This is a genomic window from Paraburkholderia steynii (assembly GCF_900100565.1).
GTDB classification, from domain to species: Bacteria; Pseudomonadota; Gammaproteobacteria; order Burkholderiales; family Burkholderiaceae; genus Paraburkholderia; species Paraburkholderia terrae.
This window is the reverse complement of sequence record NZ_FNDI01000012.1, coordinates 1-56,767: the sequence shown is the minus strand read 5'-3', so window position 1 is coordinate 56,767 and position 56,767 is coordinate 1. Positions and strand designations below refer to the sequence as shown.

Here is a 56,767-nt window from a genome sequence, read left to right as displayed (position 1 = left end):
CGAACTGGGCATGAAGGCAACCCACTTCGGCACGACGTCGATCACGCTGCGCGCGGAAGTGCGCAACAAGATCACGCGCAAGAGCATTCTGACCGTCGAAAAGATGGTGTTCGTCAATCTGGACGCGAACGGCAATCCGGCGCCGCACGGCCGCACGAAGATCCGTTATTCGGATGAAGCGTTCGAGCGATACAGCGAGAGCCTGCGTGCGATGCAGCAGCAGCCGGCCGTGCTGGCTTCGGAAAGCACGGAAGACGTCGATCAGGAAGCGGACGCTGCGCATTGACGCACGTGGAACGGCGGCGCAGGCGGCCGTGAGAAGCGCCCCGTTAAGCAAAAGCCCCGGCTGGTCGGATGACCAGCCGGGGCTTTGTCTTTGGTGCGCCGGTATCGACGTTTTACTGCGAAGCGGGAGCGGGCGCTCCGGTAGCAGGCGCACCCGACGGCGCGGCGCCTTCACCCGGATCCTCGTACTTCGGCACGCTGTCGTCGTTGGTCTTCGGGGCCTTCGCACCGCCCGCGCCCGACGCGCCATCCGCTGGCGCGGCCTGGCCCGGTTCGGCGTTCGGCACAGCAAGCGGCGCCGCGCCCGGCACGGTGGTCGGCGCCGTGCCCGATGCACCCGAAGGCGCCTGCGCGCCCGAATCGTCGTCGTCGCCGTAGTCCGGCAGCGCCGAAGCCGGTGCGTTCGCGCCGCGCAGCAACGATTTGCGTTGCTGCGTATAGGCGTCGCGAACGAACGAGTATTTGTCGAGGGCCGCCTGTTCCAGCAACGTCGTCGCGCCGAGCAGATCCGAACGCACGCTGACGAACTGTACGAAGAACAGCGGATACTTGTACTCCCAGCCCATGTAAGTGATCGGATTGGCGCGGAAATCGACCAGATAGCCGAGACCGTCGCGGAACGAACTCGGGCCGAACAGCGGCAGCACCAGATACGGACCCGACGGAACGCCCCAGCGACCGAGCGTCAGACCGAAGTCCTCCTTGTGCTTCGGCAGGCCAGCGGGCGTCGCGAAGTCGATCAGGCCGCCAATACCGAACGTCGAATTCATCGCGAAACGCATCAGGCTTTCGGTGGCGTCCTTGATGTGCAGTTGAAGCAGGCTGTTGGCGAAGTTGTCGAGATCGCCGAGGTTCGAGAAGAAGTTGCTGATTGCCTGACGCAACGGCTGCGGCGTGACCTTCTGATAGCCCTTCGCAATCGGCACGGCGACCGTGCGGTCGATTGCGTCGTTGAAGTTGAAAATCGCGCGGTTCATCGGCTCGAGCGGATCCCCGGGTTTCCGGTCGGGCCCCGTTGCACACCCCGTTGCAAGACTCGCGGCGGCCAATGCCAGCGCGGCTGTACGCATCTTCATGCGGCTATCCTTATTGTTTCTTCGATGCGCGTCGAACGCGCGGTTTGCCCATCAATACCGGTTGAAATACCACAGCGCCAATCAGCGTGCAGACGAGGGACAGCGCCAGCAGGCGCCCCATGCTCGACGTGCCCGGATGGTGCGACAGCCACAGGCTGCCGAACGCCGTAGCGGTGGTCGCCGCGCTGAACAGCACGGCGTGCGTGAGGCTGGATTGCAGCAGTCCCGTTTGCCCTCTGCGCCACGCCATCACGAAATAGATCTTGAACGCGACGCCCACGCCGAGCATCAGCGGCAAGGCGATGATATTCGCGAAATTAAGCGGCATGTTGAAGACGACGCACAACTCCAGCGTGACGACGGCCGACACCAGCAGCGGCACGAGCGTGCGTAGCACGTCGCCGAAACGGCGCAGCGTGAGCCAGAGCAGGGCGCTGATCGACAGGATGGCCCACGCGCCCGCCTGCACGAACGACTTGATGATCACGTTCGCCGAATGGAGGATCGAGATCGGGCCGCCGATCGCGCCCGGTTCCGCCGCCTTCACGGCACGCGCGAAATTGCGCAGCATCACGTCGTCGCCGGGATCGGTGCCGGGCGGCACTTTCGGTGAAATCTCGACGAGCGCCTGACCTGTCTTCGATACCCAACTGTCGGCGATGTCCTTCGGCACGTTTTCGCGGGTGATTTCCGACGGTTGCAGCAGGGTTGCCAGCTGCTTCAAGGAAATCTTCAGCGGTACCGACATCGCGCGCTCGGCGCGGTCGCGCGTCGAGACGTCCGCGCTCGCGAGCTTGGCCAGCGTGTCGGACAAATGCTTGGCTTCGGCGGCGCCGGGGCCGGGGTGGTCGTCGGCGGCGAGCGACAGCTGGGCCGACGTGCGCTTCAGCGCGGCGACGCGCACGGCGTCGGTGGCGGGCGGCGCGGGCGTCTGCGTGAGCGCGGGCAGCAGTTGCTGCGCCGCGGCGGCAATCAGCGCGAGCTTCTGCGGCTGGTCGGCGGGTATGAAGGTGGAGAGGGTCGTCGTGCGGCCCACTTCTGGCAGCTTCGACAGACGCGCCGCGATTCGGTCCGCGTCCGCCAGCGACGGCGCCAGCGCCCGCACGTTGTTGACGGCCGCTTCGGGTGCGTCGTTCAGCGAGATCAGCGTCGCCATCGACTCCGTGTTCGGGTCCTTCAGATGTAGCGGATTGAAGTCGAACCGCAGATGCAACAACAACGGCGACGCGCCGATGATCAGCACCGCCGTCGCGATCAGCACAGGCGTGCGATTGCGGTCGAGGAAGTCGTCGACGGGGGCGAGGAACGTGAAGCCTGGCGATTCGGGTTCGCCCGCCGGATTGAAGATCTTGATGAGCGCGGGCAGCAGCGTCATGTTGGTCAGATACGCGACGAACATGCCGACGCCCGCGATCTTGCCCAGCTCCGAGACGCCGCGATACGCGGTCGGCAGGAACGAGAAGAAGCTCTCGGCGACCGCCACGGCGGCGAGCGTCAACGGCACGCCGATGCTGTATGCCGTGTGGATCAGCGCGGCGGCGAGCCGGTCGTCGCGATTGCGCTCTTCGCGGTACTTCACGCCGAACTGCACGCCGAAGTCGACGCCGAGCCCGACGAACAGCACCATGAACGCGACGGAAATCATGTTCAGCGCATCGACCATCATCAGGCCGAGCGCCGCCGTGATGACGAGACCGACGAACAGCGTGATGAACACCGCGACGATCAGGCGCCCGGAGCGCAGCGCGAGCCACAGGATGCCGAGCACGACGAAGAACGTGATGATGCCGTTGATCTCCGCGCCATCTTGCACCGACGCGAATTCATCGTCGGCGAGCGGCTGTTCGCCCGTCAGACGGATGCGCGCGCCGTATTGCGAATCGAGATCGAGCGATGCCGCCGTCTTGCGGACCTCTTCCGACGCCCGTGCGCCCGCCTGCAGCGCCGCATAGTCCAGCTTCGGCTGCACGACGACGAACGCGCGCGCCGGCACCTTCGCGGCATCCTTGTCGACGAGCGCGCGCCACGAGAAGACGGCGGGCTCGTTGGCCAGAACGTGATCGATCACGGTCGCGCTGCGCGACAGGAGGTTGCTCATGTCGCCGAGCTTTACCTGGCCGATCTGCAGCGGCAGCAGCAGCGTCGTGTTCAGCGTGCCGGCGAGGCCCGTCAGACTCGGATCATGCGCAAGCGAGTTGATGAGCGGGCGCGCCTTGACCAGTTGCGAGGTGGTGGATTGCACGTCGGCGAGCGACGGGAACAGCAAGCCTTCCTTCTCGAAGAACGGCCCGCTGCCCGGCTGCATGACGGAACTGAATTCCTTGGTGTTCTTTTGCAGTTCGGTGGCCAGCGTGTTCGCGGCGGCATCCGCGTATTCGGGCGCGCCGGCCTCGACGACGACCAGCAGGGTCTGCCCGCGATCAGGGAAGGCCTTGTCGATTTGCTGTTCGAGCGCCGTCCATTTCGCATCGTTCTCGACGAGACGACTGATGTCGGTATTGATCTTGAAGTGATGAACGACGTAAACGACGCTCAGCACGGCGAGCACGAGCGACAGCCCGACGACCTGCAGCGGACGGCGCACCGACCAGACAACGAGACGAACGATAGATGACTTCAGCATGTACGCGAGCGGGGCCTTGTCACGATTGGCGTTATTGGTAAAGGGCACAAGTATACCGACGCTGCCGCTGCACGGTCGCCTTAGTGAACCCTGTGCAGCCTGTCAAAGTCTTAAGTCTGTATACTGGCCCGTAATCGCGCCGGATGCGGCCGGTCCCGCGCGAGTTCATTCCTAACTGTCCCGATGAGCGTATGAAACGTTATCTCTCTGCTTTTCTGGCAGCCGCCGTGGTGTCCACCGCGGCTTTCGCACAAAGCGCGCCTGATGCGATCGTGAAGAGCGCAGTCGAAGGCACCGTCAATGCGATGAAGGCCGACCCGCAGGCGCGCGGCGGCGACATGAAGAAGATCACGCAGGTGGTCGAGTCGCACTTCGTGCCCGCCACGAACTTCCAGCGCACGACGCGCATCGCCGTCGGCAAGGCTTGGGCCACGGCCACGCCGGAGCAGCAAAAACAACTGTATGAGCAATTCACGAAGCTGCTCGTCGGCACCTATGCGGCATCGCTGTCGCAACTGCGCGATCAGGACGTGAAATTCAAATTCGCCCCGTCCACGGCATCCGCCGACGCGAAAGACACCGTCGTCCAGTCGCACGTGCTGAGCAACGGCGGCGACGACTCAATCGACTATCGCCTGGAAAAAACGGCGAACGGCTGGAAGATTTACGACATCAACATGATGGGCGCGTGGCTGATTCAGGTGTATCAGACGCAGTTCCAGGATCAGCTGAACAAGGGCGGCGTGGACGGTTTGATCAAGTTCCTCACCGAGCACAACGCGCGCAGCGCGGGCTGATCACCAGCACTGGTAACGCCGCTTCGTTCGATCGACCAGCGGCGGCACAAAACAAAAGAGCGCAACGGCAAAACCGTTGCGCTCTTTTTCATGCTGCGTCGATACGTCTTAATTCAACGCGGCTGCCGACGTCTGCACCTTCTTGCCCGTGCCTGCGCGCTTGATGTCTTCGAGCTTGATCTCGACGTGACGCGAGAACACGTATTCGGCGGGACGCGCCTTGTCGAGCGGGATGTCCTTGACGAACGCGCCCGTCGTGCGCGCACCCTTCAGGCTGACCTTCAGCGCCTTCAGCGGATGCGCGACCGTGTCCATCACGGCCGTCGCTTCGAAGCCGCAGTGGACCATGCAGTCCGCGCATTTCTCATACTTGCCGGTGCCGTACTTGTCCCATTCGGTGGTCTCCATCAGTTCCTTGAAGGTCTTCACGTAACCTTCGCCGACCAGATAGCACGGCTTCTGCCAGCCGAACACCGTGCGCGCCGGGTTGCCCCACGGCGTGCATTCGTAGCTCTGATTACCGGCCAGGAAGTCGAGAAACAGGCTCGACTGGCTGAACGACCACTTCTTGCCGTTGTCGCCGCGCTTGAAGATTTCGCGGAACAGGTTCTTGGTCTTGTCGCGGTTCAGGAAGTGCTGCTGGTCCGGGGCACGCTCATACGCATAGCCGGGCGACACCGTGATGCCGTCCACACCAATCTCGCCGACCGTGTCGAAGAACTTCGCCACGCGCTCGGGCACGGCATCGTTGAACAGCGTGCAGTTGATGTTCACGCGGAAGCCGCGGCGCTTGGCTTCCTTGATGGCCGCGACGGCCTTGTCGTACACGCCTTCCTGCGAGACCGAGTGATCGTGCGCTTCGCGGTCGCCGTCGAGGTGTACCGACCAGACGAAGTACGGGTTCGGCTCGTAATCGTCCATCTTCTTTTCCATCAGCAGCGCGTTCGTACACAGGTACACGAACTTCTTGCGTGCCATGATGCCCTTGACGATCTGCGGCATTTCCTTGTGCAGCAGCGGCTCGCCGCCTGCGATCGACACCACGGGCGCGCCGCACTCGTCGACGGCTTCGAGGCACTCCGCCAGCGACAGACGCTGGTTCAGGATGGGATCGGGATAATCGATCTTGCCGCAGCCGTTACAGGCCAGATTGCAGCGGAACAGCGGCTCGAGCATCAGCGCGAGCGGGTAGCGTTTGTTGCCCTTGAGGTGGTTGCGCATGATGTAGGCGCCAACCCGGACTTTTTGTAGCATCGGAATAGACAAATTGTCCTCCTTAAACTTCGCGTGCAGCGAGTTGTTGCGTCAGCTTCGACGGCAACTTGAATTCAACTTTTTCTTCACGTCCCGCCATCGTCGTAACGTCGACGGGGCCCAGTGCGCGTAGCGCATCGATTACGTTCTCGACCATTTCTTCCGGTGCCGAAGCGCCTGCCGTGATGCCAACCGTTTTCACGTTGGCGAACCACTCCGGCTTCACTTCGGAACCGTCGGCGACCAGAAAGCTCGGTACGCCCGTTTCGCTGCCGATCTCGCGCAGGCGATTCGAGTTCGAGCTGTTCGTGGCGCCCACTACCAGCAGCACGTCGACCTGCGTGCTGAGCTCGCGCACGGCCGCCTGGCGGTTTTGCGTCGCGTAGCAGATGTCGCGCGTGTCCGGACCGACGATGTCGGGGAAACGGCGCTTCAGCGCGTCGATGATGCCGCGCGTGTCGTCCACCGACAGCGTGGTCTGCGTGACATAGGCGAGCGGCGTGTCGACAGGCAGTTCCAGCTTTGCGACTTCCGCTTCGCTTTGCACGAGCAGCACCTTGCCCGGAATCTGGCCGATCGTGCCTTCGACTTCCGGATGGCCCGCGTGCCCGATCAGGATCAGCGTGCGGCCCCCGCCCACGTACTGACGGCCTTGCACATGAACCTTCGTCACCAGCGGGCAGGTGGCATCGAGCACGTCGAGGCCGCGCTGCTCCGCGTCGCGTTCGACGCTTTGCGCTACACCGTGGGCACTGAAAATGGCAACTGCGCCCTGCGGCACTTCATCGAGTTCCTCGACGAAGCGCGCGCCTTTCCGGCGAAGGTTATCGACCACGTGCCTGTTGTGGACGATTTCATGACGCACGTAAACAGGTGCGCCATGTTGCTGCAAAGCGCGATCGACAATTTCGATCGCCCTCACGACTCCCGCGCAAAAGCCGCGGGGTTGGGCAAGGATGACTCGCATAAGCTGGCGAACTCCGACTGACGCGGGATTCCGGGCAGATCGGTAAAAACGACCTGTTCGCCGCGTCTGTATATTAGTTGATGTCTTAAATCCGACGGAAGTCGATACTCGAGACCAAACGCGCATTCTAACGCTATCGCTGTCTGTTTGCTTTTCAGGCGTCCCGCACTGTGGCGTTTGCGCGGCGCCCGGCGTGGCAAAAATGACTCGCTGCGCCTGTTGACGGGAACCCTTAAACTATCGGGCTTTGTTGCGCCGACGCATCGCCTGCGGTCTCCGGCATGCATCAATGGAATTTTCTGCGGCGTCTTTCGTCGGCGGCGCATTCTTGAACGTATCGAAAACGCGGTCTATCACATATTCGGTGGACGGCTAGTACACGATTTCCACGATTGGCGCAGCGTCGCAGGTGTTGCTGGCGCGCCGCGTCCGTCGCCGCGCCTTGGAGACGCAAAGCGCGCGGCTTTCATAGAGGGCAATGCATGATTGCGGCGGTTCTGTTTCTGTTGGCGTGTCTGTCGCTGTTGATCTGGTGTGTGCTGCTGTTCGCGCGCGGCGGCTTCTGGCGCGCGCAGCCCGCTGCGCCGCTCGCGCCGGAGACGCGCGACGCATGGCCGGGCGTCGCCGCCGTGGTCCCGGCGCGCAATGAGGCGGACGTGATCGCGCGGGCCGTCACGTCGCTGCTCGAGCAGGACTATCCGGGCGAATTTCACGTGATCGTCGTCGACGACCACAGCACCGACGGCACCGCCGACGCTGCCCGTGCCGCCGCGCTCGCGCTGCGGTGCCCGGACCGGCTCACGGTAATCAGCGCGAAGCCGCTGCCGGTGGGCTGGTCGGGCAAGGTCTGGGCGCAGTCGCAGGGCATCGACGCGGCGCGCTCGGTCGGTTACACACCGGAATACCTGCTGCTCACCGACGCCGACATCGGCCATCCGTCAGACGCGTTGACGCAGCTCGTGATGCGCGCCGACGTCGAAAAGCGCGACCTCGTTTCTCTGATGGTCCGCCTGCGTTGCGACTCGTTCTGGGAAAAAGCGTTGATTCCCGCCTTCGTGTTCTTCTTCGCGAAGCTGTACCCGTTCGCGTGGGTCAACAACCCGCGCAACCGCACGGCGGGCGCGGCGGGCGGCTGCATGCTGGTGCGCCGCACGGCGCTGGAAGAAGCGGGCGGCATCGAATCGATCCGCGCCGAGCTGATCGACGATTGCAGCCTCGCCGCACGCATCAAGCATCGCGGCGAAGGGCGTCACCCGATTCGCCTCGACGTGGCGGCGCGCAGCGTCTCGCTGCGCCCGTACGACAGCTGGCGAGAGATCTGGAACATGATCGCGCGCACCGCGTTCACGCAGTTGCGCTATTCGGCGTGGCTGCTGGCGGGCACGCTGCTCGGCATGACGATCATCTACCTCGCGCCGCCCGTCGTCGCCATCGTGCTCGGGGCGAAGGGCTGGCCCGCGTGGCTCGCGTGGGCCGCGATGTGCTGTGCCTACGCGCCGATGCTGCGCTACTACCAGCGCTCGCCTCTGTGGGCGCCGTTCCTGCCGCTGATCGCGCTGTTCTATGTCAGCGCGACGTTCGGCTCGGCCGTGCGCTACTGGCGCGGCAAGGGCGGCCAATGGAAGGCGCGCGTGCAGGCGCCAGCCGGGACGAATCAATGAAGCGGCTTGTCTGCCTGATCGTCGTCGCGCTTGGCTTGATGCAGGGCGCTTTGGCCGACGATCAGACCCGCCAGGACCGCACGTCAGATTATCTGCGCCAGAAGTTCGGCCTCGCGAAGGAGAAGGCCGAGCAAATCTCGAACGCGGTGCGCACCGCCTCCGAGAAGTACGCGCTGCCGCCCGCGCTGATTCTCGCGATCATCTCGATCGAATCGCGCTTCAAGGAAAAGGCCAAGGGCGGCAACGGCGCGACCGGGCTGATGCAGGTTGTGCCCGGCGCGCACAAGCGCATGCTGAAAGACGTGAAGGACCTGACCGATCCGGAGACCAATATCGAGGTCGGCTCCGCGATTCTGTACGGCTACATGAAATCGGCGGGCGGCGATCTGAATGCCGCGCTGAAGAGCTACGGTGGCTCGCAGGCGTATGCGGAGAAGGTCAACGGCCGCGTGAAGACGTTCGCGGAAGTCGTGGAGGCGGATGCCAGCGCGGGATCAGGCGCGGACCAGCCGCTGCCGTCGCGCGACGGCGGGTGCGATGCGCGCTACACGTCGCTGTGCATCGGGCCCGTGGTCTACGTAAGTCCCATCGAAGAAGCTGCGAGCAGCCCGAGCGTCACGCAGCGCGCGACCAGTCTGCTCAATTCGTTGCTGCCGCTGTCGCACTGAACGGCGGCAATGCCGGGTGCCGACGGCTCGCGCCGTCGCGCATCACTTCTGCGTCAACATCATGTACATCTGGATGACCGTCTCCGGCGAGAACTGGAACGGCACCCAGCCATGTCCCGTATGGCGCATCACGAGTAGACGGTCGCCGTTTGTTTGCTTCTGCACCGCCATGGCCGGGTTCTTCGTCGATACGAAACGCCAGCCGGGGGGCAGGTTCGGCGGGACTTCGGGCTGCATCGACGCGCGCGCGTTCGACAGTTCCTCGATCAGCTGACCCAATTGCAGCGGATGCAGCGTGACCGACTTGCCGCCGATGGTCATCGTGATTTCGTTCTGGCTCGGGCGCTCGATATGCAACGTCGGCTTTTCTTGCGCGGCTTCCTGCGTTTGCGGTTCCACGGGCGCTGCTTCGACCGCCGTATCCTCGGCGGCCGTTTCCTGCGCGGCCGCCTCTGCGCCGTTCACATGCTGATCGGTTGCGGTCGCGGCCTCGCGCGAAGCCGTGACAACCTGGATGAGCTGATCGACGCCCATTTCGAGTGCGCCAATCTGTTCCTTAAGATTCATGCGTAGTTCTCTGGTAAGACCCGCGATTTTACCTTCTGCACGCTGGCGGTAGCCTTCGTGCCTGCATTGCGAGTTGTAACAAAGCGTGTGCGGGTCACGCACGAGGCGCGATCCAATGCGCTCGCCGCTTTATGCCCAGACGTCACGCTTTCAGATAGCCCGCCTCGCGGAACCAGTCGAGCGCGTCGCGCAAGCCTTCGCGGTACGGCCGCGCGCTGTAGCCAAGCTCGCGCTCCGCTTTCGCCGACGTGAAGTACATCTTGTTCTTCGACATCTTCAGCCCGTCGACGGTGACGAATGGCTCGCGCTTCGTGAACTTCGCGACGGCTTCCGCGCCCATCGCGAGCGGATAGAGCGGCCAGCGCGGCAGCGCGATGGTCGGCGCCTTGCGTCCGACGATCCCGGCGATATCCGCAAGCATCTGCTGCAGCGGCAGATTTTCACCGCCAAGAATGTAGCGCTCGCCGATCTTGCCGCGTTCGAGCGCGAGGAAGTGCCCCATCGCGACGTCGTCGACGTGTACCAGATTCAGCCCTGTATCGACGAACGCGGGAATCTTGCCGAGCGCCGCTTCGACGATGATGCGGCCCGTCGGCGTAGGCTTCACGTCGCGCGGGCCGATGGGCGTCGACGGATTGACGATCACGGCGGGCAGGCCGTCGTTCGCGATCATCCGCTCGACCGCGCGCTCCGCGAGCACCTTGCTGCGCTTGTACACGCCGATCGCCTGCTGCGGCGTCATCGGCGAGGTTTCGTCGACCGACGCGCCCGAGCCCGTCACCTTCAGCGTCGCGACGCTGCTCGTGTAGACGATGCGCTCGACGCCTTCCTTCAGCGCGGCGCGCATCGTCGCTTCCGTGCCTTCCAGATTCGAGCGCTCGATCTCCAGCGGGTCCGGCGCCCACAACCGGTAATCGGCCGCGACGTGCAGCAGATAGCGCACGCCGCGCAGCGCGGCGCGCATCGACGCCTCGTCGCGCATGTCGCCGACCGCGATCTCCGCATCGAGCGATTCGACGTTGCGACGCGGGCTGGTCGGACGCACCAGCACGCGCACGGCGAAGCCCTTTTGCTGCGCGATGCGCGCGACGGCCGAGCCGACGAAACCGGATGCGCCGGTGACGAGTACGAGATCGCGAGTCTGATCGGTCATTGCTTGCCGTGTTCCTGATTGCTGCCTGACGGGCGCATGGTTGAAGGTTTGCAGAGGTCGGATTGTACGTGCTGCCGATCGCGCGCGCCGCGCTCGCGGGCTCCGCGTGTCGAGGCGTGCATGAGCAAAGCGCGCGCGGCGCGACTAGAATGCCCGCGTAAACTCATGAAGGCATAAAGGAGGGAAGAGCATGTCCGGCACGGATCTCGATTCGCGGATCGAAACGTATTACGTGCGGGTGCGCGGCATGGTGCAGGGCGTTGGCTTTCGTCACGCGACGGTGCGCCAGGCGCATGCGCTGGGTATCCGGGGATGGGTGGCGAATCTGGAAGACGGTTCTGTCGAAGCGATGTTGCAAGGGCCGGCGAACCAGCTCGACCGGATGCTGTCGTGGCTGCGTCACGGCCCGCCGATGGCGCGCGTGACGGAAGTCACCCACGAAGAGCGCGCCAGCGACAAACGCTTCGAGCGCTTCGAACAGCACTGACACAAGCGGCTTGTAAAAAAGCGCGCGGGCGTGAGCCTCGCGCGCTTCGCGTTGCTTACCTCAACATCACGCGACGCCCATCAACGCGCCACCAGCAGGCTTTCCGCAAAGCCCCAATCGCGCTCGATCCATTGATGACTGCACGTGAAGCCCGCGTCGTCGGCGATCGCATGCAGTTCTTCCGGACGATACTTGTGGCTGCTTTCTGTCCAGATCGTCTCGCCTTCCTGTAGCTCGACGGTCAGCCTGGCCGCACGCACCTGCGCGCTCACGCGCCGCTTCGCGCGCAGATGCATTTCGATGCTGCGCACATCCGGATTGAAGCGCGCGACGTGTTCGAACGCATCGAGCGGGAAATCGCCGTCGAGTTCGCGGTTGATTCGCGCGAGCAGATTCAGATTGAACGCGGCCGTCACGCCGATGGGATCGTCGTACGCGGCGATCAGCACGGGCACGGGCTTTTCGAGGTCGGTGCCGAGCAACAGCGCGTCGCCGGGCGCGAGCATGTTGCGGATGTCGCGCAGAAAGCGCGTGGCCGCAAGCCGCCCGAAATTGCCGATCGTGCTGCCGAGAAACAGCACGAGCAGCGGCTCGTCTTTCGCGCGGCGCTTGCTCACTTCAGCAAGCCCCGCGAGATAGTCGCGCTCGTAACCGACGATCGAAATGCGTTCGATATCGCCCAGTTCGCGGCGACACAATTGCAATGCGGTGCGCGAAATTTCAATTGGGCTGTAAGTAGTAGGGCGCTTTTTACAGAGCGCTTCGAGGATGCGGCGCGTCTTGCGGCCACTGCCGCTGCCCAGTTCCGCGACGATTGCATCGTGTGGCAAGTGCGCGACGATATCGCCCGCGTGCTCGGCGAGCAGGCGTTCTTCGGCGCGCGTGACACCGTACTCGGGCAGCGCGGTGATCACTTCGAACAGCGCCGAACCCACTTCGTCGTAGAGATACTTCGACGGCAATTCCTTCTGGGGCTGCTTGCTGAGGCCAGCGCGGACGGCGGCGGCGAACTCCGGCGATACGTCGTGCGATAGATGTTGCGATACGGCTGGCTGAGTCATGTTGGCTCCGTGTTGTCTCGTTCCAGTGATGACTTGCGGACTGCGGAAGAGCGAATGCGTTGGAGTGAGTGGACCGGCAAGCGTTCAAGCGTGAGCGCGTTCGATGACGGGCGCGTGTCCGCCTTCGGTGCATTCTGGCGCCTGATCGCGCGGCAGCGAATTGAAAGCCGTGCGGGCGCGGCCATGAGCGGAACACGGAAGCAAGAAGCAGGCTAAAACGGCAGCCTCGTGTTTCCGCTGATGAATCGCCGACGGCATGCGGCGTGGATATGAAACTAGTTTTTATAGTGCATCGGACGTGAATATGCACGGACGCAATGTGGCGGAAAAAGACGGACGATCCCCGCACTACCGCTAGAATGCGCGCTTCGCGCGACGAAGCGGGCTTCACATCGGGCAACGCTTGCGCCGCGCAGTTAAAACAAGACTTAACTATGGACGACACATCTCACGGCGTCGCGCCTGGCTTCCCGCAGCGGACCGGCCGATGAACGCCTATCAACCGGGACGCGGCATCGCGTTGTCCGTGAGCGCATCGACGCTCTTTGCCCTGATGTCCGTGTACGCAAAGCTGCTCACGCCGTTGACGGGGCTCGATATCTTCGCGTGGCGCGTGATCTGGACCGTGCCGGGCGCTTTCGCGTTGATTGCCTTGCGCTCGCGGCTGCCGCAACTCAAGGCGCTGTCGATGCGTGTGATCCGCGAGCCGCGCACGGCGCTTTTGCTGGCCGTCAGCGCGGCGTTGCTCGGCGCGCAGCTATGGGTGTTCCTGTGGGCGCCGCTGCATGGCCGGATGCTGGAAGTATCGCTCGGCTATTTCCTGTTGCCGCTGACGATGGTGCTGCTCGGCCGCTTCTACTATCACGAGCGGCTGGAGCCGTTGCAGTGGCTCGCGGTCGGATGCGCGGCGCTCGGCGTGTTGCACGAACTGTGGGTGACGCGCGCGTTCTCGTGGCCGACGCTGCTCGTGGCGATCGGCTATCCGCCGTACTTCGTGTTGCGGCGCAAGATCAATGCCGATTCGCTGACGGCGTTCGCGCTCGAAATGTCGCTGCTGCTGCCGTTCGCGCTCGCGATGGCGCTACACGGCGGCTCGCTGGCGCTGCTGTCGGGCCGCGTCGACATGTGGCTGCTATTGCTGCCGGGACTCGGCGCGCTGAGCACGGTCGCGCTCGCCACATATCTGAAAGCGAGCCGTTTGCTGCCGATGGCGCTATTCGGCATTCTCGGCTACGTGGAGCCGGTGTTGCTGGTGATCGTGTCGGTGACGCTACTCGGCGAGTCCTTGACGGCTCAGCAGCTTGGCACGTACGTGCCGATCTGGATCGCGGTGGGGCTGACGGGCTTGCATAGCGCAAGGCTGCTCGCGCCACGTTGAATGCCTGTGAGGCCGTCGTGTAGCTCAGACGGCCGCTGCCTCAGGACCGATGACGCGTGACCCCGTGCGCCGCATCGACCCGCGTCGGGCCCGCTTTGGCTTCGATTGCCGCGCGCAACGCGGGCCGCCAGCCGAACGCGAATAGCGCTTCGGCGAGCACGAACAGCGGTCCGATCAGCAGGCCGATCACATCGTCGATGAATGCGGGCTTGCGATGCTCGTACGCGACGTGTCCCACGAACTGGAATACCCAGCCCACGACGAACAGGCCGATGCCCGACGCAAGCCACGTCAAGGTGGGCTGCTCCGCAAGCCACGCGCCGCACGCCACGCACAATATCGACACCACGGCCATCATCAAGCCGAGCGGCACATCAAGCACGAAGTAGTAGATCACGCTCAGGCCGAACAGCACCCACGCCGGCGACAGCGGTATCGGCAGCTCAGCAATTGCCCACGCGGGCCGGCTCAGCAGCACGGCGAGCGCGAGCACGATCATCGGAATGCCGATGAAGTGCGTTGCGATGTTGCGGCGGTCGCGATGATAGGCGGCGTATTGCGCAAGCTGGTCAGTGAGCGTTCTCATGGATGCCGTTCCGTGTCGAAAGTCATCATAATCGCGGGCGGCGCGCCGCGACACTTTCGGCTAGCCGACAATTCAACCGCCAAAGCGCGCTTCGACCGATGACATCGACTGAGCTTTTCAATCTGCTCGACCGCAGCGCCTGGTTTCGCGCCGCGCCCGATGCATTGCGCGCGCAACTGATCGAGCTCGGCCGCACGCGACGGCTGCCGGCGGGCCAGCGCCTTTTCAATCGCGGCGATGCCGACGACGGCTTCTATTGCGTGCTCGACGGATTGATGCGGATCGGGTCGATTACCGCGAGCGGCAGGGAAGCGCTGCTCGCAGTGATCGAGCCCGTCAACTGGTTCGGCGAGATCGCGCTGTTCGATGGCCAGACGCGCACGCACGATGCTTATGCCGAGCGCGACACGCTGCTGTTTCATGTGCCGCGCGCGGCGCTCACAGCGCTGCTCGAACGCACGCCCGCGTTCTGGCATGCGTTCGGCCTGCTGCTCACGCACAAGCTGCGCCTCGCGTTCGACGCGATCGAGGAGGCCGCGCTGCTGCCCGCCGCGCAACGCGTCGCGCGGCGTCTGTTGCTGATGGCGGGCGGATACGGCGGCGGCGCGGGCGCGCTGCGGTGCGTGTTCAAGGTGCCGCAGGAAGACCTCGCGATGATGCTCGCGCTGTCGCGTCAAACTACGAACCAGATTCTCAGGCAGTTTGAAACGCAAGGCGCGCTCGCGTTGCGCTACGCGGAGATCGAGATCGTCGACGCGGAGAAACTGCGCGTCTTCGCGGTGTCGACGAACGACGATGCCGCGCGTGCCTGATCGCGAATAACACCTCGTCAATCCGACGGACTTTAGAGATAGGTCATCGGCCGGCCAAGGTACCATCGCCTATACTTTTTTTGCCGCCGTTTGTCGCGGTGGCCGCGCATCTTCTCATTCCCGCTCGCCCGCCAGGCCAGGCCGATGCTGCGCGGCGCATCTCCAGAACTATTAAGAATTCCAAAGGATTGAAATGAATCCGTCAGTTCCCGCGCTATCGCCCGCCGAGCGCTATCAGGAGTCGGTTTCGCTCTATTCGTCCGGGCGTCTGGCGGAGGCGCTTGCACTGCTCGACGAGATGCTGCAGCGCGATCCCGCCCATGCGCAAGCCATGCAGCTCGCGGCTGTTTGCCTGAACGAGCTGTATGACGAAGCAGATGCAAAGAACCCAAAGCCCGTCGTCGACGACACGCTCGATCTGGCCGAAGCGCACAACGATCTGGGCGGCTGGTTTTACGGACGCAAGCAGTTGACGCAGGCCGAGCACGCGTACCGCCGCGCGCTGTCGATCAAACCCGATCTGCCGAAGGCAATGAACAATCTCGGTCTCGTGCTGCGCGATCTTGGGCGCGAGCTGGAAGCCGAAGCTTCGTTCCTGCACGCGCTCGCCATCGCGCCCGACTACGTGATGGCACGCAACAACCTCGGCGTGCTGTTGTGGCAGCTCAAGCGCCTGCCGGAGGCAGAGGTCGCGTATCGCGACGTCGTCAGCCGTCAGCCGGGCGACGTCAGCGCGCACAACAATCTCGGCTTGCTGCTGCTGGAACTCAACCGTGTGCCGGAAGCGGAGCAGGCGTGCCGCCAGGCGCTGGCGCTCAATGCCGATGTGCCCGAAGCGCACAACAATCTCGGCAACGTGCTGTGGCAGCAAGGCCGCATCGCGGAAGCCATTGCCGCATACCGCCAGGCGCTGGCGCTGCGGCCCGACTACGTCGGCGCGAAAGCGAACCTCGCGTTGCCACTGCTATGCATCGGCGATTACGTGCAAGGCTGGGCGCTCTACGAGTCGCGCTATCACGAAGCGGTCGGCACGCGCAGCGTGTTTCCGCCGCCCGTGCCGTATCCGCAGTGGCGCGGCGAGCCGCTGAACGGTAAATCGCTGCTCGTGTGGCCGGAGCAGGGCTTCGGCGATGGCCTGCAATTCTGCCGGTATGTATCGATGCTGAAGGCGCGTGGCGCGGGGAAGGTGAGCGTCGCTTGCCAGCCGCCGTTGCGGCGGCTTTTCGAAAGTCTCGAAGGCGTGGATGCGGTGTATTCGCTCGACGGCGAGACGACGATTCCCCCGCACGACACCTGGTGCCTCATGCTGAGCCTGCCGATGCTGTTCGGCACGACCGTCGACACGATTCCCGCGTCGACGCCCTATCTGCGCGCGCCCGCCGCGCTCGCGCAGCATTGGCGCAGCAGGTTGCCGGAAGGCGGGTTCAAGGTCGGCCTGGTGTGGGCGGGCGATCCGCGTCCGCACGATCCCAGTTCCAATGCGATCGACCAGCGCCGGTCACTGACGGCGCTGTCGTACTTGCCGCTGCTGCGCGTGCCTGGCATGACGTTCGTGAGTTTGCAGAAAGGCGCCGCGACCCGCCCGCAGATCGAAGATCTGCCCGCCGGGTTTCGCCCGTTCGATCCGATGGACGACGTGCAGGATTTCGCCGATACGGCCGCCATCGTCGAAAACCTGGATCTGGTGATTACGGTCGATACGTCGATGGCGCATCTGGCGGGCGCGCTCAACACGCCCGTGTGGATTCTGTCGCGCTATGACGCGTGCTGGCGCTGGTTCCGCGACCGCGACGATTCGCCGTGGTATCCGACTGCACGGCTTTTCCGGCAGACGTCACCTGGCGACTGGGAAAGCGTGGTCGAGCAGGTCGCGCAGGCGCTGGCGAGCCTGCGCGAGCCCGCCGTGTCGCATTGACGCTTGACGCTCCGCGCCGGACGCTAGAACGGATTGTCGATCACGCCCGGCTTCGCGTCGGGCTCTTCCTTCACCTGTTCCGGCAGATGCGATTCCGCCTGAAGCGCGGCGACGATGCCGTCGAGCGCTTCCTTCAGGGCCAGCGCCGCTTTCAGACCGCGCTTGTCCTTCGTGATGGCGAGCGTGCCGTTCACGACGACGCGCGTGGTGCCGTTCGACACCGTCAGCGCGTCGCCCTGGATGTTGAGCACCTCGTCGTCGTTCGAATATGCTTTAAACACCTTTCAGCCCTCCCGGATGCTGGTCTTTCAGGCCTTCCGGAATGCCCGGAAAGCGGATGCCGCTCATCGCTTCGAGATCATGCACCGACTTCAGGTCGTAGTGGTCGGTGGCGACGTTGTCCGCGACGATCGCGAACGCGAGTTTCTTCGACGGCACGTAGACGACCTTGAACAACTGCGTCGGCACGAACACGCGCGTCGGCCCGATGGTCTGCAACTGTCCGCCGATGAACATCGGGCCGGTGACCACGTAGATGTCGTCGTATTTCATCGACAGCTTGCGCACGGCCGTTTCGATGCGTGACCACATGCGCTGATTGTTCTCGCGGTTCTGCGGCACGATGTTCGCAAGCGAGAACGATTGTGCCATCGCCTCCGCGTTCCATCGGTTGCCAGCCGGGCTCATATGGCCGCGATCGAAACCGCTGCGCTTGTAGTCGGCGAGCGTCGCGCCTTCGCCGTCGGGCAGGCGCGCGTCCTCGAAGAACTTGTTGGTGCGCACCATGTTTTTTGCGGCTTCGATGTGGTCTCGCGTCAAATGCTCGGCGGACCACAGCGGACCATGCGTGATGCCTGAATGCAGAACGGCGAAATCCGAGTAGCACAGCATGCGCGACTTCGGCGTCATTTTCGCGTTCGTCAGCACGGGCCATTGGGCGTTGGGCGTGAAATCCGTGCAAGACGTTGCTGCCCACGTGTGAGTCGCGTGACTCGCGGCCACGATAAGCAGGCTGACTAACCACTTCTTCATAGATCGGAAAGGCGAATGAGGGGGGCCGCAAGTATAGCCGCGCGACCTATGCACAATGCAAGGGCTTACACGCCGTTACGCGCCATCGCGTCGACGTATCGGCAAAACCGTCACGACGCAATGCCGCACGGCAAATTCTGCGCGTTCGACGGCGAGAGATGGGAGTGACTGAGGAAAGGCCCGCGTCGGCCAGGGGGCGAGCGGCGCGGGCGTGAATACGAAGCAGGCTTAGCGTCCGAACACGCTGTGCTCGGCGTTGACAGGCAAGCGGTCAACGGCCTGCAAGCGCCAGTAACCATTCATCCGCGCATGCGTGCGGTCCGACGACCACGCCGCGCTGCCCTGTGCCGAGCTGACCCGCTGCCGTCCGTCCACGTGCAGGCCATTCAACGTGCATAACGGCGCTTCTGCGCTCGGCGCGCAGAGCTTGGTGACGCCGTTCTCGTCATGGAGTTCGCCCCATGGGGGCAGGTCGATCCCATCGTGTGCTTCTCTCGACCAGCGACACTCGTCCGTGTCGAGCCAAAGCACGGCGTAGTCGTGATTGACGGTGGGGTCCGAACCGTTGATCAGTATTGTCAGCCGCATGCAGAAATCCCCCGGTGAAAGATTAAGTATGTGCGCTTCCTCAGTCTACTTCGGGCCAACGGTTATGCAAGGCAAACAGCTATCGGGCGGATTGAAAAACCCAATTGGGAACGCATCACCGACCTCCTAGATTTAAGGCACGGCTCAGATGCGCGCGTCGGGCCGGTCGTTGCCATCAGAAACGCGCGCTCCCACATACAGGCTTTGGATGGAGGCTCAGATGGCGCAACTCAAGGGTTCGAAGACGGAGGAGAATCTGAAGGCCGCATTTGCGGGTGAATCACAGGCCAATCGCCGCTATTTGTATTTCGCAGCGAAGGCCGATGTCGAGGGACAGAACGACGTCGCGGCACTATTCCGCTCGACGGCGGAAGGCGAGACGGGCCACGCGCATGGCCACCTCGAATATCTGGAAGTCTCGGGCGATCCGGCGACGGGGCTGCCGTTCGGTTCATCGCGTCAGAATCTGCAAGCGGCGATTGCGGGCGAGACGCACGAATACACCGACATGTACCCCGGCATGGCAAAGGCCGCGCGCGAAGAAGGCTTCGACGAAATCGCGAACTGGTTCGAAACGCTGGCCAAGGCGGAACGCAGTCATGCGAATCGCTATACGAAGGCATTGGAGGCGCTGGTCGATTGAGTGGCACGCGCCGGCTGCGCGGCTGGCGCGTGTTGTCGCTTCCGTTTGGTGCAGGCTTGGCATGCAGACGGACGCGATAGTGCGGTACAAACGCGAGACGAAGTGAGACGATCACGATTTCGCGCAGCGCATGCGCAAAAAAAGAATGAATGCGCTTATGAGAAAGAAGCGCATAAAAAACCCCCACAGCATTGCATGGGATGGGAGTAAGCCTGCCCGCCATGCATGGGACCAGAGTAGGCGCTAAAGCGCCAACACTGATCGACAGGAGACGCACGCCATGCCTCACAAGGAAGGCAGTCTCGAAGCGCCCATTCGCCATCCGCTCGACTGGCAATCGGACGCGTTCTACGATCCGGACGCGATCGATCAGGAATTGACGCGCGTGTTCGACATCTGCGCCGGCTGTCGCCGATGCGTGTCGCTATGCGGCGCATTTCCCGCACTGTTCGACCTCGTCGACGAAACGGATACAGGCGAGGCGCACGAAGTCGACAAGAAGAAGTTCGGCGCGGTCGTCGATCAATGCTATCTGTGCGACCTGTGCTACATGACGAAATGCCCCTACGTGCCGCCGCACCAATGGAACGTCGATTTTCCGCACCTGATGCTGCGCGCGAAGGCTGCCGCCTTCAAGCGCGGAGACGTACCGTTGCGCGACAAGTTCCTGTCGAACACCGATGCGCTCGGCACGTTCGCCGGCATTCCCATCGTTACGCAGACGGTCAACGCGGTGAACCACACGCACGCTGCGCGCGGCATGATGGAAAAGGCGCTCGGCGTCGACAAGGACGCCTGGCTGCCCGACTTCGCCACGCGCAAGTTTCGCAGCGCCGCGAAGAAATCGCCGCAGGTGCAGACCAGGGACGGCGAGCGTACGCCCGGCAAGGTCGCGATCTACGCCACCTGCTACGTGAATTTCAACGAGCCGGGCATCGGTCACGATCTCCTGGCTGTGCTTGCGCACAACGACATTCCCTACGAACTGGTATCGAGCGAGGCGTGCTGCGGCATGCCGTTGCTGGAGCAAGGCAACCTGCAAGGTGTCGCGGCGAAGAAAGAGAAGAACATGCCCGTGCTCGCGCGCTATGCGCGCGACGGCTACGCGATCATCGGCGCGATTCCGAGTTGCGTGCTGATGTACAAGCATGAGCTGCCGCTCATGTTTCCAGACGACCTGGACGTGCGCGCCGTCAGTGAAGCGTTCTGGGACCCATTCGAATACTTCATGGCGCGCCATCGTGATGGTCTGCTGAAGACCGACTTCAACACGCCGCTTGGCAAGGTGTCGTATCACGTGCCGTGTCATGCGCGCGTGCAGAACATCGGACGCAAGACGTCGGAGACGTTCGCGCTCGTGCCGGATACGCAGGTGACGGTCGTCGAGCGTTGTTCCGGTCACGCAGGCACGTTCGGCGTGAAGAAGGAATTTCACGCGATGGCGATGAAGATCGGCACGCCCGTCTTCAAGGCGATGGCGCAGCCTCAGCCCGATTACATCTCATCCGATTGCCAGCTTGCCGGTCATCACATCGAACAGGGTTTCGACGAGAACAGTTTGCCGAAGACGCCGCTCGCGCATCCGTTGACGTTGCTGCGCAAGGCATACGGCCTTTGATCTTCAATTTGCGAGGATAACGATGAGCATCGCGAGGAACTCCCTGTTGTCGCTCGAAAACTATGCGAAGCAGCGCAAGACGATGCGCGAGCGGATCATCGAGCACAAGAAAAGCCGTATCGTCCGGTTGGGCAATCACCTGACGTTCCTGTTCGAAGACGAACTGACGATCCGCTACCAGATCCAGGAGATGCTGCACATCGAAAAGATCTTCGACGAAGACGGCATTCAGGGTGAACTCGAAGCGTATCTGCCGCTCGTGCCCAACGGCAGCAACTTTAAGGCGACGCTGCAGATCGAGTACGAAAACGAAGTCGAGCGACGCGCGGCGCTCGCGCGGTTGATTGGTATCGAAGACAGCGTATTCATGCGGGTGGACGGCGAAGAGTCCGTCTACGCGATCTCCGACGAAGACCTCGAACGCGAGAACAACGAGAAGACCTCAGCCGTGCATTTCGTTCGCTTCGAACTGACGCCTTCGATGAAATCGCGACTGCGTGACGGCGCGGCGTTGCTTATCGGCTGCGATCACCCGGGCTATCCCGTCGACTTGCAGCCGATTGTGGACGACGTGCGCCGCTCGCTCGTCAAGGACCTCGCTTAAAGCGGCTTCCGATACACGACGAAGCCCGACAGGTCCGCGATCTTGTCGTAAAGCTGCATGGCCGTTTGATTCGACTCGTGCGTGAGCCAGTACACGCGTTCGGCGCGCGCGGCCTTTGCTGCCGTGTAGACGGCTTCGATCAACGCGCGGCCCACGCCCTTGCCGCGCTCGGATTCGAGCGTGAACAGATCGTGCAGATAGCACGTCGGTCCCGCCATCAGCGTGCTGCGGTGATACAGATAATGCACGAGGCCGCTTAGCGTGCCGTCGGCGCGCTCGGCCACCATCGCATGCATCGGCTCCAGTCCGTCGAAGAAGCGCGCCCACGTCAGTTGCGTGATTTCGCGCGGCAGCGCTGTTGCGTCGAAGCGGCCGTAGAAACGGTTATAGCCGTCCCACAACGGCAGCCATGCTTCGTAGTCGGCGGGAACGACAGGGCGGATCTTCACAGCTTGCGTCACGAGTAGCGCTCCTTTCCTATATCGACGGGTATGGACGAAGCATAGGGTTTCTGTGGCACTATTGTTAGCTCCACCTCGAATGCAAAATCTGGAGCCACGCAATTGGACTACGGGCTGCTGATGTCGCGCTTCGCGAGCCAGGCGGCGGGCCGCAGGCTCACGCAGCAAACGCTGCTTTACGAAAGCCTGCGTCACGCCATCCTGAACGGCGACATTCGCCACGGCAGCCAGCTCGTGCCGACACGCGCGCTCGCCGAGCAACTCGGCATCGCGCGCAACTCGGTGCTGTACGCATACGAACGGCTTGCTGAAGAAGGCTTCATCGCGGCGAGCCGTCACGGGTCGATCGTCAGTTGCGTCGCGCTGCCTTCGGCGAGCGCAGAAGAGGCCAACGTCGCGCCTGTCAGCCGCCTGTCGCGGCGCGTCGCCAGTCTGCCGCACGATCGCGCCGCGCGCGGCATGCGTTCGCCGTTTCAGGCGGGCGTACCCGCGCTCGATGAATTTCCCGTCGCGCAATGGCGCGCGTCGATGGAGCGCGCATGGCGATCCGTCGATGCGCGCGATCTCGGTTACGGCTATCACGCGGGTCATCCGTCGCTGCGGCGCGCGGTGGCCGAATATGTGCGCGTGTCTCGCGGCGTGCGCTGCACGGCCGATCAGGTGTTCATCACATCGGGCACGCATACGAGCCTCGACCTGTGCGCGCGCATGCTCGCCGATCCCGGCGATACCGCATGGCTCGAAAACCCCGGCTATCAGGGCGCGCGGATCGCCTTCCAGGCAGCGGGCCTGAACATCGTCCCGATTCCCGTCGACGCCGCCGGACTCGCGCCCACGGACGCACACTGGCAGCGCACGCCGCCGCGCCTCGTCTACATCACGCCGTCGCATCAATATCCGCTTGGCAGCGTGCTGAGCCTGGAGCGGCGCTGGTCGATCATCGACAACATCGTCGAGCGCGGCGCATGGATCATCGAGGACGACTACGACAGCGAGCTTCGCCACAGCGGTCCGCCGCTGCCGTCGGTTCAGGGTCTGCGCGACGCGGCGCCCGTCGTCTATCTCGGCACCTTCAGCAAGACGATGTTTCCGGCGCTGCGCATCGGTTTCATGATCGTGCCGGCGAGCCTCGCGCCGGAGATCGGCGGCGTGATCGGCGAGATGTCGCGGCAAGGGCGCGTTGCGGATCAGGTCGCGCTGGCGGATTTCATCGAAAGCGGCAAGTACGCGCGCCATTTGCGACGCATGCGCCGCATCTACCAGCAGCGGCGCGAAGCGATGGTGAGCGCGATTTATACGCACATGCGCGATCTCGTGACCGTTTCATCCGATGGCAGCGGCATGCATCTGACGATGCGCCTTGATGCGCCGCTGCAAGATCGTGATGTCAGCGGCGCGTTGCGCGAGCAAGGCATGTCGGTTTCGCCGTTGAGCACGTACTGCCATCAAGGTGAGGACGCGGAACGCTACAACGGTTTCATGCTCGGCTACGCGGGCGTGCGTCCCGAGAAGGCCGACCGGCTCGTTGCCGAACTCGGCGCGGCGATTCGCGCATTGATGCGAGGCAAATAATATTCAACTGAATGGTTGAATAACGTCGAGACCCTGCCTATACTCGGACCGATGAACGAGTCCGCTCTCGACGGCGTGTTTCGCGCGCTGTCCGACCCCACCCGGCGCGCGATGCTTGCGCAGCTCGCCGCCGGCGAACGCAGCATCGGCGAACTGGCTGCGCCGTTCGCGATGTCGTTCGCGGCGGCGTCGAAGCACGTCAAGGTGCTCGAAGGTGCGGGGCTGATCCAGCGCCGGGTGCAAGGGCGCTCGCATATCTGCCGGATCGACCCGGCTCCGCTCGCCGCCGCCGACGCGTGGCTGCGTTTCTACGAACACTTCTGGAGCAGCCGGCTCGACGCGCTCGAAGGCCTGCTGCGCAATTCCAAGGGGGATACACGATGAACCAGAACGAACCACTCGGCGTTTTCGACGACACGCAGGTCGTGCGCTTCGAACGTCTGCTGCCTGGCCCGATCGAGCGCGTGTGGGCGTATCTGACCGAGTCCGACAAACGCAGCCAGTGGCTGGCATCCGGCGCGATGCCGCCGCAGCCCGGCGGCGACTTCATGATGCGTTTCGATCACTCGCTGTTGTCGGCGTCGCCTGAGGTTCCGCCCGAGCCGTATCGGCAATACGCGGGCGGGCATGATTCGCTGCACCGGCTGTTGCGCTTCGAGCCGCCGCATGTGCTCGCGTTCACATGGGGCAGCATTCAGGACAATCTGTCGGAAGTGACCTTCGAGCTGTCGGAGGCGGGCGATCAGGTGAAGCTCGTGCTCACGCATCGCAACCTGTCAGGCCGCGACGAGCAACTGGATGTCGGTCCCGGCTGGCACAGCCATCTCGACGTGCTGCGCGAGCGCCTGAACGGCACCGCGCCCGCGTCGTTCTGGACGATGTTCGAGAGAATCAAGGCGCGCTACGACGCGCTCTGAGGTTCGCGGGGCACGCCCGCACGCGCGTTTCCGTCATCGTGTACGATCGCAACCCATCGCGTACACGTTGACGGAGACCAACAGTGTTTCGTTCGATTCTCACTCGTCTTGCATTACTGACGGCTTTCGCATTCGCGCAGACCTTGTCTGCTGCCCACGCCGCCGACGCTTCCACCGATCCCACCGAACATGCCGCCGACTTCATCGCGCATGACTTCCATTTCTCCGACGGCACGATCTTTCCCGAGCTGCGCATCCACTACGTGACGCTCGGCACGCCGCAGCGCGACGCGCACGGCGAGATCACGAATGCCGTGCTGTTGCTGCATGGCACGACGGGTACGGGCAAGGCGTTTCTCACACCGCTGATGCGCAAGGAACTGTTCGCCGCCGGCGAGCCACTCGACACGCAGCGCTACTTCATCGTGATTCCCGACGGCCTCGGGCGTGGCGGCTCGTCCAAACCGAGTGACGGCTTGCGCACGAAGTTTCCGCACTACGGCTATGGCGATGTCGTCGAAGCGAATCACAGGCTGCTGGTCGAAGGGCTGAAGGTGCGGCATCTGAAGCTCGTGCTCGGCACATCGATGGGCGGCATGCAGACGTGGATGTGGGGCGAGCGCTATCCGGGCATGGCCGACGCGCTGATGCCCATCGCCAGCCAGCCGATCGCGATGGCGGGCCGCAACTGGCTGTGGCGGCAGATGATCGTCGGCGCGATCCGCAGCGATCCGGGCTGGCAGGACGGCAGCTACACCACGCCGCCGACGCAATGGACGCGCGTGATGCCCGTCTTCACGCTGATTACGGGCAACGCGGCACGCATGCAGGAACAGGCGCCCGACCGTGCGGCCGCGACGCGCATGACGGAATCGATCGTCGCGGATGCGGCGAAGACCGATCCCAACGACGTGCTGTACTGGTTCGAGTCGTCGTGGGATTACAACCCGGAGCCGGATCTCGGCGCGATTCGCGGCCGCCTGTTCGCCGTCAATTTCGCCGACGATCTGATCAATGCCACCGATCTGAACGTGATGCAGCGGCTGATCGACAAGGTGCCGCAAGGGCGCTATGTCGAGATGCCAGAGACGGCGCAATCGTACGGACACCAGACGCTCGCGCACCCCGAAGTGTGGAAGCCTTATCTGATCCAGCTGATGAACGGCGGCTGAAGCCCGCGCGGGAGGCCGGCTGCGTCTCCCGCGCGGCGAGTGAGATAATCCACATTCGCCCCAAAATGCAGAGCTGGAGAATAAAGTGAGCCGCATCGACAACCCCACACGCGACCAGGAAGCCGGCGTCGCCGATTCCACCCAGGACATCACGCGCATCGACGACACGCGCATCGGCGCGGTGCGTCCGCTGATCTCGCCGGCGCTGCTGCTCGACGAACTGCCGTGTCCGCCCGGCGTGCAGACGCTGGTTGAACAGAGCCGCGTCGAAATCGCCGATATCCTGCATGATCGTGACGACCGGCTGGTCGTCGTCGTCGGTCCGTGCTCGATTCACGACCACGATCAGGCGATGGAATACGCGCACAAGCTGAAAGTCGCCGCCGATTCGTTGCGCGATGATCTGATGATCGTCATGCGTGTGTACTTCGAGAAGCCGCGTACGACGGTTGGCTGGAAAGGCTATATCAATGATCCGCGTCTGGACGGCAGCTTCCGGATCAACGAAGGGCTGCGTCGGGCGCGCGAACTGCTGCTCGAGATCAGCGGGCTTGGTCTGCCGACGGGCACTGAGTTTCTTGATCTGCTGAGCCCGCAGTACATTGCCGATCTGATCGCCTGGGGCGCGATTGGCGCGCGTACGACTGAAAGTCAGAGCCATCGGCAGCTAGCTTCTGGCCTGTCGTGCCCGATCGGGTTCAAGAACGGCACTGATGGCGGCGTGCAGATTGCCGCTGATGCGATTGTCGCTGCGGCCGCGAGCCATGCGTTCATGGGTATGACCAAGATGGGCATGGCTGCGATCTTCGAGACGCGTGGCAACGATGACGCGCATGTGATCTTGCGTGGCGGCAAGAAGGGGCCGAATTATGATGCTGCGGGTGTCGAGGAGGCTTGTGCCGCGCTGCGTAAGTTGGGGTTGCGGGAACAGGTGATGGTCGATTGCTCGCATGCTAATTCCAACAAGTCGCATGAGCGGCAGATTGAAGTCGCTCAGGATCTGGCTAACCAGTTGACGGGCGGGGATAAGCGGATCGTTGGGGTGATGATCGAGAGCCATCTCGAAGCCGGGCGGCAGGATCTCAAGCCGGGTGTGCCGCTTGCTCGTGGGGTGTCGATTACTGATGCTTGTATCGGGTGGGCTCAGACTGAGCCTGTGCTGCATACGCTTGCGCAGGCTGTTCGCGCGCGGCGGCAGGCTGCGGCGAAGTGACGGCAAGCCGTCGGCAGGGTTCTTCGACTACGGGCAACATGGCGTGTGACGCGCCGTGTGACGCGCTGCGTTGTCCGGCGCATGGAGGCTTATGACTAACGCGAATCAATACTCGAAGGTCGCGCCGACGCGCGCGGATGTTGATGCGATGGCAGGTGTGACTGTCGTCGAATTCGGCACCGACTGGTGCGGGTATTGTCAGGGTGCGCAGCCTGTGATCGGTAAGGCCCTTGCCCAGCATCCGGGGACTCGGCATCTCAAGATCGAGGACGGGCCCGGGCGGGCGCTCGGGCGTTCGTTCAAGGTTAAGCTGTGGCCAACGCTGATCTTTGTGCGTGATGGCGTTGAAGTGGCGCGGGTGGTGCGGCCCACCGATGCCGCTCAGATTGAGGAGGCTTTTGCCACTGTGGCGTGATTAGCGGTGTTTCTGCTTTTGCGCTGGCATCCGCGTTTCGTTAGCTTGCTTCAAGCGTCGCCCCTGTGCGGGGCGGCACCTACTTTTCTTTGCCGCCGCAAAGAAAAGTAGGCAAAAGAAAGCGGCTCACACCGCTAATTCTTGTTCTTGCCCACGGGCCCCCTACGGCCCCGTCCTTCGTGCGGCAACATATCAGTTCATGCCCGTTGCCAACGCTTTGAACAGATGCCTCCCCCGCTTCAGACACCCGCACAAGCGCCGGCGTCAGCGAACGGTTTGTGCCGCCCAGGTGGCAAACTGTGTGTAGGTTGTCGGGATTTCTTCGGCAATCGCCTTAGCCTTTCGGGTCGCCGAACAGGCTGCTCAGATCTTTCGTGTCTTCCGACAGGTTGTATTCCTTCTGCACCGCCTTGAGCGCTTCGTCCACGGTGCGGTCGAAGCCAATTGCATTGCCGAAATTTTTCATCGTCCAGTTGCAGCCGCTTGCGTCGGGTTCCTGCATCTGCGGACGCGGCACGCGGATCTTTACGCCGTCTTCGACCACCTCCGGCGCGCGCTCGATGCGGCGTCTCACCTCGTCCTGTAGCTGGGATGCGGTGCGTGTCTTGCGTAGCATGAGCGTCTCCTGCACTGTTGGCTAAAGTCGCTGGACAGTCTAGCGCAACGGCTTCACACAAACCGCTTGCGATCGTGCGGCGCACTGAAATCCTGCACCGGGCCGAGCGGTACGATGCCCGTCGGGTTCACCGAGCCGTGGCTCTCGTAGTAATGGCGCTTGATATGCTCGAAGTTCACCGTGCCGGCTACGCCCGGGTGCTGGTAGATGTCGCGCGTATAAGCCGACAGATTCGGATAATCCGCGATGCGCCGCAGGTTGCACTTGAAGTGGCCGAAGTACACGGCGTCGAAACGGATCAGCGTCGTGAAGAGCCGAATGTCCGCTTCCGTCAGCCGGTTGCCCGTCAGGAATCGCTGCGTCGACAGTTTCTGCTCGAGCCAGTCCAGCGTCTCGAATAGCGGCGCGACGGCCTCTTCGTACGCCGACTGTGTGGTCGCGAAGCCCGACTTGTAGACGCCGTTGTTCGCCGTGTCGTAGACGCGCGCGTTGATCGCGTCGATCTCGGCGCGCAGCGGCGGTGGGTAGAAGTCGCCCGGCTCAGCGCCGAGTTCGTCGAACGCCGAGTTCAGCATGCGGATGATTTCCGACGACTCGTTGCTGACGATCGTCCGTTGATGCTTGTCCCACAAAATCGGCACGGTTACGCGGCCTGTGTAGTGCTTGTCCGCGGCGACGTAGACGTCGCGCAGATACTTCGCGTGATTCAGCGTGTCGGGCACGACGCCCGGGCCGTCGGCGAAGGTCCAGCCGTCGCCGAGCATCAGCCAATGCACGACCGAGACACTGATCATGTCTTCGAGGCCCTTCAGCGCACGCACGATCAGCGTGCGATGCGCCCACGGACACGCAAGGCTCACATACAGGTGATAACGTCCCGCTTCCGCTTCGAAGCCGTCGTTGCCGCTCGGGCCGGCTTCGCCGTCGGGTGTGACCCAGTTGCGGAAGATGGCGTCCGTACGCACGAAGCGGCCGCCCGTCGACGCCGTGTCGTACCATTTGTCCTGCCATTGACCGTCGACTAACAATCCCATTTCGCTGCTCCTTCTATCCCGCGTTCCCAGCCCGCGCGATATGCGCTGCGCCGCTGCGATGCCAGCCGCGCGGCAAGACATCGCCAGAAGACCCTATGATGGACCGCCATTCGGGTTTTGCCGTACGATTTTCCCGTTGATCTCATTCGACAGGTTCGCACATGTTGACGGATGAAGAGCTTGCGCTGCTCGAAGCGATTCGTGAAAGCGGCAGCTTGTCGCGCGCCGCGGCGCGGCTCGGCAAGGCTCCGTCGACGGTGTCGCACGCGGCGCGCCAGCTCGAAACGCGCTTCGATGCGCTGCTGTTCGACCGCCGCCGCTATCGGCTGCAACTGACGCCCGCCGGCCAGCTGCTCGCCGAAGAGGCCGCGCGCCTGATGCAGGACGTGTCGCGCATGACACAACGCGTGCGGCAGATCGCGAGCGGCTGGGAAGACCGGCTGTGGATCGTCACCGACGAACTCATGGAGTTCGAGACCTTCATGCCCGTAGTCCACGCGTTCGATGCGCTGCAATCGGGCGTCAAGCTGCGTCTGACCACGGAAGTGCTCAGCGGCACCTGGGAGGCGCTGCGCGACGGCCGCGCCGACGTGATCGTCGGCGCGACCAATGAGCCGCCCGCCATTCCCGGCCTGCGCTGGTTCGAGCTGGGCGTGGTCGACTGGGTGTTCGCCGTGTCGCCGCGGCATTCGCTCGCGAGCATCAAGGAACCGCTCAGGCGCGAACAGATCGCGAAGCAGCGCGGCATCGTCGTCGCGGATTCGTCGCGCGTGAGCGGCCGCGCGTATGGCCTGCTCGGCGGGCAGACTTCGCTCGCGGTGCCCAGCATGCGTGCGAAAATCCTTGCGCAGCGCGATGGGCTCGGCGTCGGCTGGTTGCCGCGCCAACGCGTGGCGTCGCTGCTCAAGCGCGGCGAACTCGTCGAGAAGGAAACCGCCGATCCGCGCGAACCGAATGTGCTGTACGTCGCGTGGCGCGGCGATCAGGAAGGCCGGGCGCTGAAATGGTGGCTCGACCAGCTGCGCGAACCGCGCTTTGCGAAACGGCTGGTGCAGGGAATCGATCAGTTCGCGTGAAGGGCGCCTCGCTTGTCCGGCCAGTCCGATGAACTGTCGGCGGGCGCGCGAAACAAACGGAAATACGACGGAAACCCGCGACTCGCACGTTGAAGGAATAAAGCGACCGGATGGGGCGTTCTGTTGATATGACGATTGCGGTGCGCCGCTTGCACGACGAAGATCCGCCGGCTTGCACATCGCTTTCGCCGTCCCTACCGATTTCCAACCAGAACGGCTCATGAACACTTCGACAACTTCCCGCACGGCCTCGCGCGACGGCATCGAGACGCTTTCCACGCCGGCGCACGCGTCCCGCTACACACGCACCGCGATGATCCTGCATTGGCTGATTGCCGTGCTCATCATCGTGAACGTGGTGCTGGGCCTTTCCGCCGATGCGCTGCCGGACGACTGGGTGCGCCCCGTCATCGACACGCACAAGTCGATCGGCATCACGGTGCTCGGCCTCGCGCTGCTGCGGCTGCTGTGGCGCGCGTCGCACCGGCCGCCGCCGTTGCCGCGCGAATTTCCGTCGTGGGAGCGGATGGCCGCGCACGTCGCGCATTTCCTGCTGTATTTCGTGATGATCGCGCTGCCGCTGTCGGGCTGGATGCACGACTCCGCATGGAAGGCGGCTGCAACGCATCCGATGCATCTGTTCGGCGTGATCCCGTTTCCCCGCATCGGCTTCATCATGAATCTCGATCCCGCCGTGAAAGAGCCGCTGCACGACAGATTCGGCGCGCTGCACACGTACCTCGGCTATGCGCTGTACGCCTTGCTGGCGATGCATATCGGCGGCGCGCTCAAGCATGAGCTGTTCGACCGTCATTCCGTCATCAAGCGGATGGTGCCGTGATGGATATCGATGTCATCGAAGACGCGACGCTGACGAACCACAGCCTGTCCGACGAGCCCACGGTGGTAGCGGGCGAGCGTCCAAGGCCGTCGCTGCGCGAAGCGCTCGCCGCCGCGTCGCCGCGCATCAACCCGCGCAAGGGCACCTGGCAGAGCGCCGTGATTCACGGCAGCGTGACCGCCTTGTGGCTGCTGCTGTTCGCGCGCGCGTTCTTTCTGCATGGCGCGCTCGCATGGTCGACGGGGATCGCTTACGTGCTGTACGACACGCTGCTGCTCGCGTTCGTCACCATCAAGACCTGGCCGCTGATCCGCCGCTCGTTGCCTGCGCACCGGTCGAAAGATGGCGGGAAACTACCCTCCCTGGGTGTCATCGTCGCCGCGCACAACGAGGCAGGCGTGCTGCCCGTGACGCTCGCGGCGCTGCTGCGGCAGATGCACGGCCCGGCGCAGATCGTGATCGCCGACGACGGTTCGACGGACGGCACGCGCGATCTGCTCACCGGCCGCTTTGGTCTGACGGAGCCCGGGTTGGGCATACTGAGCGCGCCGAGCAGCCGCTATCCGAATCTGTACTGGCTGCGCGTGCCGCACGGCGGCAAGGCGCTGGCGCTAAACGCCGCGATCGACGTGATGACGACGGACACCGTGATGACCGTGGACGCCGACACGTTACTCGCCGACGACGCCACGTTCGCCATGCGAGCGGCCTTCGCGCAGTCGCCGAAGCTGGTCGCGGCGACGGGCATTCTCGTGCCCGTCTGCAACCGCACGGCGAGCGGGCGCGTGTTCCAGTGGTTCCAGACTTACGAATACATGCGTAACTTCATCGCGCGCTTCGCATGGATGCGGGCCGACAGCCTGCTGCTGGTGTCGGGCGCATTTGCGTCGTTCCGGCGCGACGCGCTCGTGGCCGTCGGCGGCTTCGATTCGCAATGCCTCGTCGAAGATTACGAACTGATTCACCGGCTGCGGCGCTATTCCATCGATCACGACCTCGGCTGGGACGTGCGGGTGGTCGGCGACGCGCACGCGCAGACGGAAGCGCCTGCAACGCTTGGTGCGTTCCTGCGTCAGCGCCGCCGCTGGTTCGCGGGCTTCCTGCAAACGCAGTACTGGAACCGCGACATGACGGGCAACGCGCGATACGGCACGCTCGGCCGGCTGATGCTGCCCGTGAAGGCGTTCGACACGATGCAGCCCGTCTACGGCCTGACCGCGTTCGCGTTGCTGCTCGGCTTCGTGGTCGGCGGACATGGGTTGATCGTCGTGTCGATCTTCAGCGTGATCGGCCTGAAGACGGCGATCGACCTCGCGTTCTATCTGTGGAGTATCCATCTGTACCGCCGCTGGACGGGGCTGACGAGCGGCACGAGCCTGCCGATGGCTGTCGTTGCCGCGATTGCCGAGCCGTTCACGTTCCAGTTGCTGCGGCATACGGGCGCGGTGCTCGGCTGGCTGCAATTTCTACGTGGTGGCAAGACGTGGGGCAAGCAGCATCGCTCGGGTCTCGTGGGCGCGACGCAAAGTGCGCGTTGAGCGTCGTTGCCGCGTGTATCGGCGACGTATGAGGTTGTTGCGGGTTTATTGAGCGTTGCGGCTGCAACAAAATGGAAGGGCGGTGCTTCGGCACCGCCCTTTGTTTTTGGCGCAGCGGCGGGCGTCGACGCTCGTCCGGTAATGCCTACCGGCGGGCCTACCTGCGGTGAGTCCTCATGATTCTCGGGTGCGACTTCTAGTAGACTGACCGGACATCGGTTTCTAACTATCAAACTCGCTCGGTCCCGGCGACCGGCCGACCGTTGTGCCAGGAGGCCTCATTCATGCACGTAGTCGCTCCGTTGGACAGCAAATCCGTCGATAACCCTCCAAAGGCTGCCGTGCGCGATCTGCGCCGTGTCGATATTCATCCCAATCACTGGTATCCGCTCGCATGGTCGCGTGAAGTGAAGCGCGGTAAAACGCATGCCGTACGCTTTGCCGGCGAGCCGATCGTGCTGGCGCGCACCGAATCGGGCAAGGTGATCGCGCTGGAAGATCGCTGCGCGCATCGGCAGGTGCCGCTGAGCGGTGGCGTGGTCGACGGCGAGGCTATCCGCTGCGGTTATCACGGCTGGACCTACGACTGCTCGGGTAAATGCATCGACGTGCCGTATCTCGGCCGTGAGCGTCTGCCGAATGGCGTGCGCGCGTATCCGTGCCGCGAAGCCGAAGGGCTGATCTTCGTGTTTCCGGGCGACGCCGCGCTCGCCGAGACGATGCCGCTGCCGCCGCTCGGCTCCGTGGCCGACAAGGCGTACAAGACGCGGCGCTTCGGCCGCGAAGTGGCATGCCACTACTCGTTCATGCACGAAAACCTGATGGACATGAACCATCAGTTCCTGCACCGCAAGCAGATGGGCAAGATGCGCGCGCGTTCGCTGGGCCGGCGGCGCGGCGACGACTGGGTCGAAGTGGACTACACGTTCGCGCGTGAAGCGGGTCAGCAGCCGATCGGCGAAGCACTCGTGTTCGGGCAGAGCCGCAAGAGCGAAAGGGCCGACCACAAGGACGTGATGACGATCCGCACGCAGTATCCGTTTCAGACGCTGCGGATTCGCACATCCGACGGAACGATCGTGATGGACCTGTGGATCTGCTACGTGCCGCTCGACCGCGAGCAACGCACCAATCGCACGTTCGGCCTGCTGTCTATCAAGCGGCCCAAGATCGGCGCACTGCTCGACGTCGCGTGGCCGCTGCTGGTGTGGTTCACCGAGCGCATCTTCAAGGAGGACCGCTGGATCGTCGAACTCGAGCAGGCAGCGCACGACGCGCAAGGCGCCGACTGGAATCACGAAGTCTTCCCGGTGATCAACGACCTGCGCGATCTGTTGCGCGAATGCGGCGCGCCCGCGGCGCGGCGGGTGATTCCGATCGAGCCTTCTGCCGAGTCCGTTGCCGTCTGACTTTGCGGCGTTTCGTTCCTAACGGCCGCATCAAGCTACCATTGATCGGACGTTAGGCGTTCGAACGTTCGGCCCCTCTCATTCGCCGCGATTCTCTGTCCGTGCTGCGCGCACGGCAGGCGCGCGATGCTTCGACAATGCGTTATGCTTGATTCATCCGCCCGGCTTCGGGCGGACGCGGTGCATTGTTCGAAGGAGGCTGTCTCATGTCCGAGGATGGCGACGCAACTCCGCCGATCGCGGATCTGCAAATCGTATCGACGCGCGTGTTCGATTTTCCGCGCGATCTCGTGTTCAAAGCCTGGACGGAGCCGGTGCATCTCGCGCACTGGTGGGGGCCGAAGGGCTTCACGAATTCCTTCCACGAATTCGATCTGCGTCCGGGCGGCAACTGGCGCTTCGCGATGCACGGGCCGGATGGCGTCGACTACAAGAATCACAGCGTATTCGTCGAGATCGTCGCGCCCGAACGTATCGTGTTCGATCATGTGTCGGGGCCGCACTATCGCGTCACGGCTACCTTCGATGCGCTGAGCGACGAACAGACGCGCATCACGTTTCGCATGGTCTTCGAGACGCCTGCCGTGTGCGCGCAGGCGAAGACGTTTGCCGTCAAGGCCAACGAAGAGAACTTCGACCGTCTGCAGAAAGAGTTGAAGCGGATGGTTTGAGCAGGCGTCACGGTTCTCGTGGCGCTATCCCGTCAGTTCAGTCAATTCAATAGGCAACGGCCTCACGTTCCGAAGAACGTGAGGCCGTTGTGGTCGCCTCGCGGGCCCGAGCGCTTACGGCGGGTCGATCGTACGCATCAACCCGCCGCGCTTCGTGTTTGATTAGAAGCGGTGACGCAGACCAACGGATGCGACGCCCTGACGGTGCGTCGACGAAACGCCCGTCGCGCTGCCGTTGTCGATCACGGCGTTGATCGTCGAGCCAGCCGGCGCGCTCGTTTCCTGATACGTGCCTTGCACGTACACGTCCGTGCGCTTCGACAGCGAGTAGTCGCCCTTCAGGCCGACCTGGTTCGCGTGGAAGTGCGCATCTTCAGCCGCGCCGTTCGAATACGTGTAGGCAATGCCCAGACCCAATGCAGGCGTCAGGTTGTAGGTGGCGTTGGCTTCGTAGTTGTTGGTATGAACGGAACCCGTGCCGCCCGTCACGTTGTCGAGGCGAGCTTGCGTCCATACGATGCCGAACAGCGCCGGGCCGAACGCGTAGGTTGCGCCCGCGCCGAACTGGCGCTGGCGGAACGACACGCCCGTCAGACCGATATTGTTCAGATCGAGGTTGTTGTATGCGCCGCCCGACGTGGCATTCGGGTTGTTCTGCTGTGCGTAGCCCGCGCCGACACGCAGGCCTGCGTTTTCGTAGCCCGCACCGACGCTGTACGCGCGGTTGTTGGCGAACTGCGAGCTGTTCGAGAACGAGTAGGTGCCGCCGAACGAGAAGCCCGAGTAGTTGGCGCTCGCGAACTTGATCGAGTTGCTGGCTGCGTCCTGGCTGTTCTTGTTGAGATGATCGAGGTTGCCGTAGTGGGCGAAGTTCGCGCCGCCCCAGCTGCCCGTTGCGGACAGCGGCGACACGAAGTCCTGCATGGCGTCGTACTGACGGCCGAGCGTGACCGTGCCAGCCTGGCTCGACAGGCCGACGAACGCCTGACGCGAGAACATCTTGCCTTGCGACGCCTGTGCGCCGTTGTTCGTGTCGAAGCCTTCTTCCAACGTGAAGACGGTCTTCAGGCCGCCGCCGAGGTCTTCGACGCCGCGCAGGCCGAAGCGGTTTTCATCCGTGGAGCCGCTGCCGACTGCCCACTGGTGGCCGCCATTGACGTTGCTCGTGTAGGAGATCGACGTGTCCAGCGTGCCGTACAGCGTGACGCTGCTTTGTGCGTGTGCGACCGAGGCGAACGAGGCAGCCACTGCCGTCGCGATCAGAATCTTCTTCATCTGTGCTTCCTTCAGTTCATGGGGCAATACGAGGCTTGAATACAAACGGACAAGCTATGCATGCCACGTCCTGTACGAAGCAAGACCACTTAACTTGCCCGGTTTGGGGAAGCGCAAGTATAGAAAGGGACCCTAACTATCAATTGATATCTAAAACGGAAATGGTCCATTTCCAGAAGAGAAAGGAAAGCCATAGAAGATTGATTTGATTTGTCTTTTAACCGGACTGGTTTTAGATATTTTTATTGGTATAAATTTTATTGTTGTGATACGACAACGAAGTTTATCGGTGATTTATTTGAGATGAGCCATATCTAAAAATGGAAGTGATGTGTTCGGTGGAAGCAACGGTGCTGGCTCGGTGTAATTCAGTAGAGCCCATGAAATAAAGGGATAAGACGTCATGGGCGATTTCGTCAGAGTGTGTCATAAATCAAAACTGTCAGTGAACTTTTTTGAATGGTTGCGATCGTCGCTGTAATAGAATTAATCCGAATTTGCCAGCTATGGATTGAATATTATTCAGACTCTAGACGTGTAACAAAGAAAATACTGATCCCAATCAAAGACAAATATTTGCAATTGATCCATTCAAACAGGCAGTGACATTTTTTGACAAAAATTAAGGCGGCGATTGAGATTAAATCGCCGCCTTTTCAAAGCTTTTAAACAATCGACGTTACTTGCCCAGCTCGTGACCGATGATCCCACCCGCGACGGCGCCGCCCACCGTGCCCACGGTGCTATGTGTCGTCTCATGGCCGACATAGCCACCCGCTGCCGCGCCGCCGACGGTGCATCCGCTCACGAACGGCACCAGAGCCGCCGCTGCGATTGCGACGCGGACGATATAGCGCTTCAACATGTCATGCTCCTGCCTGATTGAAGATGTACCTTCCTGAGCAAGCGTTGTGCCATTTCCCTCAGTGGAATGTCCATTCGCGCAGCAGACCTTTCCGCCCGCGTTGCCACTTTGCTAGACTGCCTTCGCCAGCAGAATCAACCTTTGCTGCCATTGTCGCTGCGCCACCCGTCTCACGAAGTACGGCACCCCCGAACGCAGCGGCCCGACAACCGGAACACGGAGTCACCATGTCTTACATGCTGCTCATCGTCGAACCCACCGAGCAACGCGAGGAACGCGGCGAAATCGCGGGCCGCGCCGTCTACGACCGCATGCTCAAATACCGCGCCGGGTTGCAGTCACGCGGCCAACTGATCGCCGCCGAATCGCTGTCGCCTGTCAAAAAGGGTGTGCGCCTCGAAAAGCGCGACGGACAGACCCGCCTGATCGACGGGCCGTTTGCCGAAGCGAAGGAAATGGTCGGCGGCTTCTTTCTGTTGAACGTCGATACCTACGAAGAAGCGCTCGCGCTCGCCAAAGAATGCCCCGCCGCCGAGTGGTGCACGATCGAAATCCGCAAGGTCGCGCCGTGCTACGAGTACTGACGGCGCCCGCCGGTTGAACCGTCCAGCGCAGCCGCAAGGGTTTTCCCTGGCGATGCCGGTTGTCGATCTGACTGCGCGCCGCTCGTCGTGGAAATAAGAAGCCGCCACGGGGCGTCCTTCATCCACGAGGAGAGACGGCGATGCGATTCATGATCATGGTGAAGGCCACGGCCGACAGCGAAGCCGGCAAGATGCCGGACGAAGCACTGTTGGCGTCGATGGCGACGTATCACGAAGCCTTGCAGAAGGCGGGCGTGCTACTCGACGCATCTGGCCTGCAGCCCAGCGCGAAGGGCTGGCGGGTGCGCTATACGGGCGGCAAGCGCACCGTCACGGAAGGACCGTTTGCGGAAACGAAAGCACTGATCGCCGGCTACACCGTGATTCAGGTGCGATCGCGCGAAGAAGCGATGGAATGGGCGCGGCGCTTTCCCGCGCCGTTCGGCGAACAGGCCGACGGCGAAATCGAAGTTCGCCAGATGTTCGACCTAGACGACTTCGAGCCGAGCCAGTCGACGGAACGCTTTCGCAAGATCGAAGGCGCGAACCACTGACCTTGCATCTGTCACCTGTCAGCTTCCGAGGAACGATCATGCACAAGCAAATCTTTGTGAACCTCGCCGTGAACAGCGTGGAGAAATCGAAGGCGTTCTTCTCGCAACTTGGCTTCACGTTCGAACCGAAATTCACCAATGAGCAGGCGGCTTGCATGGTGATCGGCGAAAACATCTACGCCATGCTGCTCGCGAAGGACTTTTTCCAGACCTTCACGAACAGAACGCTGTGCAATCCGAAGGAGAGCACGGAAGCGCTGATCTGCCTGTCGTGCGACAGCCGCACGCAAGTCGACGATCTGGCCGAAAAGGCGCTCGCCGCAGGCGGCGCGTTGTCGCGCCCGGCGCAGGACCACGGCTTCATGTACGAGGGCAGCATCGAGGATATCGACGGGCATATCTGGGAACTCGTGTACATGGACCCGAACGCCGCCATGCCGGCGGCCGACGCGTCTTGAGGCCGGCCGTGACGACGGCTGCGACCCATCGTGCCATCGAGGCAGTCTGGCGGATCGAATCCGCGAAGGTCATCGCCCACGTCGCACGGATCGTGCGCGATGTCGGCGTGGCCGAAGAACTCGCGCAGGACGCGCTGGTGGCCGCGCTCGAAACCTGGCCCGACGCGGGCGTGCCCGATAATCCTGGAGCATGGCTGATGGCGACCGCGAAAAACCGCGCGCTCGACCGCTGGCGCCAGGATGCGCTGCACGCGCGCAAGCACGAGGAACTCGGCGCCGACATGGACGCGCGCGAGGCGCACATCGTGCCCGATTTCGTCGATGCACTCGACGCCGCGCGCGCCGACGACATCGGCGACGATCTGCTGCGGCTGGTGTTCACCGCCTGCCATCCCGTGCTGTCGAAGGACGCTCGCGTCGCGCTCACGTTGCGCCTGCTCGGCGGCCTGACGACGGATGAAATCGCGCGCGCGTTTCTCGTGCCCGAGCCGACCATCGCGCAGCGGATCGTACGCGCCAAGAAGACGCTGTCGGCGGCGAAGGTGCCGTTCGAAGTGCCGCAGGCGAACGATCGCGCGGTGCGGCTCGCTTCCGTGCTCGAAGTGATTTATCTGATCTTCAACGAAGGCTATTCGGCGACGGCGGGCGACGACTGGATGCGCCCGACGCTGTGCGAGGAAGCGCTGCGCCTGGGTCGCGTGCTCGCGGGCCTGATGCCCGACGAAAGCGAAGTGCATGGCCTGGTCGCGCTGATGGAGATCCAGGCGTCGCGCACGCATGCGCGCGTCGATGCGCAAGGACGGCCCGTGCTGCTGCTCGATCAGGACCGCAGCCGTTGGGACCCGCTGCTGATCCGCCGCGGGCTGACTGCGCTCGCGCGCTCGGAAGCGCTCGGCGGGATGAGCGGTCAGTACACGCTGCAGGCCGCGCTCGCCGCATGCCATGCGCGTGCCCGCACGGCGGCCGAAACGGATTGGGCGCAGATCGTCGCGCTCTACGATGCGCTCGCCGAGGTCGCGCCGTCGCCCGTGGTCGATCTGAACCGGGCGGTTGCCGTCGGCATGGCATATGGGCCGATGGCCGCGCTCGAACTCGTCGACGCGCTCGCCGACGAGCCATCGCTGAAAAACTATCACTGGCTGCCGAGCGTGCGCGGCGATCTGCTCGCGAAGCTCGCTCGCAACGACGAAGCGCGCGCGGAATTCGAGCGCGCCGCATCGATGACGCGCAATGCGCGCGAACGCGAAATGCTGCTCGAGCGCGCGCGCGAAATGGGCGGCGGGCACGGACGCATGCAGTAGGCGTTCGCGGTTTGCTTTAGCTCGTCACGTGAGTGAGCAGCGAGCGCACGAACGGAATCGCATGCTCGCCCGCGACCATGCCGAGCAGGCCGAGCAGCGCGACGATGGGCGGCGCGGGCGATTTCACATCGACGATGTTATAGAGCAGTCCGACGACGACACCCGCCGCCAGCGACACGATATACGGCTTCATACGAGTCTCCGGTTGTAGTAATCGGGTGTTGTCACATCGTGATGACGACGCGTCCGCGCGTACCGCCTGCGACGGCCGCGTAGGCGTCGTGTGCCTGTTCGAGCGGAAAGGTCTGCGCAATCGACGGCGCCTGCAACGCGCCGCTGTCGAACACGCTGGCCAGTTCCGTCATCAGGCGCGCCGAATCCGCGACGCCGAACTTGGCGCTGTCCGCGCCGAACAGTTGTGTCTCGTTGTGATAGAAGTCGATCAGGTCGAACTCGACGCGCCGCTTGCCCGTCGCGCTGATTTCGACCACCCGGCCGCGCCACTTCGCGAGCTTCAGCGCCGTTTCGAACGCGACGCCGCCGACGGCGTCGTACACGACATCCACGCCGCCGAGTTCCTTTACGCGTTCCGCGGAGTGCTCGTCGAACGGTACGTAGTGATCGAGCAGACGGCCCGCGGGCGAGTCCGCGTCAGGCTCGTGGCGATCGACGGCGATCACCTTGCAGCCACGCGACTTCGCGATTTGCACGACCGCGCCGCCCACGCCGCCGCTCGCGCCGATCACGGCCACCGTTTCGCCCGCGACGAGCTGTGCATAATCGACGACGCCGAGCCACGCGACCACGAAGTTCACGCCGATCGCCGACGCCTGTTCGTGCGTGAGCGTGCGAGGCTTGCGCGACAGCGCGCCGACGGGAATCTTGATGAACTGCGCGTGCGTGCCGTCGCGGGTGAAGCCGATGTCGCCGCCCGTGCCCCATACTTCTGCGCCAATCCATTCGGCGGGGCCTTCCGTCACGACGCCGCTGAAATCGCGGCCGGGGATGCGCGGCAGCGTCGTGTGGCCGAAATGGCCCGAGAGGTTTTTCACGTCGCTCGGATTCACCGAGGCTGCTTTTACCTGCACGATCGCGCTGTCGGCGTCGGCGGTGGGTGTCGGCAGGTCGACGAGGTCGAGGACTTCGGGACCGCCAAAAGAGTTGAACTGGATCGCTTTCATTGCCGCTCCTGCGGAAACTGTCGGATTCGATGGGGTTTCGCTTGCTGCTTCACGATGGGTGAATCAGCGTATGAAGGCAGTCTAAGTGACCGGCGCGGCGCGGTTCAGACAAGTGCTTTCGAATATCGGACAGCGGGCGGCGCGGGTTCGGAACGATTGTCCGCGAACATTTAGGAGATGAGGCGATCTAGGGGACGCTAGGTGTGCAAAAGAGATCGAAAGAAGCATTTCGGAACGTGAAAACGCTCCTCCTTCGACTTGCTGGGCGCGGGTCTCACGTGCCACATGCGCGGGCACTATCGCAATGCAGCATTCAGCGTCATAGGACTTATCAGGTTGTGCGCGCAACTATAAATACAGGGCGCGTCGCTGCTCGCCTTGTCGACTTTGGCGATCCGATAGTCATGAATTCCGGAGCGAGAAGAACAAGCGCGTGTAGTCCAGACTGTAACAATGCGAAACGATAGACATCGCTCCCGCGCCAGCAAAGGGCTTACGCGGCTGTGCGATGCAGCATTGATGGTAATGTCGGTTTTTGGTCGTCGCGGCAGTGTTTAATTGACCGTCGTCCGATCTTTCGATCGTGCTGGGTAACCTTTCCGCGTCCGTGGAGTCTGTAGGATAAACGTAAAAATCCCGTCAACTTTCGTCACCGGATTTTCGTGTGTCGCGATTTGATAAGATCGAGACTACTCACGTTCGCGCGACGAGTTCTGCCTTGGCACTATCACCTGATTTCAAGAAAACAGAAGCAGCGTCGCTCCGTCGCAGCATTGGCGTTGTGATTCGCACGCTGAGGGATCGAAAGCGGTTGACCCAAAACGAGCTGGCTGTCGCTTCGGGCCTGACCCGTGTCTATATCGGGCGAATTGAGCGCGGAGACATGAATGCGTCCATTGATTCGATGCTCATGATTTGCACGGCGTTATCGACGTCGCTGTTGCACGTGCTCGCCCTTGCAGACACGCGCGTATTTGAGGAGGACGACTCATAGCATTCTGTCATCCTCGCCGACAGGCAGAGCACAGCCTTTGTCGGGGTTGATGCGCAGTCCAGGATGCGCGTGAAATCAAACAGTCTTGTCGGCCGAGATCTTGAAGACGCTGACGGTGTCCAACAACCTCTCAGCTTGAGCGATGAGCATTTCGGTTGCGGTCCCGGACTGTTCGACCAAGGCCACGTTTGCTGCGTAGTGCCTTCAAGATGTTCAATCATGCTGCGGACCTCACCAATCTGTTGGGTTTGCAGCCGACAGGCGTCGTTGGTTTCTCCCATTATGGAAGTCACGTTCCTCGAGGCAACAATCACTTCTTCGATAGTTTGCCCGGCAATCTGAAGCATCCTGCCACCTTCACTGACGCGTGCATCGCTCTCTTTGACTAGCGATTTAATCTCCTTCGCAGCCTCAGCGCTTCTTTGGGCGAGTATCCGCACCTCGCCGGCGACCACTGCAAATCCCTTTCCGTGCCCACCGGCCTTCGCTGCCTCGACTGCTGCGTTCAGGTGAAGGTTCTAAATAGTTATCGCAAAATCCGTTCAAAAATATCTCGCAAATTCTTAAATATTTATGGCTATTATGAACGTCATATATCATTGATTAAATGAGAAAATCAGAAAAATTTGCGAATTATGAGACTTGCGTGACTTTGGCCGTTGATACACCTGACGTAGCTGAGCGCTTCAGGTCCGCCTTCGCTACAAAATTCGCTTGCCGTCAGTGCGTCAGAACGAATAACTACCGTTGCGCCCACAGCACCCCAATCCTTGACGCGTAGGGCACAATATCGGGCGCACCCGACATCGGGTGACAAATGACGGAGCGTAAAGTGAAGAACGTGATTGGCGGGCTGCTGTTATTGACAGTTGCGTCTTCGGCGCTAGCTGGTGAACGCATCACAGAGGTCTGGAACCCGCCAGAAGCTCGACTTACCTGTGGCACAAAACCTCATACTTGTCCGGCGCACCACTATGTAAGCGCGCGTACGGGTCTTCCCAAGCGACATCAGGTGCTTGCCGCACCTTCAGACAAGGTGGAAACGCGGGATTTGCCCGTTGAGGCTGGTAAACATGAGCCGAACTTCGACGAGATTCCTCGTCAGCTAACGCCTGAGGGAAACGTGCTTCGCGTCACTGGCGGCGCAATTCACGCTTCAGTGAAGCGCTAGCGCAAGCTGGCAGACCTGTGGCAAGTGGCTCGCAGATTCTGTTCTCACGAAATCAAAATAGCCTTGTGAGCGAAAGTCCACCTTGTTTTCAAGCAAAAACGATCCGACAATCGATTGTCAGTCACTCCTCAGTATTGAGGGATATTGATCCTCCTGTGACCTCGCGAAAGTGACGCTGAAATTCTTCCCGCAATCGTTGACTCGCGGCTCTGAGGACGGCCGTCTTGCCGTCGTACCTGCCTAACAGATTGCGTCCCGAGAATGATGGTGGAATACCCGAGACGTATGTAATGTCTCCGGCCCGTCGACCGAGCGAGGTTAGCTTATTGGCAGTTTCGTCGAACCACCCAGAGCTGAAGCTGGTTACGCCATCGGCTGGCGCATGCCTGAAAATTTGAACTCTGGTGTCGGTAGCTTTCGCGACGGGATGCCATAGCGCCGTAATCCACGCTCGACGCCGCTCAGTAATTCTAGGTTGGAAGTACACGTCCCAAGACCGGGGTAGCAGTGAATATGTCGACAAATCACTTGCCACCTCCCTGAAGTTTGACGTGACGAGTTCGGCATATGCCGCGTCGGTTCGTGCGTAGTACTGTTGCAGCGCCTGGTCACTCTCATCCCAGTCTTGAGTCCACCACTGCTCGCTACCGTCAGCGTTCCACCAGACGGTGACTTTATCGATATCTGCATTTGACAGCACCTCGAGGTCGGCAAGGATTTCGTCGACGACTATTTCGTGGCGCGCATAGCGCAGGACAAAGGCGAAAATTTCGCCTCGATATTGTTCCCAATACGCCCGTTGCTTACCGACGTCGAGCGAGGGCTCCACATCCTGTTGTGCGACGAGTAGGAGCCGCAAACGGCTTAGGAGACGCTCTTCGTGCCACACGGGGCCACCTGATAGCCGCGCGGTCTTGATAAGTTTGTCTAGCGACAGATGAAGCGCGTCAAGTCCGATTTCCCGCCCTTTCAGGACGAGGTCATCATTTCCGACAATCGATTCCTGATAAAGCCCATCAATGTTGTCACCTCCCAACAAAGAAAAGTGGATAGCAGTGCTGTTTGCGGAAAGCCTCACAGCTGCTCGGACAATTGTTGAGCGGACACCCGTTGCGGTAAATACCAAGTCGGGCAGGACAGCGGAAAACAGACGACGCGCGGGCGTCATGAAACCGTCGACCAATTCTTGTGACACATGTGTCTCGGCGTCCGTAGTTGTCATCGACGCGATGGTGGGCGCTACGTTTCCTCGAAAGCGCACAGCATTGAGATAGCCGTTGAGGCCGAGAGCAGTGAGATGTTCGAGTACGATGCGTTGCGCATTGACGTCCGTTGTCAACGCTGCTAGAAGTATGGGAAAGAATGTATCGCGACCCATTCGAACTGCGGGTATCACCGCAGCCGGGTCTTGTCGAATGTCCCCTACGGTTGCCCGCGCCCGGAGGTAGTCAGCGAGCGCCTCATGCTCAACTTCGAAATGACCATCGGTTTCAATGACTGAACCCAGTTCGACAAGCCTGTCGAGAAGTTCTGCCGGAAGTGCGCTTCTGCGCAGTGCTTCGATTACATCGAGAGCGGAGGCGGCACCGTCCCATGTCTCGAGCGAGATAGCCGTTAGCGCACTGACGAGGGCGGCGTATGCCGTCGGCTTGTGATGACGATGTCGAAGCACTTCTGCCAACCAGAATCGGAACAGCTCGGCAAGATTGGTCGGCAATTCCTCATTCTCTGCATAAAACTCGACCAGCTTGGAAAATATGAGGGGGCTTCCTGCTATTTCTTTGAAAAACTCGGGTAGCAATGACGCAACGACTGCTCGCCGCTGACGAGGCATCTCGGCTTTTGCTCGCCATACGGTATCCTCCAGGGCGTCCTGCTGCGCCCTATCAAGGGGCTGCAAATAGTAGGTCAATGCACTGAGTTGAGGGGGCGTGCTTCGGCGCGAAAATAGTGTTACGCGGGTGCGTGGAGAGTCTCGAAGCAAGATGCCAAACTCAGTCTCGACCTGTAGTCGCTGTGCGTCCTGAACGCGGTCGAACGCGTCGCAATACAGGTCCAAGCCGCTCGTGCGAAGCACCTCGCGAAACATGGTCTGGGTGAACTGAGGGCAGTGGGCGGCAATTCGCTCGTACGCAAACATTCTGACACCGGCGCCCGCTGCTGCAGCGTCCGGTAGAGAAAGGAAAACTGGAATAGGTGCGTCAATTAGAAGGCGTCGTCGTGTCAATGCGAGTTGGCACATTCGAACGCACAACCATGACTTCCCCATGCCGGACGGAGCGTATATGACCGTCAAAGGTTCCAGCGCAAAATGTTCGTCGACGGAAAAGGGTTTCGACTCATGAGACGGGAACTCGGTTCGAAGCAATGTTCGATTCACCGCCGGATAACTGGTCGCCAATCGCGCGAGTTCGACGTTCTCGTATGCAGACAAGTCCCATGCAACCTCCCGAAGGTTTGGTTCGCGAATCTGCGCACGGTATGCCTTCAGGCTTTCCAGGCCCAAATGAGCCTCGAGGTCAGCGCGACTGGCCGCCAGGTCGGCGAGCTGACACGTAACGACAAGCTCCGAGCTCCCAGTGCGTCGATACTGCCATACCTCGAGAGCTTGTCCATTCGTGACGACATAAACCAGAGCCCGGAGCCGAGTGGCGTAGGATTCCCCCTGACCACGCGCCGGTCCCAATGGTTCGCTTGGCCGCTTGGCCTCTATGACGAAAAGAGCGTTCCCCTCTTCACGCGATGCGCCATCAAAAACAACAAAGTCCGCGTATTTGATTGTGATGCCACGGCCGTCCTGAATCCTGATTGGATGCTTGGAAGCGATGTCGTCGCGGCAATATCCAAGTGCCTCGAGTAAGGGAAGGACGAGCATGAGTTCGACCGTTGCCTCGTTCGCCGTAGTCGCGATAACGGGAGGGCACTCCCAGATAGTTTCATTACCTGACATCAATTTCGTGCATTCTGATAGATGACGGCGGGCCGTCGGTGAAACGATACGCTCGGCGATATCGTCTCTGCCATTTGGACACGCACAGACCATTATAGGTGCAGCAGCTGCACCCGCATCCACAGAGCGCATGGCATAACGGCAAAGCTGAGATACACAACTCTAGCGTGTCGTCAATCGCGAAACATTTTCCCGTTCCCTCACAAGCGGTGTTCTGGCAGGCTAAAGCCATATTTATCGACGCTTGTTGGCCAGCGAAAACTCTTCGCCCCTCGCGTTGCTATTCAGGTTTTGTTCTGAATGGAGAGAAAGAGGACAGTGGACGCGATTCGCTGCCATACAGCGACGTTGGACAGCCTACCTGCTGGCTGGCACACTGCGTCGCACTCTTCGGTGACCAAGAGATAGAGGCTATGGATATCGACCAGTTGCAGGCAACAATTGATGGCAGAACTTGCGGAGGCGAGAATCCTTGGTACCGAGGACTAGGATATCTGCGTCAGCTTAGAGCTATCCTCTACGCTTGGTCATTTTATCGACCTCCGCTTTGAGGTTGGCCATAGTCCACCGAGCGTCGCAGAACTTCAAGTAGTTGCTTCAATTTTTGCACCAACTCATCGTACGTCAAAATGGTTACTGACCGTAGACTGGTTCGATAGAATTCAAATGATTTCTTCTCGGTACGAGAACTTGGCGTGCGACCGGCGATGACCATTGTGTTTATTGCGAAAGCTTCCACCGAGTAATCCTCAGAGTTTCGCTTGAGAATCGGCAGATTCTTGTGAAGATGGTTCGCTTGGTCGAGCACTTGATTGACGGCTCCAGCCAAATTCCAAGAAGGAGCATAGCCAGGTTTGAGGTTTGCGGGATAGTGGGCGTTGAATGGTCAGCTATTGCGACAGCTCCGGGATAGCGCGGTTTCCACCTGCCTGCGACACGACTGTGCCGACTTGGCCTCAACGCGGCAATACTTCTTACGCTTGCGCCGCAACCACCGACGAGTTATTCGGAACGAGTCGTTAGCAGCTATCGTTAAACCAATTTGCCGCTGATAATTGCTAGATGAGCAAGCGGTAATCGTAAGGAGCGGACGAGAATCCGTCCAAGTACCTTCCAAACTTTGCAATGCTGCCTGCGGAGTCCAGCGTGGCCGGCATCCGAGAGTAATAATCGAGCGTGTTCCAGTTCATCTTGGATAGGCCGAGGATTTCAGTCGCACATTGAACGACATCCGACTGCCCGAGAAAGCGCCGGATTCTCAGCGGAGCGGGAATGCGACGCTTGCCCTGGTAATATCTATAGTACTTGTTTAGAGCATGCGGCGTTGCCCCGTGTACCCATAGGAGTGCTGTGTCGTCGCTTTCAACGATAGTGGTTCCACGGTAAACAGGGAAAGTGTCGATTTCGAATGCACCATCCTTCATCTTGGATGATAGATAACGCAGCGAATCTTCCACATTGATTTCAATCAGTTCAATATTCTTTACCCCGTCGAGTCCCTGTACAAGTCCTCGCACCTCTTCGTCGGTGAAGCGTGTGCGTTTATGAAGGACGACGCGAGTCGGCAAGTGCATTTTCGCGTCATAGAACAGTTGCCTGATAGTGTCACCGGTGCGACGTGCGTCGTCTTCCGACATAAACGGATTGCGTCCGCGCATGACGGGGTTTTCGATGCGTCCGAGTCGGAACTGCAGGCCTTCGCCGCGAGAGCTGTAAAGGTGGCTGCAGCCAAGAAGAACGTGGCTTCCTCTTTCGGCACCGCTGTCAAGGCTATATCCAATACCAACAAACGCAGTATTTTGGTCGAGCGCGTCGATGCGCCATGGTGTGCGCATTGCCTTCACATAGAGCGCGAGTGAGAGCCACCAGCGCACCCGACATACGTGTTGGCTCCGGGCCGTCTCTTCTCGCACGAACTGCGTGCTTTGACCGTGTCGGGCGGCGTATGCTTTAATATAGTCGTGGAAATTGAATCGCTCATGCTGAGTCTCGACGACCTTAAATGACTCCCAGCGTTGCGGAACAAATATAAGAACAGTGTCGCTTGGACGCGCACGTCGGATGTGGTCGAGGGCTTGACAGATTCTATGCGCAAGCTGCTTGGCGCCGCTCATGGCGTCGGTCGATACCGCGTCGTCGACGGTCATCCACGTTGCATCACCTCTGACGGGAAAACGAAGCGGTAATCCAAACGCAGCCGGGAATCCTGGAAAGTCATGAAGGTAGTCGCGCTCGTTCTGGTCTGGACGCGCAACCTCTTGTAGACCTTTCAGGAAGCGTTCGAATTTTCCAGATAGGTCCGCCGGGCATACGACTGCCGTATCCGTCGACGGACAAAGGCCAGTTGCGGTGAGCGAATAGTCCCACGGGCGGTTCTCGACTAGGCCATGTAGCGGGTTGGGATTGCGAACCTCAGCTTGACCGACTCTCGCACTGAAAACGAGAGGTGCGTCAGCTACGATGATACCGGCTTGCCTCGCATGTCGCGCCAGCTTCGGCGGCAAAGGTGGTTTGCCTCTTTGCGCCAGCCCCGCGTATAGAGGAATCTTCGATATGAGAAATGCACCACCACCATCGGCTTCGAGTTCCTTGCCCAAAAGTTGACCGGTCCAATGCGTCAGGTCTTTGTCGAAGATATCATTGTGCTGATATCCGTAAATGGCCACCCGAAGTGCTTTCAGGGGCTCAAGCGGGGCCAGTTCCCCTTCTTCACTTGTGGCAACAATCTCCGGCATCAACACGACATGCGGGATGCCGTCAATCCCTACGACGGTTATGGACAGTGCTCGATGAATCCGATACGTTGTGTTGTTCAGGTCGCGGGTTTCATAATGAACGGGGTCCCAGATTCGGCGACGGTAATCTGTCTGCATCTGGAGCGTCTTCGCTGCGGAGTGCACAAGCGCCCGTCGAAACAGCGATGCGATTCTGCCATCTGAGATGATGTTCTCATCGGATATCTCGACGCGCGTAGGCGGTGCGCGCAAGGACTCTGCGAAGACATGTGAGGTTGTGGCCGTGTCCGCCAGACAGAGCGCTCCTCCTTCGAAAATGACCGCTTGCCCGATATCAGGTGTCATTCGCTCAGCAAGCCAATCCTTCCAGCTGCCTTGCTCTGGGAGTTCAATGTCAAGTTTGAGAGCACTTCCTGGATAACTTAGCCGATAAGCGTTCCCCTTTACGAGCGAACTCGGTTGCAGCGGCGGTACTGAAAAAGCCATTTTCTGGCCGGTCGCTGGCGTCATTGTCGCGATAAGCGTCCGTGCCTGCTCTAGCTGTGCGCCGGACAGTCGATGCATTGCCAAGCGAGAAATGACGTCGTCGAAGCCACTAGTCTCGATGTAAAACGCTGACTGACGCGACGGGTCGATGGAACCAAAGAGCTGGCGCACCTCGGTGGTGGGCTCGGAGCCAAAGCCACACCAGTAAATCCGACAATTCGATGCGTCAGAGTAGGCAGCTGACAGGATTTGCATCAGGGACTCGTCGCGGCCGCTGTAGCCGATGACCACGAGGTCGTGGTCCTTGAGCTCGTGCAAGAACTCCTCTCTGAGCGCGGAATCCTGCTTCTGCAACTCCTCAGTCGTGTTCTTCAGGTGGTCATACCGGAAATCGCCGTGAAGCGAAACGAGTCTGAGCTCGTCAACGTTCTGTGGGCGGGATGCGCGATGCGTGGTATCTATGCCGACTTCGATGCAGACAATATTGGCAGCTGAGCAGGCTCGCGATACCAGGCTATCGAAGTTCGTGGTCCAGATGGTGCGAAGACATCCCGCTTCCGCAAGGAGAGGGATAAGCTTGTAACCGATATGCGGCCTCGCTTCGGTGACAAAGCGTTGGAAAAACGCTTGTCGGTCGAAGGACGTTGGGTAGCACTCTTTCGTATAGAACGAATATTCCTCGGCGCTACCTTCGACGGGGTAGTTCGCCTGCTGGTCAATCCAGCCTTGAATAATCCGACGGGTTCCGGGAAGAGAAAACTCCCCCACGGCATCTCGGAGGGTCGGATTTTTCGTGATAAAGATGTCGCGCTTCCACTCCCATATACATGTGTGTGCTGACGGCATACCAGAGGTTATCGAAGCGCCTGCTCCTACCAGCAAACAAACTGGACGATTCCGATTGACAGCTATCGACCGAACAAACGCGTCGACGCTCATCCGGGGAACTGTTTCCGAATCAAAATCCGCAATAACGCTCGACATCCGCCGCACCCCCGAGACTGTCCCCATGGCTGGGACGCTGTTTATAGACCTGATTGTATGCAGGTTCTGGTTTGATTTGTCACGAGAGATACAAAAATTGCCCTGTCGCTAGCGCGACCCGTCGTGTATCCATCGAGAAAATGTTGACGACGTTCGAAATCCTACAGGGCAAGAATCGCACACTACTTGCTCGTACGCCTTGACACTTTCAGGTCGACTGTTGGCGAGCAATATCAATTCGGTCCATCGATGCTCCCGAGGGACAGCGGTAGCTGCTAGCCAGTGCGGATGCAAACTTCGGGTCGAGGGGGGGGCTCATTCGAAAGATTGATAAACCATATGTGAAGCATTGATATGGTTGCTCGACTCGGGTGAAGTACCAAAACGTTCGCGTATCTTTGCGCTTGCCTTTGCTTCCGAGGAGTTGCTTAACCGCCATGCTTGACCGGCTAGCGAGACGTCACCGACGCCTCCCGGAGACACACGTCATTGCCACCCAACGCGCCTGCTGTCCGCCTCGCAGGCTCAAGTTCTGTCCTGAGAATCCGATATATCTGGAGAACGACCGCACATAGTTGCATGACGGTCGATGCATAATCCCGGCGCCAGTTTCTCGCAGCCACTGATGCGTACAACGAGACGTGTTTGATTCGATTCAATCCGCATGAACTCGCAAGACAAAGACCAATGACAGCAATCGTAAAACCGGGTATCACTGAAGACTACTGGGGCCTCATGAACGAGGACCGAAAGCTTGGCTGGGAGTTGCTTACGAAGTCCTTGGCTATCGTTGCTGGCTGGTGCGCAGTCAAGACGGGTATCACGGTTATCGATTCTGTTATCGCAGTCTTCGCAGCATTTACGCCGCTCTTCGTTATCCGCAGTCAACGGTCCTTCCGGAAACATAGCAAGAACGTCCGAAAGCATCTCCTCGGGACAATCATCTTTCTTGGCGGGAAAGGAGCGGCCCTACTAGGAAGTCTCTATTTCGGCATCGCGCTTCTGAGTAGCGTAGCTCAAACCTACGCTACCGAAGTAGCACCATTTCGTCATCACGCCAACCCGCTCGTAGCCAACATCATGCTAGGAGTGCTGCTATTTGCAATACCCGTCGCAGGTGTGAGGGCGTGGCGCGGACTTGGGATGAGTGAGCTGGTCTTTGATTTGCCGAAGCGTTCGCTGAAGCGCTTGGTACTTCAACGGAAATATGTGGCTGACAGCTTCGTCACTTTTGCACACTTCGAGTTAAGCGTCCAGGTCGTCGGCTTTGCGTACGCTTCGGTATGTGCGCAAATCATTAATACGTACCTGAGCGTGTTCGTGCCGAAATAGCACGGCCTCGGGCATAGCAAGAACCTTTGATAACTGTGCGCAATAACGCGCGCTCCCGTCGGTCAACACGCATGACCATTTGAATTTGCTTTTCTCTTTTCCTCGAAAATCACGCAACGGCGAGTTGTTCGTACTACTGGCTCGCACCATCGGCTCCTGAGCAGGCACGAAAACTGTTGAGCACGGCATCGTGACACCGAGGCCTGTGCCTTCAACTAAGGACGTGCGCTGCCGGGAGCTACGCGTCCTCGTAAGGCCTACAAGAGCTGGGTTCTCATGGAGAATGTTGCGGTTAGCGGGTCAAGCACCCTGAAGGGCTGCGATGACAAGCCTGTACCGTCGCTGCAGTTCTGCAATAAGGCTGCCCTCGCGGACCTCTTCCATCATCAACCGCCGCACGTTCGCTTTTTGTCTTCCACGAGCGAGTTCTGGAAAACGCGCAACCATCGCCGCATGCACACGAGTGGCGATATCCGGCTTTAGGTATTTTTCTCGATAGACGACGCTCACACGGTAGAGATTTTCGCTACTCTCTTCCTGCTCTTCTTCGGTCATATATTCAGGCGGAATGTGCCGCACGCGTAGATAGAAAGGCCACCAATACGTGTCGTTCTTATCGGCATCGGTATATTGCCACCACGTCTGGTCGAACATCTGAATCCAGGAATCGCTCTCTTCGTGTTCAAACTTAACGCCGGGAAGCGCTTCCGCAAGGTCCGACCGGATGAACGAGAGGTTTCTGAGGTGCGTCAACCGTTTGACCAGCTCGGGGTAGTGTTGAGCGAACAGCCAAAGGTCGCTTGCAGGGTCTCCCAGTGACACACTCTGGCTCCTGCTCAGCTTCGTTACTCTTGCTTCTGCAAGAGGTTTCAGCAACTGCCGATAGTCGCGCGTAAGGCGAGCAAGAATGGTGTCCACGTCCTTCTCAGCCTGTGACTCATAGTCAGACTGACGCTGACAATAGGAAAATCAAGGCACCCATCCCTGTGCCCTGGAACGCCGATGACATGTCGACAAGCTGGAACCGCCCTGGTGCGAGGGGAGTGCTCGCGCCCATCATGAGTGGGCGGTTTTGCTCAATCCGGTTGGAGTTCTGAGCCAGACCGTCTGCGGCAGCATTAATGACCGTTTCAAATATCTGCTGCCGTCTTGATATCAAAGACGTGATACAGCTCGGTCGTCTCCGACCTGTCAGCCAGATACTGGTTGACGCCCCCGCATGCGCTAAGAGCCAGCGCAGACGCTGCCGCGACGGCAGCAAATTTAAAGCTTTGCAATTGTTTTCCCCGATATCGCGTTGTGGAAGCCGGCATGGCCGGCTCGCTCCACCGGCGCCTTGATTGGTTGAATATTCTCAAAATATCGGCTTACGTTATTCTATGACGTTAACTCATTTTCACGCTAGTACGACACTGCATGTCGTTTAACCACAACATATGCGTGAGCTTAAGATGGTGACAGCGGCAGCAGCAGCGGGGATTGCAAACAGGATTGGGCGGGCAATTGCCCGGGAGCGGGTAGCGAGGGAGTTGACCCAGGAGCAACTCGCCGAACAACTCGGGGTTGAGCAAGAAACTGTCTCCCGCTTCGAGCGGGGGCTTACGTTGCCGCCGCTGCAACGTTTGATTCAGCTAGCAGATGTATTCGACCTGCCGTTGGAAGCATTACTACGTGGTACGACTAACCGCGCCGCTGATGAAGCTGCAGAAATCACACTCATGCTGGCGAAACTTGACGATGACGGCCGGGATTTCGTTCGGCGTTGGGTAGCGGAGATGTGTGAAAGACTGCCTGGCGGACGGGAGAAATCGCGGAAGCGTTAAGTCCTAAGGCAAGACGTCTGCGGCACAGCAACTGGATAGGATGTATTTAATTTTTCAGGGTGACCCGCAGAAGACCCATGCCTGTCTTCTCATCGCACGAGGCGCGGGCGGCGTTGCTTTACAGTTTTTGGCGTCGTCGACTGAGGCTGCGGATACACCGAAAGTGCTTGGTCGACTGGACAATGGCGTCCGGGGTTCTGTGCACAGGTGCGTTAGCCGGGCTGCACTAGCGACTCCCACATCGGCGAGACGCGGCGCAAACGTAGTTGGAGCACATGCCTTAGAGAGACAGTGTTTCCAAATCCGATTGCACGACGCTAAATAAATCAACTCTCGTGCCGTTATCGTATTTGTGACGCAATCGGCGCACTAGTGGCGCACAATCACGGCGCAGACTTTGGCATCACTCTGGTGCGACCTATTTTCGTTCGTCGTGAATGCTCGCGTCCGGGGAGGGTGCGCGCAAACTGAATCCGAGTCATAAGAGAGAAAGCGACCGGGCAAGTCATGTCCGATGAACGGAACAACCTGAAATGCTCCGCTTGGTCCACCGCCACAAGAGTTGCACGCCAACACGGTAGCTCCGTGGAGGTGTTGCCTTGCGCGATGTTTGCAGCGCGGCACGACGGCAGGCTATCGAATGGTTTGTGGAAGTCGATGTATCTTCAACCTTAAGCTTGTTTAGTATTCGGGATACATCATCTGAACACTGAATATTTGAGTAGGGGCGCCGATGTCCGTGTCCAATCCTCATCTCTGCCCGGTACGTGTAGAGGAATCCGACCCCCTCTACAGGGATTTGTGCCGACAGCTTGTACGGCGAAAATATTGGCTGGACGCATGGCTATCAGGGAGAGGCCGCCAGGCTGAAGTTGCTGAGTTTGTGACTCGACCACCCGCCGCTTGGCTAAGTCGTTGGAAAGGGCTGGATTCACAGCCGGTCCTTGACGTTGGTCCCACTATCAATCCCTGGACTGTTGATTTCCACCGAATTCTGACCCACTGTTTTCATCTAAATTTGACCCACCCCAAGACAGCGTAGTGCATCTACTCCGATGTGGATAACTCTTCTCCGTCGGTTGTCTTTGAAGCTCTCTTTCTCGTCGCTTTTGCTTTGGCAGAACTGGTCCTGAAGCGCCACGATTCATTGCCCGTTTCAACGATGTGGCAGTGATGGGTGACGCGGTCCAGAAGCGCCGTCGTCATCTTTGCATCGCCAAACACATTGGCCCACTCCCCGAAGCTCAGGTTCGTCGTGATCACCACGCTCGTGTGTTCGTAAAGCTTCGAGAGCAGATGAAACAGCAGCGCCCCGCCAGTCTGGCTGAACGGCAGGTAGCCCAGTTCATCGAGAATCACCAGATCGACGTACATCAGTTTGTGTGCGATCTGCCCTTGTTTGCCGGCTGTCTTCTCGAGTTCCAGCGCGTTGGTCAGCTCGACCGTTGAGAAGTACCGCACACGCTTGCCTTGCCGTTGCACCGCTTCGATTCCGATCGCTGTGGCCAGATGATCTCGTACCGACTGTCAACGCTTATTCGCGGCCTCGAAACGAGGTTCTACGCCGGTTCTGGCATGGGCTGGTTCCTGCGAGACTGGCGGACTTCGAGTGGCACTGTGAATTGCGCAGCAACGATACGCTTGCCCTCTTGAACGGTAATCGCGTTACCCTCCTGATCTCGAAGCACGTACGGCTCGCCGGTCTTCAGCACACGATAGATCCGGTTGATCAAACGCGTAGCAACTGCGCATATGGCCTGCTTGTGGTGATGCCCCTTGTTCACCATGAGGCGCCAGTACACGGCGGCAAGATCTGGATCGATCTTGCGTGCGACGTCCGCGGCGATGTACAGCGCCCGCTTGACGCGATCGCTACCGCTCTTTGTCAGCCTCTGCCCGGGCTTCTCTATGCCACCAGATGAACTTCTGGTTGGGAACATGCCGCAGAAGCCACGGATGTGATCCTCGTTACGGAAGCGTTTCGCGTAGCCGAGTACGCCGATGAGCAAGGGAGCCAGGGTCGCCCCAATGCCGGGGATGGTTCGAAGCGCATTGGACGGATGCACCCGCTGATAGATCTGTTCTACCTCACGCTCGATCGCGCTGACGTGACGATCCCACAATCGCAAATGTTCGACTTCCTGTGCCACCTCGAATTGCAGTGCAACGAAATCGACACTATCACCGTGGAGCTCGATGGTCTCCTCGGCAGCTGACTTGAGCTTCTCAACCAGCGAATCGATAAAGGGGCCGCTCTTGGGATGATTGCCTGAAGCGTGTCGCGACAGAAATCGGGCGAGCACATCGCGCCGCATGGCGACAACCTTGCGCGGATCGAATAGCTCGCCGAGAATTGCCAACGTGATCTGCGTCACTGTATCGGGTAACACAGGCTCAAGGGCCGGACAGGCCCAGCGGACGAGGTCAAGAACGCGGCGCCGCGCGGAACATACTAGTTCCTGATAGCGGTGACGTTGCTTGGTCAGTCGCTGTAGTGCATGTTGCTCGGGCCCGGGCACATGAACGGGGTCGAGGCCACGACCACCAAAGCCGGGTATTGCGCCCAATACATGCGCATCGGCCGCATCGGTCTTGGCATGCTCGCTGAGGTATTTGCGCAACGCCTTCACGCGCTGTCCCTTGACTCGAATGACCTTGATTCCGGCACGCTGCAGCCAGTTCGCCACCGGAAACCAAGCCATGCCGGTTGGTTCCATCACTGCCGTGATTGGCGTTTCCGCACCGACGCCGCTCTTGATGGCTGACACGAAACGCCTGAGGTCGGTTGAAGTCAAACGAAAGCGGATTGGTTTGCCAATCGCACGGCCATCATCAAAGATCTGCGCGACCTGTACCGCGCTGATTGCCAGATCGATGCCGACGGTTCGGTGGCGCACCGGTGCATTGCTGATAAAAGCCATGAGTTATTGTTCTCCTTATCGACGAATCAGAGGGCTCGATGCCGGGCAGCACTGCCAGGTGTTTCATTCGTGGCCGCTTGAACTTTGCAGATTCATGCGCCACCATCTCGTTACTCTTGCCTGCGCCAGCCCGAACCCTGCAACCATGGGCTTCACGTCGTCGGGACGAACTTTGCGGGCTCTCCCACGTTCTTGAGGTCGCTGGGCTCGGTGCCCGCCGGCAAGGGTACAGCGAGGGTGCAGGCGGAGTTGAACGGCGAGTCAGAATCGACATAAGCTCGGCCTCATACTCTTGCCCCTCGCCGTTCGCCCTGCGCCCGGACTCAGATAGAAAAACTATGAATTCGATGCGAAGTCGACCCGCGATCACTTCGTCGAGGCACCTTGCAGCCCCATCATCGACTTGCCCCTCGGCGTCAACTCCGCACCGCTATAGATACCTG

53 protein-coding genes and 3 pseudogenes (1 of these 56 cut by a window edge) are annotated in these 56,767 nt (G+C 61.0%); 30 read left to right on the top strand and 26 right to left on the bottom strand.

The genetic code is table 11. The annotated features are described in order from the left end of the window. On the top strand, positions 1-286 hold the 3' portion of the coding sequence (locus BLT65_RS21755; protein WP_091780793.1) for an acyl-CoA thioesterase. The gene continues 197 nt to the left of window position 1, outside the view; 286 of the gene's 483 nt are visible here — the last part of the coding sequence; its start codon lies beyond the left edge, outside the window; its stop codon occupies positions 284-286. Between the two features lie 112 nt (positions 287-398). On the opposite strand, the gene BLT65_RS21750 is transcribed toward BLT65_RS21755, so the two are convergent. Together BLT65_RS21750 and hpnN are read right to left on the bottom strand one after the other, a co-directional pair. Beyond that, the gene (locus BLT65_RS21750) at positions 399-1,361 is read right to left on the bottom strand and encodes an MlaA family lipoprotein (RefSeq protein WP_091780790.1); all 963 of its coding nucleotides are present in this window, start codon (positions 1,359-1,361) and stop codon (positions 399-401) included. A 10-nt stretch (positions 1,362-1,371) separates the two neighbouring features. Further along, positions 1,372-3,984, bottom strand: coding sequence for a hopanoid transporter HpnN (gene hpnN, locus BLT65_RS21745; protein WP_091780787.1), 2,613 nt, complete (start codon positions 3,982-3,984; stop codon positions 1,372-1,374). A 191-nt stretch (positions 3,985-4,175) separates the two neighbouring features. On the opposite strand from hpnN, the gene BLT65_RS21740 reads away from it, so the two are divergent. After that, complete coding sequence (locus tag BLT65_RS21740) at positions 4,176-4,781, top strand: MlaC/ttg2D family ABC transporter substrate-binding protein (protein WP_007582935.1); 606 nt, start codon at positions 4,176-4,178, stop codon at positions 4,779-4,781. A gap of 108 nt (positions 4,782-4,889) precedes the next feature. Here BLT65_RS21740 and hpnH read toward each other — a convergent pair whose 3' ends face one another. Then, the gene (gene hpnH / locus BLT65_RS21735) at positions 4,890-6,047 is read right to left on the bottom strand and encodes an adenosyl-hopene transferase HpnH (RefSeq protein WP_091780784.1); all 1,158 of its coding nucleotides are present in this window, start codon (positions 6,045-6,047) and stop codon (positions 4,890-4,892) included. Positions 6,048-6,057: 10 nt separating this feature from the next. Next, a complete protein-coding gene (gene ispH, locus BLT65_RS21730; protein WP_042304381.1) occupies positions 6,058-7,002 on the bottom strand; it encodes a 4-hydroxy-3-methylbut-2-enyl diphosphate reductase in 945 nt (314 codons plus the stop codon). 482 nt (positions 7,003-7,484) lie between these two features. Here ispH and BLT65_RS21725 point away from each other — a divergent pair, with 482 nt between their 5' ends. Both BLT65_RS21725 and BLT65_RS21720 read left to right on the top strand, forming a co-directional pair. Further along, on the top strand, positions 7,485-8,663 hold the full coding sequence (locus BLT65_RS21725) for a glycosyltransferase (RefSeq protein WP_091780781.1): 1,179 nt from the start codon (positions 7,485-7,487) through the stop codon (positions 8,661-8,663). Continuing rightward, positions 8,660-9,331, top strand: a complete 672-nt coding sequence (locus tag BLT65_RS21720) for a lytic transglycosylase domain-containing protein (protein ID WP_091781170.1) — start codon at positions 8,660-8,662, stop codon at positions 9,329-9,331. Before BLT65_RS21725 ends, BLT65_RS21720 begins: the two co-directional genes overlap by 4 nt. Before the next feature lie 42 nt (positions 9,332-9,373). On the opposite strand, the gene BLT65_RS21715 is transcribed toward BLT65_RS21720, so the two are convergent. Further along, positions 9,374-9,898, bottom strand: a complete 525-nt coding sequence (locus BLT65_RS21715; protein WP_091780779.1) for a hypothetical protein — start codon at positions 9,896-9,898, stop codon at positions 9,374-9,376. Positions 9,899-10,040: 142 nt separating this feature from the next. Further along, positions 10,041-11,051 carry a hopanoid-associated sugar epimerase gene (gene hpnA / locus BLT65_RS21710; protein ID WP_042304378.1) on the bottom strand — a complete coding sequence of 337 codons (1,011 nt, stop codon included), beginning with the start codon at positions 11,049-11,051 and terminating at the stop codon, positions 10,041-10,043. Positions 11,052-11,241: 190 nt separating this feature from the next. Here hpnA and BLT65_RS21705 point away from each other — a divergent pair, with 190 nt between their 5' ends. Then, positions 11,242-11,538, top strand: a complete 297-nt coding sequence (locus tag BLT65_RS21705) for an acylphosphatase (RefSeq protein ID WP_035998698.1) — start codon at positions 11,242-11,244, stop codon at positions 11,536-11,538. Positions 11,539-11,618: 80 nt separating this feature from the next. Here the strand turns inward: BLT65_RS21705 and egtD are convergent, their stop codons facing one another. Continuing rightward, positions 11,619-12,599 (bottom strand): L-histidine N(alpha)-methyltransferase, encoded by a 981-nt coding sequence (gene egtD / locus BLT65_RS21700; protein ID WP_042304377.1) that lies wholly within the window; start codon positions 12,597-12,599, stop codon positions 11,619-11,621. A 487-nt stretch (positions 12,600-13,086) separates the two neighbouring features. On the opposite strand from egtD, the gene rarD reads away from it, so the two are divergent. Next, positions 13,087-13,977 carry an EamA family transporter RarD gene (gene rarD / locus BLT65_RS21695; protein WP_007582947.1) on the top strand — a complete coding sequence of 297 codons (891 nt, stop codon included), beginning with the start codon at positions 13,087-13,089 and terminating at the stop codon, positions 13,975-13,977. Between the two features lie 40 nt (positions 13,978-14,017). Here the strand turns inward: rarD and BLT65_RS21690 are convergent, their stop codons facing one another. Next, complete coding sequence (locus BLT65_RS21690) at positions 14,018-14,563, bottom strand: Mpo1 family 2-hydroxy fatty acid dioxygenase (protein ID WP_091780776.1); 546 nt, start codon at positions 14,561-14,563, stop codon at positions 14,018-14,020. Between the two features lie 98 nt (positions 14,564-14,661). Between BLT65_RS21690 and BLT65_RS21685 the strand changes: the two genes are divergently transcribed. Together BLT65_RS21685 and BLT65_RS21680 are read left to right on the top strand one after the other, a co-directional pair. Next, positions 14,662-15,375 (top strand): Crp/Fnr family transcriptional regulator, encoded by a 714-nt coding sequence (locus BLT65_RS21685; RefSeq protein ID WP_091781167.1) that lies wholly within the window; start codon positions 14,662-14,664, stop codon positions 15,373-15,375. A 193-nt stretch (positions 15,376-15,568) separates the two neighbouring features. Next, positions 15,569-17,290 carry a tetratricopeptide repeat protein gene (locus tag BLT65_RS21680; protein WP_091780773.1) on the top strand — a complete coding sequence of 574 codons (1,722 nt, stop codon included), beginning with the start codon at positions 15,569-15,571 and terminating at the stop codon, positions 17,288-17,290. A gap of 23 nt (positions 17,291-17,313) precedes the next feature. Here BLT65_RS21680 and BLT65_RS21675 read toward each other — a convergent pair whose 3' ends face one another. The 3 genes from BLT65_RS21675 to BLT65_RS21665 form a co-directional block, all read right to left on the bottom strand. Beyond that, positions 17,314-17,571, bottom strand: coding sequence for a hypothetical protein (locus tag BLT65_RS21675; protein ID WP_091780770.1), 258 nt, complete (start codon positions 17,569-17,571; stop codon positions 17,314-17,316). Beyond that, on the bottom strand, positions 17,564-18,322 hold the full coding sequence (locus BLT65_RS21670; protein ID WP_091780765.1) for a DNA/RNA non-specific endonuclease: 759 nt from the start codon (positions 18,320-18,322) through the stop codon (positions 17,564-17,566). Before BLT65_RS21670 ends, BLT65_RS21675 begins: the two co-directional genes overlap by 8 nt. Positions 18,323-18,550: 228 nt before the next feature. Beyond that, complete coding sequence (locus tag BLT65_RS21665) at positions 18,551-18,910, bottom strand: DUF3564 domain-containing protein (RefSeq protein ID WP_042304371.1); 360 nt, start codon at positions 18,908-18,910, stop codon at positions 18,551-18,553. A 220-nt stretch (positions 18,911-19,130) separates the two neighbouring features. Between BLT65_RS21665 and BLT65_RS21660 the strand changes: the two genes are divergently transcribed. From BLT65_RS21660 to BLT65_RS21650, 3 genes are all read left to right on the top strand, one after another. After that, on the top strand, positions 19,131-19,553 hold the full coding sequence (locus BLT65_RS21660) for a rubrerythrin family protein (protein ID WP_035998670.1): 423 nt from the start codon (positions 19,131-19,133) through the stop codon (positions 19,551-19,553). Positions 19,554-19,833: 280 nt separating this feature from the next. Then, a complete protein-coding gene (locus BLT65_RS21655; protein WP_091780762.1) occupies positions 19,834-21,171 on the top strand; it encodes a heterodisulfide reductase-related iron-sulfur binding cluster in 1,338 nt (445 codons plus the stop codon). A 22-nt stretch (positions 21,172-21,193) separates the two neighbouring features. Then, complete coding sequence (locus tag BLT65_RS21650; RefSeq protein WP_091780759.1) at positions 21,194-21,775, top strand: DUF3501 family protein; 582 nt, start codon at positions 21,194-21,196, stop codon at positions 21,773-21,775. On the opposite strand, the gene BLT65_RS21645 is transcribed toward BLT65_RS21650, so the two are convergent. Beyond that, positions 21,772-22,236, bottom strand: a complete 465-nt coding sequence (locus BLT65_RS21645) for a GNAT family N-acetyltransferase (RefSeq protein ID WP_042304368.1) — start codon at positions 22,234-22,236, stop codon at positions 21,772-21,774. The genes BLT65_RS21650 and BLT65_RS21645 overlap by 4 nt on opposite strands. Positions 22,237-22,338: 102 nt before the next feature. Here BLT65_RS21645 and pdxR point away from each other — a divergent pair, with 102 nt between their 5' ends. The 6 genes from pdxR to BLT65_RS21615 all read left to right on the top strand — a co-directional run bounded on the left by pdxR (position 22,339) and on the right by BLT65_RS21615 (position 27,525). Continuing rightward, positions 22,339-23,808, top strand: coding sequence for a MocR-like pyridoxine biosynthesis transcription factor PdxR (pdxR, locus tag BLT65_RS21640; RefSeq protein WP_091780757.1), 1,470 nt, complete (start codon positions 22,339-22,341; stop codon positions 23,806-23,808). A gap of 51 nt (positions 23,809-23,859) precedes the next feature. Continuing rightward, on the top strand, positions 23,860-24,192 hold the full coding sequence (locus BLT65_RS21635; RefSeq protein WP_091780754.1) for an ArsR/SmtB family transcription factor: 333 nt from the start codon (positions 23,860-23,862) through the stop codon (positions 24,190-24,192). Next, complete coding sequence (locus BLT65_RS21630) at positions 24,189-24,725, top strand: SRPBCC family protein (protein WP_042304365.1); 537 nt, start codon at positions 24,189-24,191, stop codon at positions 24,723-24,725. Before BLT65_RS21635 ends, BLT65_RS21630 begins: the two co-directional genes overlap by 4 nt. Before the next feature lie 83 nt (positions 24,726-24,808). Then, positions 24,809-25,897: an alpha/beta fold hydrolase gene (locus BLT65_RS21625; protein ID WP_091780751.1), complete on the top strand. Its 1,089-nt coding sequence runs from the start codon at positions 24,809-24,811 to the stop codon at positions 25,895-25,897. 85 nt (positions 25,898-25,982) lie between these two features. Next, positions 25,983-27,110, top strand: a complete 1,128-nt coding sequence (locus BLT65_RS21620; protein ID WP_091780748.1) for a 3-deoxy-7-phosphoheptulonate synthase — start codon at positions 25,983-25,985, stop codon at positions 27,108-27,110. 91 nt (positions 27,111-27,201) lie between these two features. Then, positions 27,202-27,525, top strand: coding sequence for a thioredoxin family protein (locus BLT65_RS21615; RefSeq protein ID WP_091780745.1), 324 nt, complete (start codon positions 27,202-27,204; stop codon positions 27,523-27,525). Between the two features lie 334 nt (positions 27,526-27,859). On the opposite strand, the gene BLT65_RS21610 is transcribed toward BLT65_RS21615, so the two are convergent. Then, positions 27,860-28,141 carry a hypothetical protein gene (locus BLT65_RS21610; RefSeq protein WP_091780742.1) on the bottom strand — a complete coding sequence of 94 codons (282 nt, stop codon included), beginning with the start codon at positions 28,139-28,141 and terminating at the stop codon, positions 27,860-27,862. A gap of 53 nt (positions 28,142-28,194) precedes the next feature. Then, on the bottom strand, positions 28,195-29,175 hold the full coding sequence (locus BLT65_RS21605) for a glutathione S-transferase family protein (protein ID WP_091780739.1): 981 nt from the start codon (positions 29,173-29,175) through the stop codon (positions 28,195-28,197). Positions 29,176-29,336: 161 nt separating this feature from the next. Between BLT65_RS21605 and BLT65_RS21600 the strand changes: the two genes are divergently transcribed. The 5 genes from BLT65_RS21600 (at position 29,337) to BLT65_RS21580 (ending at position 34,710) form a co-directional block, all read left to right on the top strand. After that, entirely contained in the window at positions 29,337-30,251 is a 915-nt protein-coding gene (locus tag BLT65_RS21600) for a LysR family transcriptional regulator (RefSeq protein WP_091780736.1), read from the top strand. A gap of 220 nt (positions 30,252-30,471) precedes the next feature. Beyond that, a complete protein-coding gene (locus BLT65_RS21595; protein ID WP_091780734.1) occupies positions 30,472-31,092 on the top strand; it encodes a cytochrome b in 621 nt (206 codons plus the stop codon). Continuing rightward, positions 31,092-32,630: a glycosyltransferase family 2 protein gene (locus BLT65_RS21590; protein WP_091780731.1), complete on the top strand. Its 1,539-nt coding sequence runs from the start codon at positions 31,092-31,094 to the stop codon at positions 32,628-32,630. The genes BLT65_RS21595 and BLT65_RS21590 overlap by 1 nt, the downstream gene beginning before the upstream one ends. Positions 32,631-32,914: 284 nt before the next feature. Then, positions 32,915-34,039 carry an aromatic ring-hydroxylating oxygenase subunit alpha gene (locus BLT65_RS21585; RefSeq protein WP_042304503.1) on the top strand — a complete coding sequence of 375 codons (1,125 nt, stop codon included), beginning with the start codon at positions 32,915-32,917 and terminating at the stop codon, positions 34,037-34,039. A gap of 206 nt (positions 34,040-34,245) precedes the next feature. After that, a complete protein-coding gene (locus tag BLT65_RS21580; RefSeq protein WP_042304358.1) occupies positions 34,246-34,710 on the top strand; it encodes an SRPBCC family protein in 465 nt (154 codons plus the stop codon). 162 nt (positions 34,711-34,872) lie between these two features. Here the strand turns inward: BLT65_RS21580 and BLT65_RS21575 are convergent, their stop codons facing one another. Together BLT65_RS21575 and BLT65_RS21570 are read right to left on the bottom strand one after the other, a co-directional pair. Beyond that, a complete protein-coding gene (locus BLT65_RS21575; RefSeq protein ID WP_091780728.1) occupies positions 34,873-35,985 on the bottom strand; it encodes a porin in 1,113 nt (370 codons plus the stop codon). A gap of 679 nt (positions 35,986-36,664) precedes the next feature. After that, positions 36,665-36,850 carry a glycine zipper 2TM domain-containing protein gene (locus tag BLT65_RS21570; protein WP_042304357.1) on the bottom strand — a complete coding sequence of 62 codons (186 nt, stop codon included), beginning with the start codon at positions 36,848-36,850 and terminating at the stop codon, positions 36,665-36,667. Positions 36,851-37,077: 227 nt separating this feature from the next. On the opposite strand from BLT65_RS21570, the gene BLT65_RS21565 reads away from it, so the two are divergent. The 4 genes from BLT65_RS21565 (at position 37,078) to BLT65_RS21550 (ending at position 39,747) form a co-directional block, all read left to right on the top strand. After that, on the top strand, positions 37,078-37,434 hold the full coding sequence (locus BLT65_RS21565) for a YciI family protein (RefSeq protein WP_091780725.1): 357 nt from the start codon (positions 37,078-37,080) through the stop codon (positions 37,432-37,434). Between the two features lie 140 nt (positions 37,435-37,574). Continuing rightward, entirely contained in the window at positions 37,575-37,988 is a 414-nt protein-coding gene (locus BLT65_RS21560) for a YciI family protein (RefSeq protein ID WP_091780722.1), read from the top strand. A 38-nt stretch (positions 37,989-38,026) separates the two neighbouring features. Further along, complete coding sequence (locus tag BLT65_RS21555; protein ID WP_091780719.1) at positions 38,027-38,446, top strand: VOC family protein; 420 nt, start codon at positions 38,027-38,029, stop codon at positions 38,444-38,446. Between the two features lie 8 nt (positions 38,447-38,454). After that, positions 38,455-39,747, top strand: a complete 1,293-nt coding sequence (locus tag BLT65_RS21550; protein ID WP_042304353.1) for an RNA polymerase sigma factor — start codon at positions 38,455-38,457, stop codon at positions 39,745-39,747. Between the two features lie 16 nt (positions 39,748-39,763). On the opposite strand, the gene BLT65_RS21545 is transcribed toward BLT65_RS21550, so the two are convergent. After that, positions 39,764-39,940, bottom strand: a complete 177-nt coding sequence (locus BLT65_RS21545; RefSeq protein WP_007582992.1) for a DUF1427 family protein — start codon at positions 39,938-39,940, stop codon at positions 39,764-39,766. 31 nt (positions 39,941-39,971) lie between these two features. Next, the gene (locus BLT65_RS21540) at positions 39,972-40,928 is read right to left on the bottom strand and encodes a quinone oxidoreductase family protein (protein WP_091780716.1); all 957 of its coding nucleotides are present in this window, start codon (positions 40,926-40,928) and stop codon (positions 39,972-39,974) included. A gap of 718 nt (positions 40,929-41,646) precedes the next feature. Between BLT65_RS21540 and BLT65_RS47960 the strand changes: the two genes are divergently transcribed. Next, entirely contained in the window at positions 41,647-41,922 is a 276-nt protein-coding gene (locus tag BLT65_RS47960) for a helix-turn-helix domain-containing protein (RefSeq protein WP_244186549.1), read from the top strand. Positions 41,923-42,185: 263 nt separating this feature from the next. On the opposite strand, the pseudogene BLT65_RS47955 reads toward BLT65_RS47960, so the two are convergent. After that, a pseudogene (locus BLT65_RS47955) lies at positions 42,186-42,377 on the bottom strand (methyl-accepting chemotaxis protein); the annotation flags it as partial. 377 nt (positions 42,378-42,754) lie between these two features. Between BLT65_RS47955 and BLT65_RS46525 the strand changes: the two are divergent. After that, positions 42,755-43,093 carry a hypothetical protein gene (locus BLT65_RS46525; RefSeq protein ID WP_143036536.1) on the top strand — a complete coding sequence of 113 codons (339 nt, stop codon included), beginning with the start codon at positions 42,755-42,757 and terminating at the stop codon, positions 43,091-43,093. 121 nt (positions 43,094-43,214) lie between these two features. On the opposite strand, the gene BLT65_RS21525 is transcribed toward BLT65_RS46525, so the two are convergent. The 3 genes and pseudogenes from BLT65_RS21525 to BLT65_RS21515 all read right to left on the bottom strand — a co-directional run bounded on the left by BLT65_RS21525 (position 43,215) and on the right by BLT65_RS21515 (position 50,032). Further along, positions 43,215-45,968, bottom strand: a complete 2,754-nt coding sequence (locus BLT65_RS21525; RefSeq protein ID WP_167306516.1) for a type I restriction enzyme HsdR N-terminal domain-containing protein — start codon at positions 45,966-45,968, stop codon at positions 43,215-43,217. A 607-nt stretch (positions 45,969-46,575) separates the two neighbouring features. Then, positions 46,576-46,878, bottom strand: a pseudogene (locus BLT65_RS48740) (Shedu anti-phage system protein SduA domain-containing protein); the annotation flags it as partial. A gap of 223 nt (positions 46,879-47,101) precedes the next feature. Continuing rightward, positions 47,102-50,032: an SIR2 family protein gene (locus BLT65_RS21515; protein ID WP_244186541.1), complete on the bottom strand. Its 2,931-nt coding sequence runs from the start codon at positions 50,030-50,032 to the stop codon at positions 47,102-47,104. Positions 50,033-50,935: 903 nt separating this feature from the next. Between BLT65_RS21515 and BLT65_RS21510 the strand changes: the two genes are divergently transcribed. After that, positions 50,936-51,580, top strand: coding sequence for a hypothetical protein (locus BLT65_RS21510; protein ID WP_091780705.1), 645 nt, complete (start codon positions 50,936-50,938; stop codon positions 51,578-51,580). A gap of 300 nt (positions 51,581-51,880) precedes the next feature. Here BLT65_RS21510 and BLT65_RS21505 read toward each other — a convergent pair whose 3' ends face one another. Together BLT65_RS21505 and BLT65_RS21500 are read right to left on the bottom strand one after the other, a co-directional pair. Next, positions 51,881-52,498 (bottom strand): hypothetical protein, encoded by a 618-nt coding sequence (locus BLT65_RS21505; RefSeq protein WP_091780703.1) that lies wholly within the window; start codon positions 52,496-52,498, stop codon positions 51,881-51,883. 212 nt (positions 52,499-52,710) lie between these two features. Continuing rightward, complete coding sequence (locus tag BLT65_RS21500) at positions 52,711-52,893, bottom strand: hypothetical protein (protein ID WP_091780701.1); 183 nt, start codon at positions 52,891-52,893, stop codon at positions 52,711-52,713. Positions 52,894-53,016: 123 nt separating this feature from the next. On the opposite strand from BLT65_RS21500, the gene BLT65_RS21495 reads away from it, so the two are divergent. Further along, positions 53,017-53,403 carry a helix-turn-helix domain-containing protein gene (locus BLT65_RS21495; RefSeq protein ID WP_244186540.1) on the top strand — a complete coding sequence of 129 codons (387 nt, stop codon included), beginning with the start codon at positions 53,017-53,019 and terminating at the stop codon, positions 53,401-53,403. A 1,047-nt stretch (positions 53,404-54,450) separates the two neighbouring features. On the opposite strand, the pseudogene BLT65_RS21490 reads toward BLT65_RS21495, so the two are convergent. Continuing rightward, a pseudogene (locus BLT65_RS21490) lies at positions 54,451-54,921 on the bottom strand (ATP-binding protein); the annotation flags it as partial. 41 nt (positions 54,922-54,962) lie between these two features. After that, positions 54,963-56,324: an IS110 family RNA-guided transposase gene (locus BLT65_RS21485; protein WP_091778625.1), complete on the bottom strand. Its 1,362-nt coding sequence runs from the start codon at positions 56,322-56,324 to the stop codon at positions 54,963-54,965. Positions 56,325-56,767 lie beyond the last annotated feature (443 nt).

Bases quoted from the DNA above. Each gene is read 5' to 3' on its own strand.
- BLT65_RS21570 (WP_042304357.1), bottom strand. From the start codon at position 36,850: ATGTTGAAGCGCTATATCGTCCGCGTCGCAATCGCAGCGGCGGCTCTG.
- BLT65_RS21495 (WP_244186540.1), top strand. From the start codon at position 53,017: ATGCGTGAGCTTAAGATGGTGACAGCGGCAGCAGCAGCGGGGATTGCA.
- BLT65_RS21580 (WP_042304358.1), top strand. From the start codon at position 34,246: ATGTCCGAGGATGGCGACGCAACTCCGCCGATCGCGGATCTGCAAATC.
- BLT65_RS21665 (WP_042304371.1), bottom strand. From the start codon at position 18,910: ATGCGGCTGACAATACTGATCAACGGTTCGGACCCCACCGTCAATCAC.
- BLT65_RS21725 (WP_091780781.1), top strand. From the start codon at position 7,485: ATGATTGCGGCGGTTCTGTTTCTGTTGGCGTGTCTGTCGCTGTTGATC.
- BLT65_RS21705 (WP_035998698.1), top strand. From the start codon at position 11,242: ATGTCCGGCACGGATCTCGATTCGCGGATCGAAACGTATTACGTGCGG.
- BLT65_RS21560 (WP_091780722.1), top strand. From the start codon at position 37,575: ATGCGATTCATGATCATGGTGAAGGCCACGGCCGACAGCGAAGCCGGC.
- BLT65_RS21540 (WP_091780716.1), bottom strand. From the start codon at position 40,928: ATGAAAGCGATCCAGTTCAACTCTTTTGGCGGTCCCGAAGTCCTCGAC.
- BLT65_RS21660 (WP_035998670.1), top strand. From the start codon at position 19,131: ATGGCGCAACTCAAGGGTTCGAAGACGGAGGAGAATCTGAAGGCCGCA.
- BLT65_RS21555 (WP_091780719.1), top strand. From the start codon at position 38,027: ATGCACAAGCAAATCTTTGTGAACCTCGCCGTGAACAGCGTGGAGAAA.
- BLT65_RS21650 (WP_091780759.1), top strand. From the start codon at position 21,194: ATGAGCATCGCGAGGAACTCCCTGTTGTCGCTCGAAAACTATGCGAAG.
- BLT65_RS21585 (WP_042304503.1), top strand. From the start codon at position 32,915: ATGCACGTAGTCGCTCCGTTGGACAGCAAATCCGTCGATAACCCTCCA.
- BLT65_RS21595 (WP_091780734.1), top strand. From the start codon at position 30,472: ATGAACACTTCGACAACTTCCCGCACGGCCTCGCGCGACGGCATCGAG.
- BLT65_RS21630 (WP_042304365.1), top strand. From the start codon at position 24,189: ATGAACCAGAACGAACCACTCGGCGTTTTCGACGACACGCAGGTCGTG.
- BLT65_RS21740 (WP_007582935.1), top strand. From the start codon at position 4,176: ATGAAACGTTATCTCTCTGCTTTTCTGGCAGCCGCCGTGGTGTCCACC.
- BLT65_RS21565 (WP_091780725.1), top strand. From the start codon at position 37,078: ATGTCTTACATGCTGCTCATCGTCGAACCCACCGAGCAACGCGAGGAA.
- BLT65_RS21600 (WP_091780736.1), top strand. From the start codon at position 29,337: ATGTTGACGGATGAAGAGCTTGCGCTGCTCGAAGCGATTCGTGAAAGC.
- BLT65_RS21720 (WP_091781170.1), top strand. From the start codon at position 8,660: ATGAAGCGGCTTGTCTGCCTGATCGTCGTCGCGCTTGGCTTGATGCAG.
- BLT65_RS21485 (WP_091778625.1), bottom strand. From the start codon at position 56,324: ATGGCTTTTATCAGCAATGCACCGGTGCGCCACCGAACCGTCGGCATC.
- BLT65_RS21545 (WP_007582992.1), bottom strand. From the start codon at position 39,940: ATGAAGCCGTATATCGTGTCGCTGGCGGCGGGTGTCGTCGTCGGACTG.
- hpnA (WP_042304378.1), bottom strand. From the start codon at position 11,051: ATGACCGATCAGACTCGCGATCTCGTACTCGTCACCGGCGCATCCGGT.
- BLT65_RS21510 (WP_091780705.1), top strand. From the start codon at position 50,936: ATGACAGCAATCGTAAAACCGGGTATCACTGAAGACTACTGGGGCCTC.
- BLT65_RS21590 (WP_091780731.1), top strand. From the start codon at position 31,092: ATGGATATCGATGTCATCGAAGACGCGACGCTGACGAACCACAGCCTG.
- BLT65_RS21500 (WP_091780701.1), bottom strand. From the start codon at position 52,893: ATGCCGGCTTCCACAACGCGATATCGGGGAAAACAATTGCAAAGCTTT.
- BLT65_RS21680 (WP_091780773.1), top strand. From the start codon at position 15,569: ATGAATCCGTCAGTTCCCGCGCTATCGCCCGCCGAGCGCTATCAGGAG.
- BLT65_RS21525 (WP_167306516.1), bottom strand. From the start codon at position 45,968: ATGCTCGTCCTTCCCTTACTCGAGGCACTTGGATATTGCCGCGACGAC.
- BLT65_RS21690 (WP_091780776.1), bottom strand. From the start codon at position 14,563: ATGAGAACGCTCACTGACCAGCTTGCGCAATACGCCGCCTATCATCGC.
- BLT65_RS21575 (WP_091780728.1), bottom strand. From the start codon at position 35,985: ATGAAGAAGATTCTGATCGCGACGGCAGTGGCTGCCTCGTTCGCCTCG.
- ispH (WP_042304381.1), bottom strand. From the start codon at position 7,002: ATGCGAGTCATCCTTGCCCAACCCCGCGGCTTTTGCGCGGGAGTCGTG.
- BLT65_RS21715 (WP_091780779.1), bottom strand. From the start codon at position 9,898: ATGAATCTTAAGGAACAGATTGGCGCACTCGAAATGGGCGTCGATCAG.
- BLT65_RS21610 (WP_091780742.1), bottom strand. From the start codon at position 28,141: ATGCTACGCAAGACACGCACCGCATCCCAGCTACAGGACGAGGTGAGA.
- BLT65_RS21670 (WP_091780765.1), bottom strand. From the start codon at position 18,322: ATGAAGAAGTGGTTAGTCAGCCTGCTTATCGTGGCCGCGAGTCACGCG.
- BLT65_RS21605 (WP_091780739.1), bottom strand. From the start codon at position 29,175: ATGGGATTGTTAGTCGACGGTCAATGGCAGGACAAATGGTACGACACG.
- BLT65_RS21750 (WP_091780790.1), bottom strand. From the start codon at position 1,361: ATGAAGATGCGTACAGCCGCGCTGGCATTGGCCGCCGCGAGTCTTGCA.
- rarD (WP_007582947.1), top strand. From the start codon at position 13,087: ATGAACGCCTATCAACCGGGACGCGGCATCGCGTTGTCCGTGAGCGCA.
- egtD (WP_042304377.1), bottom strand. From the start codon at position 12,599: ATGACTCAGCCAGCCGTATCGCAACATCTATCGCACGACGTATCGCCG.
- hpnN (WP_091780787.1), bottom strand. From the start codon at position 3,984: ATGCTGAAGTCATCTATCGTTCGTCTCGTTGTCTGGTCGGTGCGCCGT.
- BLT65_RS21635 (WP_091780754.1), top strand. From the start codon at position 23,860: ATGAACGAGTCCGCTCTCGACGGCGTGTTTCGCGCGCTGTCCGACCCC.
- BLT65_RS21685 (WP_091781167.1), top strand. From the start codon at position 14,662: ATGACATCGACTGAGCTTTTCAATCTGCTCGACCGCAGCGCCTGGTTT.
- BLT65_RS21615 (WP_091780745.1), top strand. From the start codon at position 27,202: ATGACTAACGCGAATCAATACTCGAAGGTCGCGCCGACGCGCGCGGAT.
- BLT65_RS21655 (WP_091780762.1), top strand. From the start codon at position 19,834: ATGCCTCACAAGGAAGGCAGTCTCGAAGCGCCCATTCGCCATCCGCTC.